This is a genomic window from Mycobacterium fragae (genome assembly GCF_002102185.1).
Taxonomy (GTDB): domain Bacteria; phylum Actinomycetota; class Actinomycetes; order Mycobacteriales; family Mycobacteriaceae; genus Mycobacterium; species Mycobacterium fragae.
The window spans coordinates 57,672-115,342 of sequence record NZ_LQOW01000034.1; the positions used below are offsets into that span (position 1 = coordinate 57,672).

General features: G+C 66.0%; 30 protein-coding genes, 3 pseudogenes and 1 riboswitch (2 of these 34 cut by a window edge). Of the genes and pseudogenes, 22 read left to right on the forward strand and 11 right to left on the reverse strand.

All coding sequences use genetic code 11. The annotated features are described in order from the left end of the window. A pseudogene (locus tag AWC06_RS22470) lies at positions 1 to 18,144 on the forward strand (non-ribosomal peptide synthase/polyketide synthase); its annotated part reaches 6,759 nt to the left of the window's first position; the annotation flags it as partial. A gap of 85 nt (positions 18,145 to 18,229) precedes the next feature. Here AWC06_RS22470 and AWC06_RS22475 read toward each other — a convergent pair. The 3 genes and pseudogenes from AWC06_RS22475 to pks2 form a co-directional block, all read right to left on the reverse strand. Further along, entirely contained in the window at positions 18,230 to 18,904 is a 675-nt protein-coding gene (locus AWC06_RS22475) for a methyltransferase family protein (protein WP_085200230.1), read from the reverse strand. Further along, positions 18,901 to 19,174 (reverse strand): annotated as a pseudogene (locus AWC06_RS22480) (hypothetical protein); the annotation flags it as partial. The gene AWC06_RS22475 and the pseudogene AWC06_RS22480, both read right to left, overlap by 4 nt. 966 nt (positions 19,175 to 20,140) lie before the next feature. Beyond that, a complete protein-coding gene (gene pks2, locus AWC06_RS22490; RefSeq protein ID WP_227371073.1) occupies positions 20,141 to 26,434 on the reverse strand; it encodes a sulfolipid-1 biosynthesis phthioceranic/hydroxyphthioceranic acid synthase in 6,294 nt (2,097 codons plus the stop codon). Between the two features lie 352 nt (positions 26,435 to 26,786). Here pks2 and AWC06_RS22495 point away from each other — a divergent pair, with 352 nt between their 5' ends. Genes AWC06_RS22495 through AWC06_RS22510 form a run of 4 tightly spaced genes read left to right on the forward strand, consistent with a single transcriptional unit; the run spans position 26,787 to position 31,955 of the window. Next, the gene (locus AWC06_RS22495) at positions 26,787 to 28,523 is read left to right on the forward strand and encodes an AMP-binding protein (RefSeq protein ID WP_085200290.1); all 1,737 of its coding nucleotides are present in this window, start codon (positions 26,787 to 26,789) and stop codon (positions 28,521 to 28,523) included. 12 nt (positions 28,524 to 28,535) lie between these two features. Beyond that, positions 28,536 to 30,257 (forward strand): AMP-binding protein, encoded by a 1,722-nt coding sequence (locus AWC06_RS22500; RefSeq protein WP_085200232.1) that lies wholly within the window; start codon positions 28,536 to 28,538, stop codon positions 30,255 to 30,257. 22 nt (positions 30,258 to 30,279) lie between these two features. Beyond that, positions 30,280 to 31,380, forward strand: coding sequence for a zinc-dependent alcohol dehydrogenase (locus AWC06_RS22505; protein ID WP_085200233.1), 1,101 nt, complete (start codon positions 30,280 to 30,282; stop codon positions 31,378 to 31,380). Then, a complete protein-coding gene (locus AWC06_RS22510; RefSeq protein ID WP_085200234.1) occupies positions 31,377 to 31,955 on the forward strand; it encodes a carboxymuconolactone decarboxylase family protein in 579 nt (192 codons plus the stop codon). Before AWC06_RS22505 ends, AWC06_RS22510 begins: the two co-directional genes overlap by 4 nt. On the opposite strand, the gene AWC06_RS22515 is transcribed toward AWC06_RS22510, so the two are convergent. Further along, complete coding sequence (locus AWC06_RS22515) at positions 31,940 to 32,374, reverse strand: PaaI family thioesterase (protein WP_085200235.1); 435 nt, start codon at positions 32,372 to 32,374, stop codon at positions 31,940 to 31,942. The genes AWC06_RS22510 and AWC06_RS22515 overlap by 16 nt on opposite strands. 59 nt (positions 32,375 to 32,433) lie before the next feature. Between AWC06_RS22515 and AWC06_RS22520 the strand changes: the two genes are divergently transcribed. From AWC06_RS22520 to AWC06_RS22535, 4 genes are all read left to right on the forward strand, one after another. Further along, positions 32,434 to 33,555, forward strand: coding sequence for an NAD(P)H-dependent flavin oxidoreductase (locus AWC06_RS22520; RefSeq protein ID WP_085200236.1), 1,122 nt, complete (start codon positions 32,434 to 32,436; stop codon positions 33,553 to 33,555). Next, entirely contained in the window at positions 33,552 to 34,193 is a 642-nt protein-coding gene (locus AWC06_RS22525; protein ID WP_085200237.1) for a TetR/AcrR family transcriptional regulator, read from the forward strand. Before AWC06_RS22520 ends, AWC06_RS22525 begins: the two co-directional genes overlap by 4 nt. After that, positions 34,186 to 35,634, forward strand: a complete 1,449-nt coding sequence (locus AWC06_RS22530; RefSeq protein ID WP_085200238.1) for a flavin-containing monooxygenase — start codon at positions 34,186 to 34,188, stop codon at positions 35,632 to 35,634. The genes AWC06_RS22525 and AWC06_RS22530 overlap by 8 nt, the downstream gene beginning before the upstream one ends. Positions 35,635 to 35,723: 89 nt before the next feature. Beyond that, positions 35,724 to 35,894: riboswitch (M-box (ykoK) riboswitch) on the forward strand. A 244-nt stretch (positions 35,895 to 36,138) separates the two neighbouring features. Next, positions 36,139 to 36,375 (forward strand): Rv1535 family protein, encoded by a 237-nt coding sequence (locus tag AWC06_RS22535; RefSeq protein WP_085200239.1) that lies wholly within the window; start codon positions 36,139 to 36,141, stop codon positions 36,373 to 36,375. Between the two features lie 63 nt (positions 36,376 to 36,438). Here AWC06_RS22535 and AWC06_RS22540 read toward each other — a convergent pair whose 3' ends face one another. After that, the gene (locus tag AWC06_RS22540; protein WP_085200240.1) at positions 36,439 to 37,200 is read right to left on the reverse strand and encodes a lipase family protein; all 762 of its coding nucleotides are present in this window, start codon (positions 37,198 to 37,200) and stop codon (positions 36,439 to 36,441) included. Between the two features lie 46 nt (positions 37,201 to 37,246). Between AWC06_RS22540 and AWC06_RS22545 the strand changes: the two genes are divergently transcribed. Continuing rightward, complete coding sequence (locus AWC06_RS22545) at positions 37,247 to 37,621, forward strand: amino acid-binding protein (RefSeq protein WP_085200241.1); 375 nt, start codon at positions 37,247 to 37,249, stop codon at positions 37,619 to 37,621. A 206-nt stretch (positions 37,622 to 37,827) separates the two neighbouring features. Beyond that, positions 37,828 to 40,932: an isoleucine--tRNA ligase gene (gene ileS, locus AWC06_RS22550; RefSeq protein ID WP_139820209.1), complete on the forward strand. Its 3,105-nt coding sequence runs from the start codon at positions 37,828 to 37,830 to the stop codon at positions 40,930 to 40,932. A 13-nt stretch (positions 40,933 to 40,945) separates the two neighbouring features. On the opposite strand, the gene AWC06_RS22555 is transcribed toward ileS, so the two are convergent. Both AWC06_RS22555 and AWC06_RS22560 read right to left on the reverse strand, forming a co-directional pair. Then, positions 40,946 to 41,428, reverse strand: a complete 483-nt coding sequence (locus tag AWC06_RS22555) for a hypothetical protein (RefSeq protein ID WP_085200293.1) — start codon at positions 41,426 to 41,428, stop codon at positions 40,946 to 40,948. Next, complete coding sequence (locus AWC06_RS22560) at positions 41,428 to 41,997, reverse strand: class I SAM-dependent methyltransferase (protein ID WP_085200242.1); 570 nt, start codon at positions 41,995 to 41,997, stop codon at positions 41,428 to 41,430. The genes AWC06_RS22555 and AWC06_RS22560 overlap by 1 nt, the downstream gene beginning before the upstream one ends. 34 nt (positions 41,998 to 42,031) lie before the next feature. Here AWC06_RS22560 and AWC06_RS22565 point away from each other — a divergent pair, with 34 nt between their 5' ends. Beyond that, positions 42,032 to 43,414 carry a DNA polymerase IV gene (locus tag AWC06_RS22565; protein WP_443677344.1) on the forward strand — a complete coding sequence of 461 codons (1,383 nt, stop codon included), beginning with the start codon at positions 42,032 to 42,034 and terminating at the stop codon, positions 43,412 to 43,414. Here AWC06_RS22565 and AWC06_RS22570 read toward each other — a convergent pair. After that, a complete protein-coding gene (locus AWC06_RS22570; RefSeq protein WP_085200294.1) occupies positions 43,379 to 44,311 on the reverse strand; it encodes an asparaginase in 933 nt (310 codons plus the stop codon). The genes AWC06_RS22565 and AWC06_RS22570 overlap by 36 nt on opposite strands. A gap of 24 nt (positions 44,312 to 44,335) precedes the next feature. Between AWC06_RS22570 and lspA the strand changes: the two genes are divergently transcribed. Continuing rightward, a complete protein-coding gene (gene lspA / locus AWC06_RS22575) occupies positions 44,336 to 44,899 on the forward strand; it encodes a signal peptidase II (RefSeq protein WP_085200243.1) in 564 nt (187 codons plus the stop codon). Between the two features lie 70 nt (positions 44,900 to 44,969). Then, positions 44,970 to 45,896 carry an RluA family pseudouridine synthase gene (locus AWC06_RS22580; protein WP_139820205.1) on the forward strand — a complete coding sequence of 309 codons (927 nt, stop codon included), beginning with the start codon at positions 44,970 to 44,972 and terminating at the stop codon, positions 45,894 to 45,896. A 2-nt stretch (positions 45,897 to 45,898) separates the two neighbouring features. Here the strand turns inward: AWC06_RS22580 and AWC06_RS22585 are convergent, their stop codons facing one another. Beyond that, entirely contained in the window at positions 45,899 to 46,306 is a 408-nt protein-coding gene (locus AWC06_RS22585) for a group I truncated hemoglobin (protein WP_085200245.1), read from the reverse strand. Between the two features lie 117 nt (positions 46,307 to 46,423). Here AWC06_RS22585 and AWC06_RS22590 point away from each other — a divergent pair, with 117 nt between their 5' ends. The 5 genes from AWC06_RS22590 to AWC06_RS22610 all read left to right on the forward strand — a co-directional run bounded on the left by AWC06_RS22590 (position 46,424) and on the right by AWC06_RS22610 (position 53,305). Beyond that, on the forward strand, positions 46,424 to 47,440 hold the full coding sequence (locus tag AWC06_RS22590; RefSeq protein ID WP_085200246.1) for an SDR family NAD(P)-dependent oxidoreductase: 1,017 nt from the start codon (positions 46,424 to 46,426) through the stop codon (positions 47,438 to 47,440). Positions 47,441 to 47,447: 7 nt separating this feature from the next. Then, entirely contained in the window at positions 47,448 to 48,251 is an 804-nt protein-coding gene (locus AWC06_RS22595; protein ID WP_085200295.1) for an SDR family NAD(P)-dependent oxidoreductase, read from the forward strand. Positions 48,252 to 48,371: 120 nt separating this feature from the next. After that, positions 48,372 to 48,803 (forward strand): type II toxin-antitoxin system Rv0910 family toxin, encoded by a 432-nt coding sequence (locus AWC06_RS22600; RefSeq protein WP_085200247.1) that lies wholly within the window; start codon positions 48,372 to 48,374, stop codon positions 48,801 to 48,803. Positions 48,804 to 48,935: 132 nt separating this feature from the next. After that, positions 48,936 to 52,478, forward strand: coding sequence for a DNA polymerase III subunit alpha (gene dnaE / locus AWC06_RS22605; RefSeq protein WP_085200248.1), 3,543 nt, complete (start codon positions 48,936 to 48,938; stop codon positions 52,476 to 52,478). Then, positions 52,475 to 53,305 carry an isocitrate lyase/PEP mutase family protein gene (locus tag AWC06_RS22610; protein ID WP_085200296.1) on the forward strand — a complete coding sequence of 277 codons (831 nt, stop codon included), beginning with the start codon at positions 52,475 to 52,477 and terminating at the stop codon, positions 53,303 to 53,305. The genes dnaE and AWC06_RS22610 overlap by 4 nt, the downstream gene beginning before the upstream one ends. Here AWC06_RS22610 and AWC06_RS22615 read toward each other — a convergent pair. Further along, positions 53,298 to 53,728: pseudogene (locus AWC06_RS22615) on the reverse strand (PPOX class F420-dependent oxidoreductase). The gene AWC06_RS22610 and the pseudogene AWC06_RS22615 overlap by 8 nt on opposite strands. A 57-nt stretch (positions 53,729 to 53,785) precedes the next feature. On the opposite strand from AWC06_RS22615, the gene AWC06_RS22620 reads away from it, so the two are divergent. Both AWC06_RS22620 and AWC06_RS22625 read left to right on the forward strand, forming a co-directional pair. Beyond that, on the forward strand, positions 53,786 to 54,175 hold the full coding sequence (locus AWC06_RS22620) for a MerR family transcriptional regulator (RefSeq protein ID WP_085200249.1): 390 nt from the start codon (positions 53,786 to 53,788) through the stop codon (positions 54,173 to 54,175). Between the two features lie 55 nt (positions 54,176 to 54,230). Next, positions 54,231 to 55,124: a DMT family transporter gene (locus AWC06_RS22625; RefSeq protein ID WP_085200250.1), complete on the forward strand. Its 894-nt coding sequence runs from the start codon at positions 54,231 to 54,233 to the stop codon at positions 55,122 to 55,124. Here AWC06_RS22625 and AWC06_RS22630 read toward each other — a convergent pair. Continuing rightward, a complete protein-coding gene (locus AWC06_RS22630; protein ID WP_085200251.1) occupies positions 55,072 to 57,432 on the reverse strand; it encodes an MMPL family transporter in 2,361 nt (786 codons plus the stop codon). The genes AWC06_RS22625 and AWC06_RS22630 overlap by 53 nt on opposite strands. 146 nt (positions 57,433 to 57,578) lie before the next feature. Here AWC06_RS22630 and AWC06_RS22635 point away from each other — a divergent pair, with 146 nt between their 5' ends. Next, positions 57,579 to 57,671, forward strand: partial view of a GNAT family N-acetyltransferase gene (locus tag AWC06_RS22635; protein ID WP_085200252.1) — the 5' end (the start) only. 1,146 nt of this gene lie beyond the right edge of the window; the window shows 93 of its 1,239 coding nt (coding positions 1-93); the start codon lies at positions 57,579 to 57,581; its stop codon lies off the right edge, out of view.

Genomic DNA, 57,671 nt, shown 5'->3' on the forward strand with positions numbered 1-57,671 from the left:
GAGGACCTCAACATTGCCTGGGCTCAACACAACAGTGGGGAGCCGATAGCCCTGCCGGCAGCCGGCACCTCGTTTGCCCGGTGGGCATCGCTGCTGGCCGAGCACGCCCACGCCGCGGCGGTGGTAGATCAGGCGAAGACGTGGCGGCAGGTGGCCGCGACCCCTGCGATGTTGCCGGCAGTTCAGCCTGCGGTGGATACGTTCGCCACGGCCGGACACCTGTCGGTGGGGCTGGATGTCGAGACCACCCGGATGCTGCTTGGTGAGGTGCCGACGGCGTTTCACGCTGGGGTGCAAGACATTTTGTTGATCGCCTTCGGGTTGGCGGTCGCGGAGTTTGTGGGGAACGGTTGCGCGCCAATCGGTTTCGACGTGGAGGGGCATGGGCGCCACGACGAGTTGGCCGCCGATGTGGACCTGTCGCGCACCGTGGGATGGTTCACGACCAAATACCCGGTGGCGTTGACCGTCGGCGGGCTGGAATGGACACAGGTAGTGTCCGGTGAGGCGTCGCTCGGTGCGGTGATCAAGCACGGCAAAGAACAGCTGCGCGCCCTGCCGGATCCGTTGAGCTACGGTTTGTTGCGCTATTTGAACCCGGACGTGGATTTGGACGGGTCGGATCAGCCGATCGGGTTCAACTATCTGGGGCGCCTGGGCGCGGCGGCGGGCGAGACGGCCGGTGATGTCTGGCGGATCGGCCAGGACGGCTTGTCGATTGCCGGCGCAGCGGCAGCAATACAGATGCCCTTGGCGCACACGCTGGAGCTCAACGCCGGCACCATCGACGCCGATGCCGGTCCGCAGCTGCACGCCAACTGGTTGTGGGCACCCTCGGCATTGGATCACGCCCAAGTCAGCCAGCTGGGCCGGTTGTGGTTTGAGGCCCTCGCCGGCATCTGCGCGCACGTGCGCGCCGGTGGGGGCGGGTTGACACCGTCCGACATCGCGCCGGCGCGTTTGAGCCAGCAGGAGATCGACGAGCTGCAGCGGCAATATGAGATCGCTGATGTGCTGCCGTTGACCCCGCTGCAGCAGGGGCTGCTGTTTCACGCGGGCACGGCACAGGTCGGCGGCGACGATGTGTATGCGGTGCAACTGGATATCGATGTGAGCGGCCCGCTTGACCCGCACCGGCTGCGCGATGCCGTGCACACCGTCGTCAACCGGCATCCCAACCTGGCTGCCCGATTCTGTGAACAGTTCGACGATTCCGTGCAGGTCATCCCGGCCGATCCGGTCGTGCCGTGGCGCTATGTCGAGCTTGATGGCGACGGCGACCGCGATGAGCCGATCCAGCGGTTGTGTGCGGTGGAACGTGCCGCGGTCTACGACCTCGCCGACCAGCCGGCGTTTCGGACGGCGTTGATCCGCACCGCAGTCGATCGGCACCGATTTGTGCTGACCAGTCATCACGTTGTCCTCGACGGCTGGTCACTGCCGATTCTCCTGGGGGAGATATTCGCCGGCTATTACGGGCAGCGGCTGCCGGCGCCCGCGCCGTATCGCAGCTTTGTTAGCTGGCTGGCCGATCGTGACCTTGATGCCGCCCGCGCGGCGTGGCGTGAGGTGTTTGACGGTTTTGACACCCCGACCTTGGTGGGGCCGCCGGATCGGTTGGGGCTGGGGCGGCGAGGCCTGGCATCGGTTCGGGTGCCCGAGCAGACGACACGGGCCGTTGGAGAGTTGGCGCGCTCGCAACACACCACCGTGAGCACTGTGTTGCAGGCGGCCTGGGCACAGTTGTTGTGCTGGTTGACCGGCCAGCATGATGTCGCCTTCGGCGCTGTGGTTTCGGGGCGGCCGGCCGAGCTGGCCGGCGCGGACTCGATGGTGGGGCTGTTGATCAATACAGTGCCGGTGCGAGCGAACATTACGGCAGCAACCAGCACCGCCGATCTGCTTGATCAGTTGCAGAGCGCCCACAACGACACATTCGAGCATCAGCACTTGGCGCTCAACGAGATTCACCGCATCACCGGTCAGGACCAATTGTTCGACACTGTTTTCGTCTACGAGAACTACCCGATCGACACCGCGGCATTGTCGGGCGAGCACGAGTTGGCCATCACCGGGTTCACTGCCCGCGAATCCACCCACTACCCGCTGACGATCCAAGCCGTCCCCGGGGATGAACTGGAGCTCCGGCTGGAGTTCGGCACCGATGTTTTCGATGCAGAAACCGTCGACACGCTGATCGAGCGGTTGCAGCGGGTAATGGTGGCGATGACCGTCGATCCGGCCCGGCGGCTGTCCTCGATCGACTTGCTCGACGAGGGTGAGCACGCCCGCCTAGATGAGGTCGCTAACCGCGTGGTGTTGACCCAGCCCGCGACACCGGTGTCAATTCCTGCGTTGTTCGCCGCGCAAGTCGAGCGCAACCCGGAGGCGGTGGCGATCAGCTTCGAAGGCCGTTCAACGACCTATCGCGAACTCGATGAGGCATCTAATCGGTTGGCGCACTTGCTGGTTGGCCATGGAGCGGGCCCGGGACAGTGTGTGGTGCTGCTGCTGGAGCGTTCGGCCGAGGCGGTCGCGGCGATTTTGGCAGTGCTCAAAACCGGGGCGGCCTATTTGCCGATCGATCTGGCGGTGCCGGCGGCCCGGATGGAGTTCATGGTTGCCGATGCCGCGCCGATCGTCGCGCTGACGACCACGGAGCTGGGGGCGCGGCTTGATGGCGACGACCTTGTGGTCGTCGACATCGACGATCCCCGGATTGACAGCCAACCCAGCGCCGCACTACCGGCGCCTGGACCGGACGATATCGCTTACCTCATTTACACCTCGGGCACCACTGGGGCGCCCAAAGGCGTGGCCATCACCCACCACAACGTGACCCAGCTGTTGGAGTCGTTGGATGCGGGTCTGCCGCCGGCAGGGGTGTGGACGCTTAGTCACTCCTTGGCGTTTGACGTCTCGGTGTGGGAGATCTTCGGTGCGCTGTTGCGGGGCGGGCGCATGGTGGTGGTGCCCGACGACGTGGCGCGCTCACCGGAGGACTTGCACGCCTTGCTGATTGGTGAACGGGTCAGCGTATTGACCCAAACCCCGTCGGCGGTGAGGATGTTGCCGCCGGAGGGGTTGGATGCGGTGGCGTTGGTGGTGGTCGCTGAGGCGTGCCCTGCCGAGGTGGTGGACCGATGGGCGCCCGGGCGGGTGATGGTCAACGCCTACGGTCCGACGGAGACCACGATGTGTGTGGCGATCAGTGCCTCACTGACAGCGGGGTCGGGGGTGCCGCCGATCGGCTCGCCGGTGCCCGGTGCGGCGTTGTTCGTGCTCGATGGCTGGTTGCGTCCGGTGCCCGTGGGGGTAGTCGGCGAGTTGTATGTGGCCGGTCGCGGTGTGGCGTGTGGGTATGTGGGCCGGGGTCCGTTGACTGCGTCGCGGTTTGTGGCCTGCCCCCTCGGTGGGCCGGGGACACGGATGTATCGCACCGGGGATTTGGTGTGCTGGGGTGCTGATGGGCAGCTGCGGTATGTGGGGCGTGCCGATGAGCAGGTCAAGATCCGCGGGTATCGCATCGAGCTCGGTGAAGTCCAGGCGGCATTGAGTGGTTTGGATGGGGTGGAGCACGCGGTGGTGATCGCCCGCGAGGATCGCCCCGGCGACAAGCGCGTGGTGGGTTATGTCACCGGCACCGCCGATCCGGTCGGTATCCGCACCCAGCTTGCCGAGCGGTTGCCGGACTACATGGTGCCGGCCGCGGTCATGATGATCGATGCGCTGCCGCTGACGCCTAACGGCAAACTCGATACCCGCGCCCTACCGGCACCGGAGTACACCGGCGTCGAGCGGTACCGCGCCCCGTCCAACCCGGTCGAGGAGATCCTGGCCGGCATCTACGCCCAGGTGCTCGACCTGGAGCGGGTCGGCGTCGACGATTCTTTCTTCGAGCTTGGCGGCGACAGCATTTCATCGATGCAGGTGGTGGCACGGGCTCGTGCCGCCGGGCTGGTGTGTCGGCCGCGCGATGTTTTCGTGGAACAGACCGTCGCCCGGCTAGCCCTGGTGGCCGGCGCGAGTGACGCCGTGGCCGGCATGGTCGATGAGGGTGTCGGGCCGGTCGTCGCGACCCCGATCATGCGCTGGCTGCACGACGTTGAGGGGCCGGTTGATCAGTTCAACCAGGCGGTCGTGGTGCAGGCTCCGGTGGGGGTGACCGAGGCTGATGTGGCGGTGCTGTTGCAAGCGTTGCTGGATCGGCACGCCATGCTGCGGCTCCGTGTCGAGGACGACGGCGCGGGCGGCTGGTCGTTGACGGTGCCACAGGCGGGGTCGGTCGATGCCCGCGCTTGCCTGCAATCGCTGGACGTGTTATCCGATGCGGCGTTGGTGGAGGCGCGATCGCGATTGGATCCGGCGGCTGGGGTGATGCTCAGCGCCCTGTGGGTGGGCTCCACGGCTCAGTTGGTGCTGATCGTTCACCATTTGACCGTCGACGCGGTGTCGTGGCGGATTGTGCTCGATGACCTCAACACCGCCTGGGGCCAACACCGCGCGGGGCAGCCGGTGGTATTGCCGACTTGGGGGACGTCGTTTACCCGCTGGGCGGCGCTACTGGCAGAGCATGCGCAACGCCCCGACGTCGTAGATCGGGCGGACGCCTGGAAGCAGGTGGCGGCGGCCTCGGATGCGCTGCCCACGGTGCGCCCAGAGGTCGATACCTACGCGAGCGCCGGGCGTTTGTCGGCGTCGCTGGATGTCGAGACCACCCGGATGCTGCTCGAGGACGTGTCGGCGGCGTTTCACGCTGGCGTGCAAGACATTTTGTTGATCGCCTTCGGGTTGGCGGTGGCGGAGTTTTTGGGCAACGGCTGCGCCCCGATCGGCATCGATGTCGAGGGCCATGGGCGCCACGAGGAGTTGGCCGCCGATGTGGACCTGTCGCGCACGGTGGGGTGGTTTACCACCAAATACCCGGTGGCATTGGCGGTCGGTGGGCTGCGCTGGACGCAGGTGATCGCCGGCGAAGCCGGACTTGGGGCGCTGATCAAGGACGGCAAAGAGCAGCTGCGCGCTCTGCCAGATCCGTTGACCTACGGTCTGTTGCGGTATTTGAACCCGGACGTGGATTTGGATGGGTCGGATCCGCCGATCGGCTTCAACTATCTGGGGCGCCTGGGCGCGGCCTCCGAGGTTTCTGGTGATGTGTGGCGGATCGGCCAGGACGGCTTATCGGTTGCCGGCGCCGCCGCGGCTATACCGATGCCGTTGGCGCACACGGTGGAGCTCAATGCCGGCACGGTCGACACCGACACCGGCCCGCGCCTGCAGGCCAACTGGTCGTGGGCACCGTCGGCATTGGATCATGCCCAAGCCAGTCGGCTGAGCCGGTTGTGGTTTGAGGCGCTGGCCGGGATTTGTGCGCATGTGCGCGCCGGTGGGGGTGGGCTGACGCCGTCGGATATCGCCTCGGCGGGTTTGACCCAGCAGGAGATCGACGAACTGGAGCGGCAATACCCCATTGCCGATGTGTTGCCGTTGACCCCGCTGCAGCAGGGGCTGCTGTTTCACGCGGCCACCGCGCAGATCGGCGGCGACGATGTGTATGCGGTGCAACTGGATATCGGTGTGAGCGGCCCGCTTGACCCGCACCGGCTGCGCGATGCGGTGCAGATGGCGGTCAACCGGCATCCCAACGTGGCGGCCCGATTCTGTGAACAGTTCGACGAACCGGTGCAGGTCATCCCGGCTGATCCGGTTGTGTCGTGGCGCTATGTCGACGTTGCTGGCAACGCCGACCCTGATGAGCAGATCGAGGCGTTGTGTGCCGCCGAACGTGTCGCGGTCTACGACCTTGCCGGCCAGTCGGCGTTTAGGGCGGCGTTGATCCGGATCGCAGAGGATCGGCATCGGTTTGTGCTGACCAATCATCACATCGTGCTCGATGGCTGGTCACTGCCGATCCTGCTGGGGGAGATATTCGCCGGCTATTACGGGCAGCGGCTGCCGGCGCCCGCGCCGTATCGCAGCTTTGTTAGCTGGCTGGCCGATCGTGACCTTGATGCCGCCCGCGCGGCGTGGCGTGAGGTGTTTGACGGTTTTGACACCCCGACCTTGGTGGGGCCGCCGGATCGGTTGGGGCTGGGGCGGCGAGGCCTGGCATCGGTTGAGGTGCCCGAGCAGACGACACGGGCCGTTGGTGAGTTGGCGCGCTCGCAACACACCACCGTGAGCACCGTGTTGCAGGCGGCCTGGGCACAGTTGTTGTGCTGGTTGACCGGCCAGCATGATGTCGCCTTCGGCGCTGTGGTTTCGGGGCGGCCGGCCGAGGTGCCCGGCGCGGACTCGATGGTGGGGCTGTTGATCAATACGGTGCCCGTGCGGGCCCGCCTGACGGCGGCAACCACGATCGCTGACTTGCTTGATCAGTTGCAGGGCGCCCACAACGACACATTCGAGCATCAGCACTTGGCGCTCAACGAGATTCACCGCGTCACCGGTCATGACCAATTGTTCGACGCCGTATTCGTCTACGAGAACTACCCGATCGACACCGCGGCATTGTCAGGCGAGCACGAGTTGGCCATCACCGGTGTGAGCAGCCGCGAGTCCACCCACTACCCGCTGACGCTGGCGGCCCAGCCGGGTAACGAACTGCGCCTTCGCGTCGGATACGACACCGATGTGTTCGACGCGCAAAGCATCGAGGCTCTCATCAAGCGGTTCCAGCGGGTGTTGGTGGCCATGACCGCCGAGCCCACACGGCGCCTGTCGTCGATGGATCTGCTCGACGCCGGTGAGCGCGCCCAGTTGGAGGGGTGGGGCAACCGGGCGGTGTTGACCCAGCCCGCACCGCCGTCGGCGTCGATTCCGGTGTTGTTCGCCGCGCAGGTGGCGCGCACACCGGATGCGGTGGCGATCAGCTGCGGGGAGGACTCGCGGACTTACCGCGAGGTTGAGGAGGCCGCGAACCGGTTGGCGCACGTGTTGGCAGGACATGGTGTTGGTCCGGGTGAGCGTGTGGCGCTGCTGTTGGAGCGTTCAGCTCAGGCCGTCGTAGCGATCCTGGCGGTTTTGAAGACTGGGGCGGCCTATCTGCCGATCGACCCGGTGACGCCGTCGGCTCGCATTGGGTTCATGCTCGACGACGCCGCGCCGGCGGCTGCGATCACCACTACCGGGCTAGCCGAGGGCCTGGACGGGCGTGACCTGCTAGTCATCGATGTCGACGATCCACGCATCCCCGACTATCCGTGTACGGGCTTGCCGGCACCGGCCGCCGGGGACATCGCTTACATCATTTACACCTCGGGCACCACCGGGGTGCCTAAGGGGGTGGCGGTCACTCACCACAACGTCACGCAGCTCCTGGCCCCCGGGAATGGACCAGATGCATATCTGCCGGCGGCGGGGGTGTGGACGCAGTGTCATTCCTATGGGTTCGACACGTCGGTCTGGGAGATCTGGGATGCGTTGTTGCACGGGCGGCGAATGGTCGTGGTGCCCGACTCGGTGACACGTTCGCCTGAAGACCTCCACGCCTTGCTGGTGGCTGAACAGGTCAGCGTTCTCGTCCAGACCCCGTCGGCGGTGGCGGTGTTGCCGGCGGAGGGTTTGGAGTCGGTGCCGTTGATCGTGGCCGGTGAGGCCTGCCCGGCCGAGCTGGTGGATCGGTGGGCGCCCGGGCGGGTGATGCTCAATGCCTACGGTCCGACCGAGACGACGATGGCGGTGATGCTGAGTGCGCCGCTGCGGGCGGGCTCGGGGGTGCCGCCGATCGGTTCGCCCGTGGCGGGGGCGGCGTTGTTTGTGCTCGACGGGTGGTTGCGTCCGGTGCCGGCCGGGGTGGTCGGCGAGTTGTATGTGGCCGGCCACGGCGTGGCATGTGGGTATGTGGGCCGGGCGGAGCTGACCGGATCGCGGTTTGTGGCGTGTCCATTCGCCGGCGCGGGAGCGCCGGGAACGCGTATGTATCGCACCGGGGATTTGGTGTGGTGGGGTGCCGATGGGCAGCTGCGGTATGTGGGGCGTGCCGATGAGCAGGTCAAGATTCGCGGGCATCGCATCGAGCTCGGTGAAGTCCAAGCAGCCCTGAGTGGTTTGGACGGAGTGGACCAGGCAGCGGTGATCGCCCGCGAGGATCGTCCCGGCGACAAACGCCTGGTGGGTTATGTCACCGGGACTGTCGACCCGGCCGGGGCGCGCTCCGAGTTGGCTGAGCGGTTGCCCGCCTATATGGTCCCGGCCGCGGTGGTGGTGGTGGAGGCGCTGCCGTTGACCCCCAACGGCAAACTGGATACCCGCGCCCTACCGGCACCGGAATACACCGGCCTCGAGCGTTACCGCGCCCCGTCCAACGAGATTGAGGACATTCTGGCCGGCATCTACGCGCAGGTGCTGGGTATCAAGCGGGTCGGGGTGGATGACTCGTTCTTTGATCTCGGTGGCGACAGCATTTCGGCGATGCGCTTGGTCGCCGCGGTCAACACCGCCCTGGATGCCGGAGTTGCGGTGCGCGCCGTGTTCGAGGCGCCATCGATCGCCCAGTTGGCGCCGCGTGTCGGCGAGCAGGCGGGTCGGCTCCAACCGTTGGTCGCGGTGGAGCGACCCCCGGTGGTTCCGTTGTCGTTTGCCCAGAACCGGTTGTGGTTCCTGGATCAGTTGCGGGGGCCCTCAGCGGTCTACAACATGGCGGTGGCGTTGCGGCTGCGCGGGCGCCTTGATGCCCAGGCGCTGGGTGCGGCGCTGGCCGATGTGGTGGGCCGCCATGAGAGCCTGCGGACGGTGTTTGCAGCGCCCGAGGGGATACCGCGGCAGCTGGTGGTGCCTGCTGAGCGGATCGATTTTGGTTGGCAGATCATTGATGCCGCCGGCTGGCCGGACAGCCGGCTGAGTGAGGCCATCGACACCGCGGCGCGTCACGAATTTGATCTGTCGACCGAGATTCCGTTGCGGGCAAGGCTTTTCCGCATCGCTGACGATGAGCATGTGCTGGTGGCGGTGATGCACCATATCGCCGCCGACGGCTGGTCGGTGGGCCCTCTGGTGGGTGATCTGGGTGTGGCCTATGCCAGCCGGTGCGCGGGGCACGCCCCCAGCTGGTCGCCGCTGCCGGTGCAGTATGTCGATTACACGCTGTGGCAGCGCGCGCAGCTGGGTGATCTCGACGATGCTGACAGTCCGCTCGCCGCCCAGCTGACCTACTGGGAGCAAGCGCTGGCCGGGATGCCCGAGCACCTGCAGCTTCCCACCGATCGCCCCTATCCGCGGGTTGCTGATTATCGCGGCGCCAGCGTGGCGGTCGACTGGCCTGCCGAACTGCAGCAGCAGGTTGCGCGGGTCGCCCGTGAGCACAACGCGACCACCTTCATGGTGGTTCAGGCTGCCTTGGCAGTGCTGTTGTCCAAGATCAGCGCCAGCAGTGATGTGGCGGTGGGAATCACAGTCGCCGGGCGCGGTGATCCCGCACTGGATGAGCTGGTGGGGTTTTTCATCAATACGTTGGTGCTGCGGGTCGAGGTGGCCGGCGATCCCACCGTTGGCGAGCTGCTGGCCCAGGTGCGCCAGCGCAGCCTGGCCGCCTATGAACATCAAGACGTGCCCTTTGAGATGCTGGTGGAGCGGCTCAACCCGACTCGATCTCTGACCCATCATCCGTTGGTTCAGGTGGTGTTGGCCTGGCAGAACTTCTCCTGGCAGCATAGGGGTCCCCTCGCCGGGCTGACCTTGGGTGATGTGCAGGTCACGCAGCTGCCACTGGACACCCATACCGCCCGCACGGATCTGGCGATTCACCTGGGGGAAAACTGGACCGATGCCGGTGATCCCGCCGGGATTGGCGGGGTCGTGGAATTTCGCACCGACGTGTTTGACGCGGGCAGCATCCAGGCGCTGTTCGAGCGGTTGCAGCGGGTGTTGACGATGATGACCGCCGATCCAGCACGGCGGCTCTCGTCGGTGGATGTGCTGGATGAGGCTGAGCACGCCCGCCTGGATGGGTGGGGTAACCGGGCGGTGTTGACCCAGCCCGCATCGTCCGCGGTGTCGATTCCGATGGTGTTTGCGGCGCAGACGGCGCGCACACCCGAGGCGGTGGCGATCAGCTGCGAGGGCCGCTCGATGACCTACCGTGAGCTGGAGGAGGCGGCGAACCGGTTGGCGCGCCTGCTGCGTGCTCATGGTGCGGGCTCGGGGCAGTGTGTGGCGCTGCTGTTGCCGCGTTCGGCTGAGGTGGTCGTGGCGATTTTGGCGGTGCTCAAGACCGGGGCGGCCTACCTGCCGATCGATCCGATGCATCCCGACGCGCGGGTGCAGTTCATGCTCGGTGATGCCGCGCCGATCGCCGCGATCACCACCACCGAGCTGGCCGACCGGCTCGACGGGTGCGATCTGCTGGTGATCGATGTCGACGACCCCCGGATTGACACCCAACCCAGCACGGGCTTGCCGGCACCGGCGGCGGATGAGATCGCCTACCTGATTTACACCTCGGGCACCACCGGTGTGCCAAAAGGCGTGGCTATCCCCCACCGCAACGTGACCCGGCTGCTGGAGACCCTGGACGCCGGCCTGCAGTTGGCGGGACAGGTGTGGACGCAGAGTCATTCGGTGGCCTTCGACTACTCGGTGTGGGAGATCTTCGGTGCGCTTTTGTACGGCGGGCGGCTGGTGATGGTGCCCGAGGAAGTGGTCCGCTCACCGGAAGAGTTGCGCGCCTTACTGATCACGGAACAAGTCAGCGTATTGAGCCAGACCCCGTCGGCGTTTTATGCGCTGCAGACCGTCGATGCGCAACACTGCTGGCAAACAACGTCGACGGCGTTTGAACATTCGGTGACCCGCTGGCTGGGCTTGCCCTCATCGGCGTCACCTCAGTCGGAGGATGAGCTCAAGCTGCAGACGGTGGTGTTTGGCGGGGAAGCGCTGGAGCCTCAGCGTCTTGAGACGTGGTGGGACAACCACCCTGGATTACCGCGCCTGGTCAACATGTACGGCATCACCGAGACGACGGTGCATGCCTCGTTTCGGGAGATCCTCGCCGGTGACACCGATGCCACCGACAGCCCGATTGGGGTGCCGTTGGCGCATCTGGGCTTCTTCGTGCTCGATGGGTGGCTGCGCCCGGTGCCGGCCGGGGTGGTCGGTGAGTTGTACGTGGCCGGCGCGGGCCTGGGATATGGGTATGTGCGCCGGGGTCCGTTGACGGCGTCGCGGTTTGTGGCGTGTCCGTTCGCCGAGGCGGGGGGCCCCGGAACACGTATGTATCGCACCGGCGATCTGGTGTGTTGGCGTGCTGATGGGCAGCTGCGGTATGTGGGGCGTGCCGATGAGCAGGTCAAAATCCGGGGGTATCGCATCGAACTCGGTGAAATTCAGGCCGTACTAAATGGTTTGGATGGGGTGGATCAGGCGGTGGTCATCGCCCGGGAGGACCGCCCCGGCGATAAGCGCTTGGTGGGCTATGTCGCCGGGACAGCAGACGCGGCTTCGCTGCGCTCCGCGCTGGCAGAGCGACTCCCCGAATACATGGTTCCGGCCGCCGTCGTCGCGTTGGAGGCGCTGCCGTTGACAGTCAACGGCAAAGTCGACAAACGGGCCCTGCCGGCACCGGAGTATCGGGATTTCGATCGTTACCGCGCCCCGGCCAACCCGGTCGAGGAAATCCTGGCCGACATCTACGCCCAGATACTCGGTATAGACCGCGTCGGCGTCGACGACTCATTTTTCGACCTGGGTGGAGATTCACTGTCGGCAATGCGCCTGATCGCCGCGGTCAACACCGGCCTCGATGCCGGCCTTCCGGTACGCGCCTTATTCGAGGCGCCCACCGTTGCCCAATTGGCGCCCCGTATCGGTGTCGATGGGGGTGCGCGTGAGCCGCTGATGCCGGTTGAGCGGCCCGCGGTGGTTCCGTTGTCGTTTGCCCAGAGCCGGCTGTGGTTTATCGACCAGTTGCACGGGCCCTCACCCGTCTACAACATGCCGGTGGGGTTGCGGTTGCGCGGGCGCCTTGATGCCGACGCGTTGGATGCAGCGCTGGCCGATGTGGTGGGCCGCCAGGAGAGCCTGCGCACGCTGTTCCCGGCGGTCGATGGGATACCCCACCAGCTGGTGGTGACGCCCGAGCGGGTCGACTTCGGTTGGGACGTCATTGACGCCACCGGCTGGTCGGAAGATCTGCTGGCTGAGGCCATTAACGCAGCCGCGCGCTACAGTTTTGACCTGACGTCCGAGATCCCCTTGCGCGCACGGCTTTTCCGCGTCAGCGACGATGAGTACGTGCTAGCGGCGGTGATGCACCATATCGCCGCCGACGGCTGGTCGATCGGCCCGCTACTGCGGGACCTGGGGGTGGCCTATGCCAGCCGGTGCGCGGGGCGGGCCCCCGATTGGGCTGGTTTAGCGGTGCAGTATGTCGATTACACGCTGTGGCAGCGCGCCCAGTTGGGTGATCTCGAGGACAGCGAGAGCCCCATCGCCAGGCAGCTGGCCTACTGGGAGGATGCGCTGGCCGGGGTGCCCGAGCGCCTTCAGCTGCCCACCGATCGGCCCTATCCGCCGGTGGCCGATTATCGCGGCGCCAGCGTGGCAGTGGACTGGCCTGCCGAACTGCAGCAGCGGGTTGCGATGGTGGCCCGCGAGCACAACGCGACCAGTTTCATGGTGCTCCAGGCCGCCCTGGCCGTACTGCTATCAAAGATGAGCGCCAGCAGTGATGTTGCGGTGGGCTTCCCGATCGCCGGGCGCGGTGATCCCGCGCTGGACGAGCTGGTGGGGTTTTTCGTCAACACCTTGGTGCTACGCGTGGATCTGGCCGGGGACCCCACTGTTGCCGAGCTGCTGGCCCAGGTGCGGGCGCGCAGCCTGGCCGCCTACGAGCACCAAGACGTCCCCTTCGAGGTGCTGGTGGAGCGGCTCAACCCGACCCGAAGCCTGACCCATCACCCGCTGGTCCAAGTGTTGTTGGCCTGGCAGAACTTCGCCGGGCAGGACAGCAACCCCGTCGGCGGGCTGACGTTGGGGGATCTGCAGGTCACGGAGATGCCGGTGGACACCCGCACCGCCCGGGTGGATCTGCTGTTTTCACTCAGGGAACGCTGGAGCGAGGCCGGTGAGCCCGCCGGCATTGGCGGGGGGGTGGAATTCCGCACCGACATTTTCGACAAAGAAACCATCGAGGCGCTGATCGAGCGGTTGCAGCGGCTGTTGGTGGCCGTCACCGCCGACCCGACACAGCGGCTCTCGTCGATGGATGTGCTCGACGCCGGTGAGCACATACGGCTAGACGGGTGGGGCAACCGCGCGGTATTGACCCAGCCAGTGACGGCGTCGGTGTCGATTCCGGCGTTGTTCGCCGCGCAAGTGGCCCGTGCCCCGGAGGCGGTGGCCGTAGTGTGCGGGCGGCGTTCGTGGACCTACCGCGAGCTCGATGATGCCGCTAACCGGATGGCTCATCTGTTGGCCGACCAGGGTGTGAGCCCGGGGCAGCGTGTGGCGCTCCTGCTTACCCGGTCGGCCGAGGCGGTCGCGGCGATATTGGCGGTGCTCAAGACCGGGGCGGCGTATCTGCCGATCGACCCGGCGGTGCCGGCGGCCCGGATAGAGTTCATGCTCGCCGATGCCGCGCCGATCGCCGCGATTACCACGACCCGGCTGGCCGACCGGCTGGGTGGGCGTGATCTACCGGTCATCGACGCCGAAGACCCCCACCTTGACACTTATCCCAGTACACCGCTACTGGCAGCGGCCCCCGATGACATCGCCTACATCATCTACACCTCGGGCACTACCGGTGCCCCCAAAGGCGTGGCGGTCGCCCACCACAACGTGACCCGGCTGCTGGAAACGCTCGACGGTGACCTGGAGCTTTCGCCCGGGCAGGTGTGGACGCAGTGTCATTCACTGGCCTTCGACTACTCGGTGTGGGAGATCTTCGGTGCCCTGTTGCACGGCGGGCGGCTGGTGGTGGTGCCCGATTCGGTGGTCCGCGAACCGGAAGACCTCCACGCCTTGCTGGTCGCGGAGCAAGTCAGTGTCTTAAGCCAGACCCCCTCGGGGTTTTATGCGCTGCAAACCGTCGATGCGCTGCAGCCCGAGTGCGGACACCAGCTCAAGCTTGAGACGGTGGTGTTCGGCGGGGAAGCGCTTGAGCCCCAACGTCTTCGGGCGTGGCTGGACAACCACCCGGGATTGCCCCGGATGATCAACATGTACGGCATCACCGAGACGACGGTGCATGCCTCGTTCCGCGAGATCGTGCACGGCGACGTCGACAGCAATGCCAGCCCGATCGGGGGACCGCTGGCCCATCTGGGCTTTTTTGTGCTGGACGCGTCGCTGTGTCCGGTGCCGGCCGGTGTGGTCGGTGAGTTGTATGTCGCCGGTGCCGGGTTGGCGTATGGGTATGTCGGGCGGGCGGGCCTGACGGGATCGCGGTTTGTGGCGTGTCCGTTCGGCGGAGCGGGGGCGTCCGGAGCACGCATGTATCGAACCGGCGACTTAGTGCGCTGGAACGCCGAGGGACAGCTGCAGTATCTGGGCCGCGCCGATGAGCAGGTCAAGATCCGCGGGTATCGCATCGAACTCGGTGAAATTCGGGCCGTAATAAGTGGTTTGGACGGGGTGGAGCAGGCGGTGGTGATCGCCCGCGAGGACCGGCCCGGGGATAAGCGCCTGGTGGGTTATGTCACCGGGACCGCCGAGCCGACCGAGATACGCGCCGCGCTGGCTGAGCGGCTCCCGGCCTACATGGTGCCAGCGGTCGTGGTGGTGATGGAGGCGCTGCCGCTGACACCCAACGGCAAACTCGACACCCGCGCCCTGCCGGCACCGGAGTATCAGGAGGTCGATCGTTACCGCGCCCCGGCCACCCACACCCAGGAGATCCTGGCCGACATCTACGCCCAGGTGCTGGGGCTGGAGCGGGTCGGGATCGACGAGTCGTTTTTCGAGCTGGGTGGGGACAGCATTTTGTCGATGCAGGTGGTGGCGCGCGCCCGCGCCGCCGGCCTGGTGTGTCGGCCGCGCGATATTTTCGTTGAGCAGACCGTTGCCGGGCTGGCCCGGGTGGCCAGGGCTGCCCGGGGGGCCGTGGCCGACATTGACTTGGCGTTGCCCCTCGGTGGCCCGCATGTGCAACTGGTTGTCGCGACTGGCGTTGCGGATGGCCCGAGCGATGCCGGTGTCGGGCCGGTGGTCGCGACCCCGATCATGTGTTGGCTGCAGGGCCTGGAGGGCCCGGTTGAGCAGTTCAACCAGACCATGGTGGTGCAGGCCCCCGCAGGGGTGGGCGAGGCCGATGTGGTGGTGCTGTTGCAGGCCGTGCTGGATCGGCATGCCATGTTGCGGGCACGCGTCGACGACGGCGCGGGGGGATGGTCGTTGACGGTGCCCGAGGCCGGATCGGTGGATGCTCGCGAGTGCCTGCAAGCAGTAGACGTGTTATCCGATGAGGCGCTGACACGAGCGCGGTCGCGGTTGAACCCGGCCGTCGGGATGATGCTGAGCGCGCTGTGGGTGGCCCCCACGAGTCAGTTGGTGTTGATCGTTCATCACTTGGCCATCGACGGGGTATCGTGGCGGATCCTGTTGGAGGACTTCAACATTGGCTGGGCCCAGCATCACGGCGGGCAGCACGTGACACTACCGGCGACTGGGACATCGTTTGCCCGGTGGGCGAAGTTGCTCGCCGAGCACGCCCGCGCCCCGGAAGTCGTGAAGCTGGCGGAGGTGTGGCGGCAGCTGGCGGCGGTCCCGGCCGCGCTGCCGGCGGTGCAGCCCGCGGTGGACACCTTCGCCACGGCCGGGCGCCTGTCGGTGTCGCTGGATGTGCAGACCACCCGCATGCTGCTCGGCGAGGTGCCGGCGGCGTTCCATGCCGGGGTGCACGACATTTTGTTGATCGCGTTCGGATTGGCGTGTGCGCAGTTTTTGGGGACTGGCGAAGCGCCGGTCGGTATCGACGTGGAGGCCCACGGACGCCAGGAGGAGCTGGGCGCCGACGTGGACCTGTCGCGCACAGTGGGGTGGTTTACCACCAAATACCCGGTGTCATTGACCGTCGGTGGGCTGTCCTGGGCGCAGGTGGCCGGCGGTGAGACGGCGCTGGGGGTGCTGATCAAGGACGCCAAAGAGCAGCTTCGGGCCCTGCCGGATGGCCTGAGCTACGGTTTGCTGCGCTACTTGAACTCCGATGTCGAGCTGGCCGCATCCGATCCGCGGATCGGGTTCAATTATTTGGGCCGGCTGGGCGGCACGACGGGCGAGGTATCTGATGAGGGGTGGCGGATCAGCGAGGACGGCGCGTCGTTTGTCGGCGCTGCCGCGACTATCCCCATGGCGCTGGCGCACACTGTGGAGCTCAATGCGCTCACCGTGGACACTGACGCCGGCCCGCAGTTGCACGCCGACTGGATGTGGGCGCCCTCGGCTCTGGATCGCGCGCAGGTCAGCCGACTTGGCCAGCTGTGGTTTGAGGCCCTGGCCGGTATCTGCGCGCATGTGCGCGCCGGCGGGGGTGGGTTGACGCCGTCGGATATTGCGCCGGCCCGGTTAGGGCAGCAGCAGATCGACGAGCTGTGCGGGCGATATGAGGTCGCCGATATTTTGCCGTTGACTCCTTTGCAGCAGGGGTTGCTGTTTCATGCCGCCGCGCCGGGTAGCGATGATGTGTATGCGGTGCAGTTCGATATCACCATCGCGGGCCGGCTTGATCGGCACCGGCTGCGTGATGCGGTGCACGCGGTGGTCAACCGTCATCCCAACCTGGTGGCCCGCTTCTGCCATCGGTTCGACGAGCCGGTGCAGATCATCCCGGCTGATCCCGTCGCGCCCTGGCGGTATGTCGAGCTGGACACCGACGGCGCCGACCCCGACGAGCAGGTCCAGCGGGTGTGTGCTGACGAGCGCGCCGCGGTCTACGATCTGGCCGACCGCCCGGCGTTTCGGGCGGTGTTGATCCGCACTGCAGAAGATCGGCACCGGTTTGTGCTGACTAATCACCACATCGTGGTCGATGGATGGTCGACGCCGATCCTGCTGCGGGAAATATTCGCCAGCTATTACGGGCAGCGGCTGGGCGCGGCCCGGTCGTACCGCAGGTTTTTGACCTGGCTGGCGGATCAAGATCTTGAGGCCGCGCGCGCGGCCTGGCGCGAGGTGCTGGCCGGTTTTGACACCCCCACATTGGTGGGTTCGCCGGATCGGTTGGGGCTTGGGCCGCGAAGCCTTCGATCGTATTGGGTGCCGGAGCGGACCACCCGCGCGGTTAGCGAGCTGGCGCGCTCGCATCACACCACCGTCAACACCGTGCTGCAGGGCGTGTTCGCGCAGCTGTTGTGCTGGCTGACCGGTCAGCATGATGTCGCCTTCGGCGCCGTCGTCTCGGGGCGACCGGCCGAGGTGTCCGGCGCGGACTCGATGGTGGGCCTATTGATCAACACGGTGCCGGTGCGCGCCACGATCACGCCGGCAACCACCACCGCCGATCTGCTCGACCAGCTGCGAGAGGCCCAGACCCACACACTCGACCATCAGCACCTGGCGCTAAACGAGATTCACCACATCACCGGTCACGACCAGCTGTTCGACACCGTTTTCGTGTACGAGAACTACCCGATCGACACCGCCGCGTTGTCGGGCGACCACGAGTTGGCCATCACCGGGTTCACCAGCCGCGACTACTACCATTACCCGCTGACGATCCAAGCCGCGCCAGGCCGCGAATTGGAACTTCGCGTCCAATTCCGCACCGATGTTTTCGATGCAGAAACCGTCGACACGCTGATCGAGCGGTTGCAGCGGGTGCTGGTGGCCATGACTGCCGACCCCACCCGGCGGCTCTCGTCGATGGACCTGCTCGACGAGGACCAGCACGTCCGCCTGGACCGGTGGCGTGATCGGGCGGCATTGACCCAGCCGGCAACCACGCCGGTATCCGCACCCGAATACCAGGACACAGGTGGCGGTTATCGTCCCCCGGCTACCGTGGTCGAGCAGATCCTGGCCGACATCTACGCCCAGGTACTCCGGGTAGACCGCGTCGGGGTCGATGAGTCGTTTTTTGATCTGGGCGGGGATTCGCTTTCCGCGATGCGGGCAATCGCCGCGATCAACACAGCCCTTGATATCCACCTTGCGGTGCCTGCCTTATTCGACGCGCCCTCCGTTAGAAGCCTGAGCCAGCAGTTGGGCAGACATGCCAGCTCGGTGGAAGAAGTTCCCAACGTGAGTCCGGCCAGCGATCTGTAAGACTACGCCGGCGACATTCAGGTCCAGGTCGTTACCACATGCATGGCACCAGGCGATAGCGAACCTTCTGTGTGTACTCGCGGTATCCGTCCAACTGTTCCTGGAGCAACTTCTCCTCGTCACGGATGCGCAAGGCGAGCACGATCAGGCCGGGCACGACGAAGCCGAGCCCCCAATAGGAATCGAGCGCAAGGGGGATGCCCACCATCATGATCACGTTGCCGGTGTACATGGGGTGCCGCACCAGCCCGTACAGACCATTGGAGACGAGCTTCTGGTCCGCCTCCACCCGGACGGTTGCGGCTGCATAGCTGTTCTGAATGGCCACCAGCATCACGACACCCACTCCAACGGCTACCAGAACATCACCTACCAAGCAGACTCCTGTTGATACCGTCGACCAGCCAAAGCGATGGTCAAGCGCGCTGACCACGAACGTTGCCGCCAGCGACAAGTACCAGCCGGCAATAATGACCTTCTGCATTAGTCGGGTCTCTGCTATCGGCCCCGCACGCCTCCGCCGCTCAAGCGCAACGGGATTCGTGCGCAGCAAGTAGATGCCGGGAATCCACCCCGCAAGAGCAGACACCACCAGGAAAACCCATGCTTGCCAGTAATTGAACGTGGCTGCTGGCAAGAACAGCAGCAAGCCGGCAACGACAAGCCAAACAAGATCGAATACCAGCTTTTTAGGAATGGTTTTCACGGATCCTCCTTGCCGTTCGTCCGGTACCGCACGCAACAGCGCACATCGCGGCGTCAAAAGCCGCTACTACCAGCGCTACCAGCGCAGCATCGATTGCCAGCAGCCACAACAGCGGCGCAGGACTGAAACTACCGCCGCCTACCCGGAGGATGTGCGCGAATGGTTAAAGGTCGAGCAGCACTGCGGAAATCCTGCCAACGAACCGAGCAGGTACACCGCAATAAATCCGACCAGCACGCCCGACGGCACCGGCGTGAACCGCGGTGCGATGATGTCCGGCAACGACGAACCATTGTCCGACAACGAACTTCGGGACCAGGCGCGTGACCATCATAGGCGCGGGACCTCGACGACGTTGGCGACCTGACGATCGAACGACCGCCGCGCCGCACGTCGAGCTGACTCGCTTTCTTGCGAGTCGAAAGGTAGTGGGTTGCGAGTCCCAGATAGGAGCCGAGCGCAAGAGGGATGCCGATCATCATGATCACATTGCCGGTGTGTACATCGGACGCCGCACCAGCCCATACAGGCCGCTGGAGATGAGCTTCTGGTCCGCCTCCACCCGGATGGTTGCGGCCGCAGCTGTTCTGAATGGCCACTAGCATCACCGCACCCAGTCCAACGGCAGTCAAAACATCACCGACCAGCGATGGTCAAGGACGCTGACCATAAGCATTGCTGCCACCGACAAGTACCACCCTGCAATAACGACCTTCTGCAGCATTCGGGTCGCCGCTATCGGCACCCGACGCGTCCGCCCCTGAAGCGCAACGGGATCGTCCGCGCTAGTAGATCCTGAGGATCAAGGTCGCAACGGCGAATACCGCCAGGAGAACCCATGCTTGCCAGTAATCGAAGGTGCCTGCTGCCAAAACAGCACACAGCCGGCCACGACAAGGTCAACGAGTCCGAATACCAACGGTTTAGGAATGGTTTTCACGGATCCTCCCTACTGTCACGCCACCATGGTGGACAGCGGTGCCCAACTGTGCGAGTGCGGCGGTCTGCTAGCACCTCGAGCTGAACGGCGTTCACAGGAGCCGACAGTCGGCGAATCCAGGCGCAGATGTACTCGCGAGCACCAAGCTGCACACCGCGTGCCCGACGCAGGATTCCGTTGCGGCCTTAGAACTGGGTCGCACACCGGCCATGACCTCACCCGTCTCGACGTGCTCGTCGAGCAGTCTCGAAAGGCCAGTCTGCTCTACCGGTTCAGGTTAAGCCGACACGTCGATGTCACGCGGCGTCGGCCGGTGCCAGCTTTTCGCACAGCAGTCCGGCCAAACCGCGAATGGTGCCGATGGTGGTGAGCTCGGCAGGATTGATGCGGATTCCGGTTTCGCTCTCGATGCGGGCACGTAGCTCGAGGGCACCCAGCGAGTCCAGACCATACTCGGTGAGTGGCCGGTCCGGGTCGATGCTACGACGCAGGATCAAGCTGACCTGGTCGGAGATCAATCGCCGCAGTCGGGTGGGCCACTCGTCGGGGGGCAGCTCGTTGAGCTCGGCAAGCAATTTGCTTGCGCCCGCGGTGTTTTGCCCCGTGGAGCGGAACGCTTCAGCGAAGGGGCTGCTCTGAGCGAGGGCGGTCAACCACGGTGTGCCCGCGATGGGCGCGTAGCCGATGTAGGCCCGGTCGTGGCGCAGCAGCGCTTCGAACGCGTAAGCGCCCTCGTCGGGATCGAGAGCGATGTCGGCGCTCTCCGCCAGGGCGGTGGCGCGCCCGATCTGGGCCCACGCGCCCCAGGCGATCGCGGTCGCCGGCAGGCCCTGAGCTCGGCGCCACAGGGTGAAGGCGTCCAGCCAGCTGTTGGCCGCGGCGTAGGCACCTTGCCCGGGCGAGCCCACCAGCGCGGCTGCCGAGGAGAACACGCAGAACCAGTCCAACGGCTGCTCGACATTGGCGCCTTGGAGGGCCTCGTGCAGGTTCCACGCACCGTAAACCTTTGCTGCCCAGTCATGCTCAAGCAGCTCATCGGTGATATTGGCCAGCGTGGCATCCTCGATCACGGCTGCGGCATGCAGCACACCGCGTAACTGCGCCCCGGTGGCCGTCGCTGTGGCCACCAACCGCTGTGCCATGTCGGGATGGGTGATATCGCCGCACTCCACCACGACGTCGGTACCGGCCGCGCGGATACGCTCGATGGCCTGCAGCGCCTCAGGGGTTGGCTGCGAGCGCGAGGACAGCACGATACGCCCGCAGCCGCCAGCTGCCATCTTCTCCGCCAGGAATAGCCCCAGGCCCCCCAGCCCGCCGGTGATGATGTAGGCACCGTCGCCGCTAAAGACCTGGACCTGTCCCGGTGGCACCACCACGCGAGAATGCCCAGTGTGCGGAACATCGAGTACCAGTTTGCCGGTGTGCTCGGCGTTGCTCATCACCCGAATGGCAGTGGCCGCCTCGGTCAGCGGGTAGTGCGTGCTCTCCGGCATCGGCAACGAGCCGTCCGCCGTGAGCTGGTACACCGTTTTCAACAAGTCGCGCAGCCGGTCCGGGTGGGTGACGGTCATCAAAGCGAGGTCGACGCCGTAGAACGCCAGATTGCGCCGGAAGGGGAACAGCCCCAACCGGGTGTCGCCGTAGATATCGCGTTTGCCGATCTCGATGAATCGCCCACCGTAAGACAGCAGTTCCAATCCCGCGCGTTGGGCGGCGCCGGTGACCGAGTTGAGCACGATATCCACGCCGTACCCCTCGGTGTCACGGCGTATTCCGTCGGCGAACTCCAGGCTGCGCGAGTCGTAAACGTGCTCAATACCCATGTCGCGCAACAATTGTCGGCGCTGCTCGCTACCTGCGGTGGCAAAAATCTGCGCTCCCACGGCGCGAGCGATTGCGATCGCCGCCTGACCCACGCCGCCGGTCGCGGAATGGATCAACACCTTGTCGCCGGCGTTGATGCGAGCCAGCTCGTGCAGGCCGTACCAGGCCGTGGCATGCGCGGTGGTCACCGCCGCCGCCTGCTGGTCGGTAAGCCCGGCGGGCAGCGTGACGGCCAAGCGCGCATCGCAGGTGATGAACGTGCCCCAACAGCCGTCGGCGCACAGACCGCCGACATGATCGCCCACCTTGTGGTCGGTCACGTCTGGCCCAACTGCAGTCACCACTCCAGCGAAGTCGGTACCCAGCTGCGGCAGCATCCCCTCAATGGCGGGGTAGCGACCGAACGCCAGTAGCACGTCGGCGAAGTTGATGCTGGACGCGCTGACAGCGACCTCGATCTCTCCCGGGCCCGGCGGAACCCGGTCGCACGCAACAAGTTCCATCGACTCCAGATCACCAGGAGTGCGAATCTGCAGGCGCATCCGGTCCCGCTCATGGTTCGCCACGGTGGTTTTGCGGTCTTCCGGGCCAAGCGGAGCGGTGTACAACCGTGCCGCGTACCACGCGCCGTTTCGCCAGGCGGTCTCATCCTCGTCGGAGTCGCCGAGCAGTTGCTGTGCCAGTTGCTCGGTGTCGGTGGCTTCGTCCACATCGATCTGGGTGGCGCGCAAATGCGGATGCTCGGTGCCGATCACGCGCATCAAGCCGCGTAACCCGGCTTGCTCCAGGTTGGGTCGATCGCCCGCCAGCACCGTCTGGGCATTGCGCGTCACGACGTACAGGCGAGGCGCCTCACCGGGGATCTCCGGCAATTCACGGAGGATACGCACCAGGTGCCGCACATACTCGCGCCCCAGCAGCGGGGACTGATCATCGGCGTCCCCGTTTTTCGGTCCGGTGAGGATCACCACACCGGTGAATCCACCGGCACGCAGATGATTTCCGAGTTGCTCGGTGTTCGAGGCGTGGTCGGCGTGCGGTGGCCAGCACATCGTAGTGCAATGGGCGCCATGGTTTTTCAGCGCGTCGGTCAACGTGGCTGCCACCACATCGGCGGTAATGGTGCTGATCAGCAGCCAGGTTCCGGCGTCGTCATGTTCAACCTCGGGCAATTCGCGTTGCCGCCATTCGACGGTCAGCAGCCGCTCGCCCAACACCCGATCTTTGTGGGCGTTCCCGGTGGCTCTTGTACCCCATCGCACCCCCTCGAGGGCGAGCAGGACTGCACCGTGCTCGTCGAGCAGTTCGAAATTGGCCTCGACCCCGGAAGCATCGGCTTTTGCCACCCGTGTGTAGCAGTAGCGGGCGTTGCGGGCCGGGCCGTAGGCGCGCAGCCGTCGGGCACCCAGCGGCAACCCCAGCACTTCTTGCGCCAGTGCCTTGACCTCCGGATGAGCCTCGATGGACTGGAAACAGGTATCCAGCAGTGCCGGGTGTACGCCGTAAGCATCTTGTTGCGAACGGATTTGGCGGGGTAGCGCGATCTCCGCCAACACGGTCTCGGTTCCCTCGTCGCCGGTATGCACGGCGCCGAGAGCGGTGAACGCCGGACCGAACTGAACGCCACGCTCGCCTATGCGCGCGCGTACCGCGTCGCTATCCTCGCGGCCCGGATGGGCGGCGAGTAGCGCGGACATCTCGTGCGCAGGCGGCTGCTCATCCTCTGTGGCTTGTAGGACTGCGGTAGCGTGTCGCGATTGTCCGCCGCCTTGATTCGTCTCCACGGTGAAATCGAGGACGCCCGGCGATGGCGACGAGGCCGAAGCACCGATCGTGGTCTGCTCATCCAGCCGCAGCGCCAGTTCGAAGCGGATGTCGCGCACCTCAGACGCCTCGCCCAGCACCGCGCGAGCCGCGGCTAGGGCCATCTCACAGTAAGCCGCCCCCGGGAGCACCGCCACATCGCGGATCCGGTGATCACCCAGCCAGGGCTGTGCGGCGGTGCCGACCTCCCCTTGCCAGACATGGCGCTCCGGTTCTTCCTGCAAGCGCACATGCGGACCCAGCAGCGGATGCACCGAAACGATGGAACCACCATGTGTAGGGGATTCCTGCCGCTCGCGGCTCCACATCAGCTGACGGTGCGTCCAGGTCGGCAGCGGCGCGTCCACCAGCTGCCCATCCGGACACAGCACCGAAAAGTCCACCGCGGCACCCGCACTGTGCATATCTGCCACAAAACCGCGCAGCCCGTGCGGCAGTGCTTGTTCGCGGCGCATACCTGCCAGCGCAGCCAGCGGGATGTCCAGGCCGCGGGCCGTCTGCTCCAGAGCGCGGGTGAGAAGCGGATGCGGTGCTATCTCGGCGAAGACCCGGTAACCGTCCTCCAAAGCGGCCTGCACTGCCGCGGCGAATCGCACCATGCGGCGCATGTTGTCCGCCCAATAGCGGGCATCACACACCGGCTGCTCGCGAGGGTCGAAAAGGGTCGCCGAGTAGAAGGGAACTTCCGGCGTCCTGGGGTCCAGGTCCGCGAGTACGCCGATCAGCTCGCTGAGGATCGGATCGACTTGCGGCGAATGGAAGGCGACGTCGGTGGGGACCTCGCGGGCCATCACATCACGTTGTTCCCAGGCCGCCACCAGCTCGCGAACCTTCTGGGCGGCACCTGCAATCACCGTGGACTGCGGCGAGGCCACTATCGCCACCACGACGTCGTCGATGCCTTGGGCCATCAGTTCTGAAAGCACTTGCTGGGCAGGCAATTCCACCGACGCCGTGGCGCCGCTACCGGCGACGCGCGACATGAGTTGCGATCGGCGGCAGATCACCCTCAGCCCGTCTTCCAGCGTCAGCGCGCCTGCGACGACAGCTGCCGCGGCCTCACCGAGCGAATGTCCGATGACCGCGCCTGGGCGCACCCCGTGGGCCTTGAGAGTGGCGGCCAGCGCGACCTGCATGGTGAACAGCGTCGGCTGGATCCGGTCTTGACCGGTCACCACCTCGGGCGCCGTGATCGCTTCGGTGACCGAGAACCCGGACTCGCGGGCGATGAGTGGCTCAGCCGCCGCGACGGTGGCGGCAAACACCGGTTCGGTTGCCAGCAGCTGAGCACCCATTGCCGGCCACTGCGAACCCTGCCCCGAGAAGACCCACACCGGTCCGCGGTCATCCTGCCCGACCGCGGCCTGGTACGGGTTATCGCCGTCAGCGACCTCCCGCAAAGCCTCGGTGAGCTCTGGCAGGGTGCTCGCAATGATGCCAGCGCGCACCGGACGATGCGCGCGCCGACGCGCCAGCGTGTAGGCCAGGTCCGGCAATGCGATGTCCTCATGTGCTTGCACCCAGTCAGCCAGCCGGCCTGCGGTGCGACGCAGCTCATCGGCCGATGTGGACGACAACGGAAACAGGAGCGCTGCATTCTTTGCCGCTTCGGGTGAGATGCCCTCCCGCGCAGCGGCTTCGGAGATCTCGGGAGCTTGCTCCAGGATGGCGTGGGCGTTGGTTCCCGAGAATCCATATGCCGACACCGCCGCCCGCCGGGGCGCGTGACCGTTTGCAGGCCACGGTGTAGTTTCCTGCGGCACAAAGAGGTTGGTTTCGATTTGGGTGAGCTCATCGGGCAGACGGGTGAAGTGCAGGTTCTGCGGAATGACACCGTGCTGCAGGGCCAGGACGGCCTTCATCAAGCCCAAAGTTCCCGCGGTTGACTGGTTATGTCCAAAATTGGTCTTTGCGGCCCCAAGCGCGCAGGGACCGTCGATGCCGTAAACCTCTGCCAGGCTGGCGAATTCGATGGGGTCGCCGGTAGGGGTACCGGTGCCGTGCGTCTCCACCATCCCCACAGTGCCCGCGTCTACGCTCGCCGCAGCCAATGCGGCCCGGTAGGCAGCGACCTGTGCGGACTGCGACGGTGTTGTGATGGTCACTGTGCGGCCATCGTTGTTCAACGCGGTACCGCGCACCACAGCCAAGATCCGGTCACCGTCGCGCAGCGCATCGGGTAGTCGTTTGAGCAGCACCACGGCACAGCCCTCGCCGGCCACGAACCCGTCCGCTGTGACATCGAAGGCATTACAGCGGCCGGTCGGAGACAGCATGCCGCCAGCCGATCCCGCGGAGAACTTCCGCGGATCAAGCGCCACCGCCGAACCGCCCGCCAGGGCAAGATCAGATTCGCCGTCGTGTAGACTGCGACAGGCCATATGCACAGTCACCAGGCCGGCCGAGCATGCAGTATCTACCGTCAATGCGGGACCATGCAGTCCCAGGGCGTAGGAGATCCGCCCCGAGGCCATGCAGTAACCGTTGCCCAGGAACCCGTATGGTCCCTCTAAGGCGTGGGCATCCGCGGCGAGCAGTTGATAATCGTTATGCCCCAAAGCCATGTACACACCGGTTCGCGAGCCGGCCAGCTTTGACGGGTTCACCCCTGCGTGCTCCAGCGCCTCCCAAGAAGTTTCAAGCAACAACCGGTGCTGCGGATCGATCGCGGTGGCCTCCGACTCACTGATGCCGAAGAAATCGGCGTCGAAGCCGGCTACGTCATCGATAAACGCGCCCCACTTTGTCACCGACCTACCTGGCACACCGGGCTCGGGATCGTAGTAGTCGTCGGCTTCCCAGCGTTCGGGCGGAACCTCGGTGACTAGGTCGTCGCCGCGCAGGAGTGCCTCCCACAGGAGCTCAGGGGAGTCGATACCTCCCGGAAGTCGACACGCCATGCCGATGACAGCAATCGGAGTGACCGTCGTGGTGCCCATAGTGGGCGAAGAATTCGCTGAAGATGAGTGCTCCACACCATCATCGATCGCCCCGAATGAAACCATCCCGCCTCCTCACAGGAACCACTGCGCACCCTGGTGCGCTACTTGACTCAGGGCGTGGCGCTCGTCGACTACCCGGGTGCCTACGTCCTATTCGTTTGATGCCTTGCCCATGTCAGGGCTTTCGTGCAGGTCAGCGGCCTAAGTGGCAGGGGTGACGATATTATGCACCCGTGAAACACGTAGGCCATAGGTGGAACCGTAACCCAATCGTGATGCCCAAATAGGCGGCTTCACTTATCTTCTGTTTCCGAGGTGCGGCGGCGGCGGCCACAGTAACCTGATGCGGATGATTGAGACGTCCATTCCGGCAATGTTGCGCGAGCGTGCCAGCCTGCAGCCCAATGACACAGCGTTCACGTTTGTCGATTACGACCAGGACTGGGAGGGCGTCGCGGAAACCGTGACGTGGTCGCAGGCGTATCGCCGAACGTTAAGTGTGGCGCAAGAGGTCCGGCGCTATTCCTCGACCGGTGATCGAGCTCTGATATTGGCGCCGCAGGGCCAGGACTACATCGCTGCATTCCTCGGAGCATTGCAGGCCGGGCTTATCGCGGTTCCGCTTTCGGTCCCAACGGGTGGCGTCCATGATGAGCGCGTCAGCTCGGTGTTTGACGATACGTTGCCGTCTGTCATTCTCACGACGTCAGCGGTCGTCGATAGCGTCATCGAGTACGCACAGCCGCGGGCAGACGGCTCCACCGCAACAGTCGTAGCGGTCGATTCGCTCGGCCTTGACTCCTCAAGGAATTCCAGCGCTACGGACGATAACCGCCCGGGCACGGCATATCTGCAATACACGTCCGGGTCAACTCGTCGGCCCACCGGGGTCGCGATTTCCTACCGTAACCTGCTGTCCAACTACGAACAGCTGATGTCCGACTATTTTGCGGACTACGGAAATATTGCCCCGCCAGACACCACTATTGTGTCGTGGCTGCCCTTCTATCACGACATGGGCCTATTTCTGGGTATCTGCGGACCGATACTGGGCGGATATCGCGGTGTGCTTACCAGTCCGGTCTCATTCTTGCAGCGGCCAGCCCGCTGGATGCATCTGATGGCTAGCAATACTCGTGCATATTCGGCTGGACCTAACTTCGCCTTCGAATTAACGGCCCGCCGAACATCGGACGAGGACATGGCCGGGCATGATCTTTCAGACATCATGAGCATCGTCCCGGGTAGCGAACGGATTCAACCGGCGACGCTGAGGCGCTTCACAGAGCGATTCGCCAAGTTCAATTTCCGCGACACGGTGTTGCGGCCGTCATATGGGCTCGCTGAAGCCACCGTCTACGTGGTGACCCGCGCGCCGGGTCAACCGCCGGAAACCGTGCACTTCGAATCCGACAAACTGTCTGCCGGTCAGGCGAAGCGGTGCGAAAGCGGGGGGACCGCGCTGCTCAGTTACGGAGTGCCGAAATCCCCGATGGTGCGCATCGTCGATCCCGAGACCAGGACGGAGTGTCCGGAGGGTACGACCGGCGAGATCTGGGTGCACGGCGACAATGTCGCGATGGGGTATTGGCGGAAGCCTCAAGAGACCGAGGAAACGTTTTGTGCGAAGCTTGTCGATCCTTCTGTGGGCACGCCCGAGGGGCCGTGGCTGCGAACCGGGGATTTGGGTTTCCTGTCCGAGGGTGAGTTGTTCATCCTGGGCCGCATCAAGGATCTTTTGATTGTTTATGGGCGTAACCATTCGCCCGACGACATTGAGGCGACCATTCAGGAGATCACCCGGGGTCGGTGCGTGGCGATAGCGGTTCCGGATAAAAGGACCGAGAAGCTGGTCGCGATCATCGAAATGAAGAAGCGTGATGACTCTGACGAGGAAGCGAGGGACAAGCTTGCCGGGATCAAGCGGGAGGTCACCTCGGCGGTGTCCAACGCGCACGGGCTTAGCGTCGCGGATCTTGTTGTGGTAGCGCCTGGTTCGATTCCGATTACGACAAGCGGCAAGGTCAGGCGATCGGCGTGTGTCGAGCAGTACCGGCAGGGTCAGTTCGCCCGCCTGGACGCCTAGGTAACGCCGCACGTGATTGAGCCTTCCATTCCGGATGTTCTGCGCGAGCGCGCCAGCCTGCAGCCCAATGACACGGCATTCACGTTCGTTGACTACGAACAGGATTGGGCCGGCGTTACTGAAAGCCTGACCTGGTCACAGTTGTATGGGCGCGTGCAGAATGTTGCGTACGAGCTGAGCCTGTGCGGAGCGACCGGTGACCGGGCCGTGATTTCGGCGCCGCAGGGACTCGACTACATCGCGGCTTTTCTAGGAGCATTGCACGCCGGGCTTATCGCAGTTCCGCTGTCGGCGCCGATGGGCGGCACCCACGATGAGCGGGTTGCCTCCGTCCTGCATGACACATCGCCCTCGGTCATCCTCACGACTTCCGAGCTGGTTGGCGAGGTAGCGAAGCACGCCGAGTCGCCGAACGGTGCTCCCGCTCCAACGGTTATCGAGGTTGATTCACTAGGGCTGGACGACTCCAAACGAGTGGCCGGCGGCGACGGTGGCCGGCCCGATACTGCCTACTTGCAATACACATCCGGATCGACCCGTCGGCCCACCGGGGTCATGATTTCGTACAGCAACGTTCTGGCCAATTTCCAGCAGTGGATGCACGACTATTTTGCCGGCCAAGCAGACATGACTGTTGTGTCGTGGTTGCCGTTTTACCACGACATGGGTTTGATGCTAGGTATTTGCAAACCTGTTCTAGCCGGACTCCACACCGTGCTGATGAGTCCGGTGTCGTTCCTGCAGCGACCTGCTCGTTGGGTGCAATTGTTGGCGCGCAGTCGGCGCGCCGTCACGGTGGGACCGAACTTTTCTTTCGAATTGGCGGCACGCAAAACCACCGACGAAGACATGGCCGGGCTCGATCTCGGGGACGTGCTGGGTATCGGCAGTGGTAGCGAACGGATCCAGCCGGCCACGTTGAGGCGCTTTGCGCAGCGGTTCGCCAAGTTCAATCTGCGCGACACGGTGTTGCGGCCCTCATATGGGCTCGCCGAAGCCACGGTCTATGTGGCGACCCGCGCACTCGGGCAGCCACCACAAGTCGTCCATTTCGAATCCGAGAAGTTGTCTGCCGGTCAGGCGAAGCGGTGCGACAGCGGGGGGACTGCGCTGGTCAGTTACGGGGCGCCGAAATCACCGACGGTGCGGATCGTCGACCCCGAGACCAGGACCGAGTGTCCGGAGGGGACGACCGGCGAAATTTGGGTGCACGGCGACAATGTGGCCATGGGGTATTGGCGGAAACCTGAAGAGACCGAGGAAACGTTCCGTGCGAAACTTGTCGCCCCGTCGGCGGGCACACCCGAAGGGCCGTGGCTGCGAACCGGAGATTTGGGTTTCCTGTCGGATGGTGAGTTGTTCATCCTGGGCCGCATCAAGGATCTTTTGATCGTGTATGGGCGTAACCACTCTCCCGACGACATCGAGGCGACGATCCAGGAGATCACCCGGAGCCGGTGCGTGGCGATAGCGGTTCCGGACAAGAGGACCGAGAAGCTCGTGGCGATCATCGAGATGAAGAAGCGTGGTGACTCCGACCAGGAGGCGATGGACAAGCTTGCCGGGATCAAGCGGGAAGTCACCTCGGCGGTATCCAACGCGCACGGCCTCAGCGTCGCGGATCTTGTTGTCGTGGCACCTGGTTCAATTCCCATCACCACAAGCGGCAAGGTCAGGCGATCAGTGTGTGTCGAGCAGTACCGGCAGGGTCAATTCGCGCGCTTGGACGCCTAGGCATTACCCCGAGCGAGCCGACATGCCTCAAGCGGTAGCGCAGGCGTTAGTGCTGGAAGCGCCGCGCCGCCTGGTGGCCCGGGAGCTGCCGCTGCCAACCCTGGGTGACGACGATGCGCTCGTGCGGGTGGTGGCCTGCGGGCTCTGCGGTACCGACCACGAGGAGTACACCGGCGAGCTGGCGGGCGGGTTTGCCTTCGTTCCCGGTCATGAGACGGTCGGCGTCATCGAGGCCATCGGCCCCCGCGCAGCGCAGCGTTGGGGAGTGGCCGCAGGGGACCGGGTGGCCGTCGAGGTGTTCCAGTCCTGCCGGGCCTGCCCGGCGTGTCGGGCAGGGGAGTACCGGCGCTGCGAGCGGCACGGCTTGTCCGACATGTACGGGTTCATCCCCGTCGACCGCGAGCCAGGGCTGTGGGGCGGCTACGCCGAATACCAATACCTAGCACCGGACTCGATGGTGTTACCGGTGCCCGACGACCTGGACCCGATTGTGGCGACGTTGTTCAATCCGCTCGGCGCCGGAATCCGCTGGGCCACAACCGTGCCCGCTACCCGCCCCGGCGACGTCGTCGCCGTGCTTGGGCCGGGCATCCGCGGGCTGTGCGCGGCAGCCGCGGCCAAAGAGGCCGGCGCCGGGTTCGTGATGGTGACCGGTCTGGGCGCGCGGGACGCCGAGCGCCTGGCGCTGGCGCCCAAGTTCGGCGCCGACCTCGCCGTCGACGTCAGCGTCGACGATCCCGTTGCCGAATTGACCAGGGCGACGGGCGGATTGGCCGACGTCGTCGTGGACGTCACGGCCCGGGCACCCGCGGCGTTCGCACAGGCGATCGCGCTCGCCCGGCCCGCCGGGACCGTCGTGGTCGCCGGCACCCGCGGTTTTGGTACCAGCGCTCCGGGTTTCTGGCCCGACATGATCGTGCTGAAAGAGCTGCGCATCCTCGGCGCACTCGGCGTCGACGTCGTGGCGTACCGGGCGGCACTGGATCTGCTGGCGTCCGGTCGGTATCCGTTCGCCAGCCTGCCTCGCCGCTGCGTGGGCCTCGACGAGGCCGAAGACCTGCTCGCCACGATGGCCGGCGAGCGCGACGATGTCCCACCAGTTCACGGAGTGCTCACACCATGAGAGAAGCTCGTGTCCCGCTGTTGCCGGTCGACGAGGCCAAGGCCGCCGCCGACGAGGCCGGCGTGCCCAATTACATGGCCGAGCTGGCCATCTTCCAGGTGCTGCTGAACCATCCCAGCCTGGCCCGCGCGCTGAACGACCTGCTGGCCACCATGCTGTGGCACGGCACTCTCGACTCGCGGCTACGCGAGCTGGTGATCATGCGGATCGGCTGGCTCACCGCCTCGGACTACGAGTGGACCCAGCACTGGCGGGTCGCGCAGGGACTCGGGGTGAGCGCCGATGATCTTCTCGCGGTGCGTGATTGGCAGGCTCACGAGGCATTCGGTCCGGCGGAGCGGGCGGTGCTGGCGGCCACCGACGACGTCGTGCGCGAGGGCGTGGTGAGCGCCGAAAGCTGGACGGCCTGCGAGCGCGCCTTGGGCGCAGACCGCGCAGTGCTCATCGAACTCGTGTCAGCGATCGGCGCGTGGCGCATGATCGCATCGATCCTGCGCAGCCTGCAGGTCCCGCTGGAGGACGACGTGGCCAGCTGGCCCCCCGACGGCCGGCCCCCGGATCACACAATCCGATAGGTCTGCACGGCGTGGGCCACCACGTTGCCCTCGGCGTCGGTGGCGGTGATGTCGGTGAACGTGAGCTCCTTGCGCCGCCGCGTGGTACGGGAATGGCACAGCAGATCGCATTTCTTTGCGGCGCCGGTGTATTGGATGCTCATGGCAACAGTGGACGCCCGCATGCCCTTGTCGAAGTCGTGGTTCGACCAGGCCGCGGCGGCGCCCGCGGTATCCATCACCGATGCGATGACCCCGCCGTGAAAGTAGGTGCCGTCATTGGTGAGGTCGTCCCGAAACGGCAGCCGGATGATGACGTCGTCGGGTTCGTAGCGTTCGAACACGATGCCCAGCGCCGCAAGGAACGGCGTCGTCGGCATCGTGTCGCGCACTGCCTGTCGGCGCTTGTGCTGCTGCTCCTCGGTCAACGGCTCGGGCATATTCGGCACCCTACCGTACGCGATTGACACGTCAATCAGTAACTCGTAGCGTCGTCGGAATGCGAACCAAGGTCGCCGAGATGCTCGGCGTCGAGTTCCCGATATGCGCATTCAGTCACTGCCGAGACGTCGTGGCCGCCGTGTCGAATGCCGGCGGTTTCGGCGTCCTCGGCGCCGTCGCACACAGCCCGCAGCGGCTGGAAGCCGAGCTGCGCTGGATCGAGGAGCAGACCGGCGGCAAGCCGTACGGTGTCGACCTGTTGCTGCCGCCCAAATACGTGGGCGCCGAGCAGGGTGGCATCGACTCGAAGCAGGCGCGCGAGTTACTGCCCGAGCAGCATCGGGCGTTCGTCGACGACCTGTTGGCTCGGTATGGCATCGCGCCGCCCGCCGACGAGCAGCGTCTGCCGCCCGGGCTCAACATCTCACCGAAAGGCTACGAGCCACTGCTCGATGTCGCTTTCGCCCACCGCATCCGGCTGATCGCCAGTGCGCTCGGACCGCCTCCCGCAGACCTGGTCCGACGCGCCCACGACAACGACGTGGTGGTGGCCGCGCTGGCCGGAACCACACAGCACGCGCGCCGGCATGCCGCCGCCGGCGTCGACCTGATCGTCGCGCAGGGCACCGAGGCCGGCGGGCACACCGGGGAGGTGGCGACGATGGTGCTGGTTCCGGAAGTGGTAGACGCGGTGTCGCCGACGCCGGTTCTCGCCGCGGGCGGGATCGCCCGCGGCCGCCAGATCGCCGCCTCTCTGGCCCTGGGTGCGGAAGGGGTGTGGTGCGGGTCGGTGTGGCTGACCACCGAGGAAGCCGAGACCCCGCCGGTGGTAAGGGACAAGTTCCTGGCTGCCACGTCCTCGGACACGGTGCGATCGCGGTCGTTGACCGGCAAGCCCGCGCGCATGCTGCGTACCGCCTGGACCGACGAATGGGACCGGCCCGACAGCCCCGACCCACTGGGCATGCCGCTGCAGAGCGCGCTGATCGGCGACCCGCAGGCGCGGATCAATCAGGCCGCCGCACACCCGGACGCCAAGGCCCGCGATCTGGCCACCTACTTCGTCGGGCAGGTCGTCGGCTCGCTGGACAAGGTGCAGCCGGCGCGATCGGTCGTGCTGGACATGGTCTCCGAATTCATCGATGTGGTAGGGCGTCTCGACGAGCTGGTCGAGCGGTGACGAGCGGTACCCGTGTCCGCAAGCGCCGCGCGGTCAGTGAGCAGGACAAGTCGCGGCGGCGTGAGGAGATCCTGGCTGCGGCCAAAAAGGTCTTCGCCCGCAAGGGTTTTCACGCCACAACGATCGCCGATATCGCCAAAGAGTCGGGCCTGGCCTACGGGTCGGTCTACTGGTATTTCGACTCCAAGGACGACTTGTTCCACGCGTTGATGGCCGCCGAGGAGCAGGCCCTGCGCGCCCACATCACGGCCGCGCTCGCCGCAGCCGGCCTGCAACTGAACAGCGCGGAGATGCCGTTTCGGACCGCCGTGCAGGCGACGTTCGAGTTCTTCGAAGCCGACAAAGAAACCGTCAGGCTGCTGTTCCGCGACGCCTACGCGTGGGGCGACCGGTTCGAGAAGCATCTCGGCGGCATCTACGAGCGGTTCATCGACGACATCGAAATCCTCATCGTCACCGCACAGCAGCGCGGGGCGGTCGTCGCGGCGCCGCCGCGGATGGTGGCCTACACGCTGGCGGCGTTGATCGGTCAGCTGGCGCACCGACGGCTGTCCACCGACGACGGCGTCAGCGCGGCCGACGTCGCCGATTTCGTTGTCTCGTTGGTCCTCGACGGCCTGCGACCCCGAGATGGCTGACCTGAAATTCGTCATCGTCGGCGCCGGAATGGCGGGGATACTGAGCGCAATCAAGCTGCGTGAGGCCGGCTTCACCGACGTCACGGTGTATGAGAAGGCCGACCGGCTGGGCGGCACCTGGCGGGAGAACACTTACCCCGGCATCGCCTGCGATGTGCCGTCGCACTTGTACACCTACACCTTCGCCCCGAACCCGGAGTGGAGCCACGCATTCGCGCCCGGCCCGGAGATCCTCGCCTACTTCGAGACCGTCGCCGCGCGTTACGGCGTCGACGGACTGATCCGCTACGGCAACGAGGTGCGCCACCTGGAACATGACGGGAACCGTTGGCGCATCGAAACATCCAGCGGCGAGCGCGACGACGCCGACGTCGTCATCGCCGCCACCGGCGTGCTGCACCATCCCCGTTACCCGGACATCGACGGGCTCGACGACTTCGCCGGAACCGTGTTCCACAGCGCGCGCTGGAACCACGACGCGCAGCTGGCCGGCGCCCGGCTCGGCGTGATCGGCACCGGCTCGTCGGCGGTGCAGGTCACCGGCGCCGTGACCGACCTCGTCGGAGAGTTACGCCTTTTCCAACGGACTCCGCAGTGGATCCTGCCGGTGGACAATCCGCCGATCGCCGAGGCGGACCGGGCGCGCTACCGCGCCGACCCGGGGACGATGACCGCGCTGCGCGCCGAGCTGAACACCGGCTTCGTGCAGAGCTTCGCCAACGCGGTCGTCGACGCGGACTCGGCCGCGTTGAAGACGCTCCAAAAGCTGGCCTGCGCCAACCTCGAAGACAGCGTGACCGACCCGGAGCTGCGGGAGAAACTGCGGCCCGACTATCGCGCCGGCTGCAAACGGTTGATCATCTCGCCGAACTTCTACCGGGCCATCCAGCAGCCCAACGCCCACCTCGTCACGGAGCGCATCGCCCGGGTGGAGGCCGACGGGGTGCGCACCGCCGACGGCGTGTTGCACCGGCTTGACGTGCTCGTGCTGGCGACCGGTTTCCGGGTGGACCGCTTCCTGCGCCCGATCGACGTCGTGGGCCGCGGCGGCGTGCGCCTCGACGATCTGTGGGCCAAGCGGCCGTTCGCCTATCTGTCGGTGTCGGTGCCCGACTTTCCGAACCTGTTCCTGCTCAACGGGCCCAACGGGCCGGTCGGAAACTTTTCGCTGATCGACGTGGCCGAGGCACAGTTCGGTTACCTGATGCAGCTGATCGAGCTGCTGGCCGGCGGCGAGTGCCGGCAGGTCAGCGCCAGCCGACAGGCCACCGCGCGCTTCGAAGCCGACCGGGTGGAGGCGGCCAAAAACACCGTGTGGGTCACCGGCTGCCGAAGCTGGTACCTCGACGATCGCGGTGTCCCGATGGCCTGGCCGTGGAGTTTCACCCGCTTCCGAGAGGTCATGGCCCGTCCGGCCATGGCCGACTACGAACTGCTATAACTGCAGGTCAAGCCTCACAGTGAACATCCAGTGAATTACTAGGCACGGTGAATTGACCCGATCAAGTTCTTCATGCATCATCGGTTGGGTAAGCACCTCGTTAGGCGAGGCGTCTACACGTATATAGGCCACTGACCCCGAACGTCGAGAGACGCCCAGGGTCAGGACAGCTCCTCCCGGCTTAAGGGTTGAGCCCAAGTGGCTTCCGGAGTTTCCGGATACGGCGTGTAGTGCCGAAGCTCTGACGAGTGGGGTGCGGCTTCCCGATCTTCGGGTTCTGTACTCCTGCTTGCGTGAACGGTGCGGTCAGCCGCACGTGTCGTAGCCGCGAGGAGGTGAGGGACGAATGAGTTCCAGTTCTAGTCCGGACCGATATCCGGGCCATGTTTCGTCCCGATCCGGCCTCCGGCGCGCCGCTCGTAGCTGAGCCAAAGCGCGTCGCCCCCATCGGACGGACATCCAAAACCCGTTATGCCCGTTTGACTTTCCGCTTAGGAGGCGACCATGACCGCTGCACTCTACGACGAAGTTGTAACGGCAACGCCCGCCCCGCGGCTCAGGGCAGTGCCTGCCCCCAAGCCGACGGCAGTGCCGGCGTCGAAGCACACCTCCAGGCGGCGTGACCACCAGCCGACCGGAGGCGACCCGTTGGTCGACGGTGCTGCCCGGCTGCTGTGCGTTCCGTTGCGTCAGCTCTACGCCGCGCTGTGGCGCGCGGGCGTATTGGAGGTTGGCGCCTAGTTTTCCAAGCTGTCGCTCCCGGCCTATGGGGTGCCCCACCCAAGGGGCGGGCCGGGAGCGCCGTCATGTCTGGGCCGCGATGAGAGCGGACAACCCGTCCCGATAGGCGGCCAGGCTGTGGCGCCAGGCGATGTCGATGGCGCCGCCGCTGTCGATGGAGATTCCGGCGCCGACGTGCGCGTAGGGCGCCGGAGGAACGAGCGGGACTATGTCGAGGAAGTTGACCACCCGATAACAGCTTTCGATCGTGGCATTGAACGCATTGACGAAGTCGGTCAATCCGACCCGGGGGCCGGCGAACGTGATGAGCCGCGGTTCGATGCTGTTGGGCGGCATGTTGCGAAAGATGTCCGGCGCCGCGAGCACGGCCAGCGCCGCACCGAGGCTGTGCCCGGTGACCAGGATCTGGTCACAGTCGGCAGTCGCGGTGGCCAAGTTCGCGGCGATGTTGGCGCGAACCGTCTCGTAGACATCCTGGAAACCGTCGTGCACCTGACCGAACCCGCCGATCGGCCGGTAGTTCTCGGGGACGGCGTCGATGTCGGCCAACCAGTCCGCGAGGTCCGAGGTGCCGCGAAACGACACGAACGCGATGCGACTGGCCTTGTTGCGGCCCATCAGCCCGAAGATGTTGGTGTCCTTGGTCATCGCCATCACGGCCGGGTCGGGATTGATCATCGCGGTCAGCACCGCGTCGCTGGCCTGGATCAGACTGGTCTGCGCGAACCCCGGTGGCAGCGCCGGTTTTCCGCCGCCCATCACGGTGTAAGCCGCCTCCGCGAGCGGCAGCACCACGTCGCGAGCGAACGAGGCATCGAACGCCACAGCCGCAGTCTAGGAGGTTCGCGGAATTGCGCAGTAGCGTTTACCCATGGCGACTGACCTGACGTTATATCTCGACGACGACCCGGGCGAGCTTGCCCGGCTCGGCGACGTGCTGGGCAAGGCAGGCGTGAACATTTCCGGTCTGTGCGCTGTCACCAGCGGCGGGGGACAGGCCAAGATCCACATCCTGGTGCAGGACGCCACGCCCGCATTTGAAGCGCTGCAGCACGCCGGCATCGAGATCGCCGAGGAGCAAGAGGTGATCGTGCTCGACGTGGAAGACCGGCCCGGCGCGCTCGGCGAGGTCGTGCACAAATTGGGCGCCGCGCAAGTCAACCTCGAGACCGTCTACCTCGCGACCAACACCCGGTTGGTGCTCGCCGCCGACAACCTTGCGAACGCCAAGGAGGCGCTGGGCTAGAATCTCGACAGCGGCGTCGATCCGGCCATCACCGGGGAGCCTTCGGAAGAACGGCCCATCAGGCTCAGTAGAACCGAACGGGTAGGCCCGTCACAGCCGTTATCGAGCGGTCGCGCGTAAGCGTGGCAAGCGGGGTGGTACCGCGGCGCTCGCGCTACCGGCGCGTCGTCGTCCCCGGCCAGAAGTTGGCACAGGGAGACGACGTTTTGACTTACCCGAAGTTGGCCGGCGGGGCACCGGACTTCCCGACACTGGAACTCGAGGTCCTCGACTATTGGGCCGCCGACGACACCTTCCGCGCCAGCATCGCTCGCCGCGCCGACGCCGAAGAATACGTCTTCTACGACGGCCCTCCCTTCGCCAACGGCTTGCCGCACTACGGTCATCTGCTCACCGGCTACGTCAAAGACATCGTGCCGCGGTATCGGACGATGCGCGGCTACAAGGTGGAGCGCCGCTTCGGCTGGGACACCCATGGGCTGCCCGCCGAACTCGAGGTCGAACACCAGCTCGGCATTACCGACAAGTCGCAGATCGACGCCATGGGCATCGCCGCGTTCAACGAGGCCTGCCGTCAATCGGTGTTGCGCTACACCGACGAATGGCAGGCGTATGTGACCCGCCAGGCCCGCTGGGTCGACTTCGACAACGACTACAAGACGCTCGATCTGCCCTACATGGAGTCGGTGATCTGGGCGTTCAAACAGTTGTGGGACAAGGGCTTGGCGTACGAGGGCTACCGGGTGCTGCCGTACTGCTGGCGGGACGAGACGCCGCTGTCCAACCACGAGCTGCGGATGGACGACGACATCTACCAAAGCCGGCAGGACCCGGCGATCACGGTCGGATTCCAGGTTCCGGATGGCGATCTGGCCGGCGCGTACCTGCTGGTGTGGACGACGACGCCGTGGACACTGCCGTCGAACCAGGCGGTCGCGGTCAACCCGGACGTCACCTACGTGCAGGTGCGCTTCGGTGATCGCCGGGTGGTGCTCGCCGAAGAGCGACTGGCCGCCTACGCGCGAGAGCTCGGCGACGAGCCCGAGGAGCTGGGCCGCTACCGGGGAGCCGATCTGCTGGGGATGCGGTATCTGCCGCCGTTTCCGTACTTCATGGACTCTCCCAACGCTTTTCGGGTGCTGGCGGGTGACTTCGTGACCACCGAGGACGGCACCGGCATCGTGCACCTGGCGCCGGCTTACGGCGAGGACGACAAGGACGCCGGCGATGCGGCCGGCATCGTGGCGGTGACGCCCGTCGACGCCAAGGGCCGCTTCGACGCCACCGTTCCGGACTACCAGGGCCAGCACGTCTTCGACGCCAACCCGCACATCATTCGCGACCTGAAGAACGGCACCGGACCCGCCGCCGCCAACGGCGCGGTACTGCTGCGCCACGAAACCTACGAGCACCCTTACCCGCACTGCTGGCGCTGCCGCAACCCGTTGATCTACCGCGCGGTGTCGTCGTGGTTCGTCAAGGTCACCGAATTCCGCGATCGCATGGTCGAACTCAACCAGGAGATCACCTGGTACCCCGAGCACGTCAAGGACGGCCAGTTCGGCAAGTGGCTGCAGGGCGCCCGCGACTGGTCGATCTCCCGAAACCGCTACTGGGGCACCCCGATTCCGGTGTGGGTCTCCGACGACCCGGCCTATCCGCGGATCGACGTCTACGGCAGCCTGGACGAATTGGAGCGCGACTTCGGTGTGCGCCCGGACAACCTGCACCGGCCGTACGTGGACGAGCTCACCCGGCCCAACCCCGACGACCCCACCGGGCGTTCGACGATGCGGCGCATCCCCGACATTCTCGACGTGTGGTTCGACTCCGGCTCCATGCCGTACGCGCAGGTGCATTACCCGTTCGAGAACGCCGATTGGTTCGACAGCCACTATCCGGGCGACTTCATCGTGGAATACCTCGCGCAGACTCGCGGGTGGTTCTACACCCTGCATGTGCTGGCCACTGCGCTGTTCGACCGACCCGCGTTCAAAACCTGTGTGGCACATGGCGTGGTGCTGGGCTCCGACGGCCAGAAGATGAGCAAGTCGCTGCGCAACTATCCCGATGTGTCGGAGGTGTTCGACCGGGACGGGTCGGATGCCATGCGCTGGTTCCTGATGGCTTCACCGATCCTGCGCGGCGGCAACCTCATCGTCACCGAGCAGGGCATCCGCGACGGTGTACGCCAGGTGCTGCTGCCGTTCTGGAATGCGTACAGCTTCCTGGCGTTGTACGCGCCGAAAGTCGGTACTTGGCGCACCGATTCGCCGCATGTGCTGGACCGCTACATCTTGGCCAAGCTGGCGGCGCTGCGCGACGACCTGACCGCCGAGATGGATGTGTGCGACATTTCCGGTGCCTGCGAGCAGCTGCGCCAGTTCACCGAGGCGCTGACGAATTGGTATGTGCGACGCTCACGCCAACGGTTCTGGGAGGAAAACGCCGACGCGATCGACACCCTGCACACCGTGCTTGAAGTGACTGCGAGGCTGGCAGCGCCGCTGCTGCCGTTGACCACCGAGATCATTTGGCGCGGTATCACCGGCGAGCGCTCGGTGCATCTGACCGATTGGCCTTCTTCCGGTGACGTGCCGGCCGATACCGAGCTGGTGGCGGCGATGGATCAGGTCCGCGAGGTCTGCTCCGTCGCGTCGTCGTTGCGCAAGGCGAAGAAACTGCGGGTGCGCCTCCCGTTGCCGAAACTAACCGTGGCCGTGGAGAATCCGCAGCAACTGGAGCCGTTCACCGACCTCATCGCCGACGAGCTCAACATCAAACAGGTCGAACTCACCGACGACATCGCCCGTTACGGCCGTTTCGAGCTGACGGTCAACGCCCGCGTCGCCGGGCCGCGGCTCGGCAAGGACGTCCAGGCGGCCATCCAGGCCGTCAAGGCCGGCGAGGGCGTCGTCAACGACGACGGCACGCTGACCGCGGGCCCGGCCGTACTGCAGCCCGAGGAGTACAGCTCAAGACTGGTGGCCGCCGACCCGGAATACACCGCCGCGCTGCCCGACGGCGCCGGCCTGGTGGTGCTGGATGCCACCGTCACACCCGAGTTGGAGGCCGAGGGCTGGGCCAAGGACCGCATCCGTGAGCTGCAGGAGCTGCGCAAGTCGACCGGGCTGGAGGTGTCGGATCGGATCAGCGTGGTGATGTCTGTGCCCGCCGAGCGGGCCGACTGGGCGCAGACCCATCGCGACCTGATCGCCGGCGAAATCCTCGCTACCAGCTTCGAATTCGGCGAGCCGGCCGACGGTGCGGAAATCGGTGACGGCGTCCGGGTTGCGATCGCGAAAGCTTGACGCTTCCTCGCGGCTAGAGGTTGCGCAGCGCACGGCGTGCGTGCGGCCAAAACGGCATGCCGGCCAGGACGGTCGCGCCCGCGGCGATGAGGCCGACTGCGACATCGACGCTCTCGCGTCCCTCGGCCTTCCAGTACACGTCCTCGAGGTCGAGCAGCAAGGCCAGCTCGTCGATGATCATCGCGTTGGCTGCGCCGAAGGCTACCGCCGCGGCAGGGTGACGCCGTTGAGTTTCGGATCCGCGAAGACCCACCGCGCCGACGGCCGACAGCAACGCGATTCCGATGTTGTAGTGGTGAAAATGCCTGCTGCCCAGCTTTATCCCGCCGCCCGTCGGGCCATGCCCGGCGTGGATCCAGTGGGTCAGCGCCCTGAGCCCCGTGAAAGTGACGGTAAATGCCGCCCAAGCCAGGACGGCCGCGCGTTCGTCGGACTCGAGTCGTTGCAGCCACTCCTGGCGCAGCCGCGACCATCGCGTCGACCCGTTGCGGCTCATCAGCCGGCCTTGACCGCCCGCCACCGCAGCCTGCCGGTCTTGGCGTCGACATGCACATCGCCGAACCCCGCCGCGCGCAACCGATCCGGAAGCGCATCCGGCGATACCGGGTTGCAGGTGTCGCGGAAATGCAAGATCCGGAACGGAATCGACGACGCGCTGTCGCTGCCGGCGAACACTCCGCCGGGCCGCAGCACCCGAAAGGCCTCGGCGAACAGCCGGTCCTGCAGGGCCGCGGTCGGGATGTGGTGCAGCATCGTGAAACACACCACGGCACTGAACTGCTCGGCGGGCAGACCGGTGTCGGTGCCGTCGCCGTTGATGATGCGTGCCCGGTCGCCGAACTGGCCCTGCAGCCGCTTGGCCATCGCCTGATCGATCTCGACGGCGGTGTAGTGCGGCGCCTTGTCGATCAGCACCCGGATGTTGGCGCCGTACCCCGGCCCGATCTCGAGCACGTTGTCACCGAGGTCTACGTCGGCGAGCACCCATGGCAACAGCCCGTCCTCGACAGCCTTGAAGTAGTGCTCGGAGCTGCAAAACACGCGGTGACACAGATTCATCGCCATGGATTGAGACGCTAGCGCAATAGCATCGGTGATTGTGGACTCCCGCTGGGTGCTGCACCTCGACATGGACGCGTTCTTCGCGTCCGTCGAGCAACTCACCCGGCCCACCCTGCGGGGCCGGCCCGTGCTGGTCGGCGGGTTGGGCGGCCGCGGTGTGGTCGCCGGCGCGAGCTACGAGTCACGGGTATTCGGCGCCCGATCGGCGATGCCGATGCACCAGGCACGTCGACTGGTCGGGGTCACGGCGGTGGTGTTGCCGCCGCGCGGTGTGGTCTACGGGGTGGCCAGCCGCCGGGTCTTCGACACCGTGCGCGAGCTGGTTCCCGTCGTCGAACAGCTCTCCCACGACGAGGCATTCGGAGAACCGCCCGAGCTGGCCGGCGCATCGGCGACCGCCGTCGAGCGGTTCTGCGAGGACTTGCGGCGACGGGTGCGCGAGGAGACCGGGCTGGTGGCCTCGGTGGGCGCCGGCTCGGGCAAGCAGATCGCCAAGATCGCCTCCGGTCTGGCCAAACCCGATGGTGTACGGGTCATCCGGCGCGCCGACGAAAAGGCTCTGCTGGGCGGCCTTGCGGTGCGCCGGCTTTGGGGAATCGGGCCGGTCGCCGAGGAGAAGCTGCATCGGCTGGGCATCGAGACGATCGGGCAGTTGGCCGCGCTGAGCGATGCCGAGGTGGCCAGCATCCTGGGCGCGACGATCGGGCCGGCGTTGCACCGGCTGGCCCGCGGCATCGACGACCGGCCGGTTGCCGAACGCGCCGAAGCCAAGCAGATCAGCGCAGAGTCCACCTTTGCGACGGACTTGACCACGCTCGCGGAGCTGCGCGAGGCGGTTGGCCCGATTGCCGAGCACGCCCACACCCGGCTCTGCCGCGACGGCCGCGGCGCCCGCACTGTCACCGTGAAGCTGAAGAAGTCCGACATGAGCACGCTGACCCGCTCGGCGACGCTGCCGTATGCGACCACCGACGCCGCCGCGCTGGCTGCGCTGGCCCGCCGCCTGCTCCTGGATCCGCAACAGGTGGGTCCGATTCGCCTGCTGGGCGTTGGGTTTTCGGGTTTGAGCGAGGTGCGCCAGGAGTCGCTGTTTCCCGACCTGGAGTTGTCCGCCCAGACATCGGAGGCCGATCACGCCGCAGACATCCCGGTCGAGGCGGAGACCGCGACGTGGCGGATCGGCGACGACGTCACGCACCGCGAATTCGGTCACGGCTGGGTGCAGGGCGCCGGGCACGGCGTGGTCACGGTGCGATTCGAGACCCGCAGCTCGGGGCCAGGCCCGGCCCGCACGTTCGCCTCCGACTCCGCCGACCTCGTCCCCGCGAACCCGGTCGACAGCCTGGACTGGCCGGATTATGTCGCGGCGCTGGCGGAATACAACTCAACGCAGGCGGTCGACGACGTCGCGCACCGGTAGCTGCGCCGCCAACGCCGCCATCACCGCCACCCGAACCTGACTCGGCGGCAGCCCGGATACCATCAACGCGCCCGCGTCGACCAGTTCGCGGCCCGGCCCATACCGCGGGCCGACCCGACCGCCCGCCACGCGGGTGGACACCGCGACCACAACCCCGTTGCCGCAATGCCGACGCACTCCGTCGACCACCGCGGCCCCAGCGTTGCCCGAACCCAGCGCCTCGAGCACGATCCCGCGGGCGCCGGCAGTCACACAGGCGTCCATCGCCACTGCGTCACTTCCCGGATACACCGCGACGATGTCGACCCGCGGGGCGCTTGCCGCGGTGAGTTCGCCGAGGTAGGGCCGGCGTTTGGGCTGGGTGATCCCGTCGTCGACGGTGCCGAGCAGCTCGCCGGCGAAACCGTCCTGCGTGGCGACCTTGTGCAGCCCTGCGGGCCGCAACACCCGACCGCCTAAACACACCAGGACCCCGACGTCGCGGGCGGAAGGACTGGACGCCACCGAAAGCGCGTCGCGCACATTGCCCGGACCGTCGGCGTCGGAGGCGTCGGCGCTGCGCAACGCACCGGTGAGCACTACCGGAGTGGGACCGGCGTGGGTGAGATCCAGCCACAACGCCGTTTCCTCGAGGGTGTCGGTGCCATGCGTGACCACGATCCCCTCGGCGCCGTCATTCGCCGCGGTCCGCGCCGCCGCGCCGATCACATCCCAGTCGGCCGGGGTCAGCTGCGAGCTGTCCAGGGCCAGGACATCGACGACGTCGACGTCCAGGCCGGCTGTCAGCTCGGCGCCGCCGCGGGTCGGCCGGTGCACCCCGTCGGCGGCGGCCCTGCTGGCGATCGTCCCACCGGTGGCGATGACGGTCAGGCGGCTCATGGTGCGATCATCCCGCATATACATGTAGTGGATGATGTAGGAGTGACTGACCAACCGACCGGATCCGCCGAGCCGGCGACCGAGGCCGGCGGGGCCGAAGCTCCCACCCCGCCGCGGCGGCTGCGCCTGCTGCTCTGGGTGGCGGCGGTGGTGTTGGTGCTGGACATCGTCACCAAGGTGCTCGCGGTCAAACTGCTCGCCCCCGGCCAGCCGGTGTCGATCATCGGTGACACCGTCACCTGGACGCTGGTCCGCAACTCCGGGGCGGCGTTTTCGATGGCGACCGGCTATACCTGGCTGCTGACGGTGATCGCGACCGGTGTCGTCATCGGGATTTTCTGGATGGGACGCCGCCTGGTGTCGCCGTGGTGGGCCATCGGCCTCGGGATGATTCTGGGCGGTGCGATGGGCAATCTGGTCGACCGGTTCTTCCGCTCGCCGGGCCCGCTGCGCGGGCATGTCGTCGACTTCTTGTCGATCGGTTGGTGGCCGGTGTTCAACGTCGCCGATCCGTCGGTGGTCGGTGGTGCGATCCTGCTGGTCACGCTGTCGGTCTTCGGCTTCGACTTCGACACCGTCGGGCGGCGGAAGCTCGACGAGCGCTGATGCGCGCCGGCGACGATGCAGTGGGGCCCCGCGAAGCTGGGGACGAAGCGATGAGGAGGAGCGGCGCTTTTTGAGCCACCGGTCGATGCCGGTTCCGGAGGGCCTGGCGGGCATGCGCGTGGACGCCGGGCTGGCGCGGTTGCTGGGCCTGTCGCGCACCGCCGCCGCGGCGCTGGCCGAAGATGGCGGCGTCGAGTTGGACGGCGTGCCGGCGGGCAAATCGGATCGCCTGCGTCCCGGGGCCTTGCTGCACGTGCGGCTGCCCGAGGCGCCCGCGCCGTTGGAGAACACTCCCGTCGAGATCGAGGGGATGACGATCCTGTACTCCGACGACGACATCGTCGCCGTCGATAAACCTGCCGGGGTCGCCGCTCATGCATCGGTGGGCTGGACGGGGCCGACCGTGCTGGGCGGGCTGGCCGCCGCGGGTTACCGGATCACCACGTCGGGTGTGCATGAACGGCAGGGCATTGTGCATCGCCTTGACGTCGGGACTTCGGGCGTGATGATGGTGGCGATCTCCGAGCGGGCGTACACCGTGCTCAAGCGGGCGTTCAAGCAGCGCACGGTCGACAAGCGCTACCACGCGCTGGTGCAGGGGCACCCGGATCCCTCCAGCGGCACCATCGACGCGCCGATCGGCCGCCACCGCGGCCACGACTGGAAGTTCGCGGTCACCACCAGCGGCCGCCACAGCCTCACCCACTACGACACCATCGAAGCCTTCGTGGCAGCCAGCCTGCTCGACGTGCATCTGGAAACCGGTCGCACGCACCAGATCCGGGTGCACTTCGCTGCGCTGCACCATCCCTGCTGCGGTGACCTGACCTACGGCGCCAACCCGAAGCTGGCGAAAAGGCTTGGCCTAGAACGGCAATGGCTACACGCGCGGTCGCTGGCATTCACTCATCCCGGCGATGGCCGGCGGATGCAGATCGTCAGCCCGTATCCGCCGGACCTGCAGCACGCGCTTGACGTGTTGCGCGCGGAGGGCTGATCTCAGACGCCGGCGGTGGCGTAATCCGATGCGATGTCGGCGGCCAGCGGCGCAACCGCACCGAGGATTTCGGCGATCGTCGCTTCGGGCACCCCCGCCGCGCACAGCGAGTCGGTCAGGTGTCCGGCCACCAGGTTGAAGTGATGCATGGTTATCCCGCGGCCTTGGTGTGCCTGTTTCATCGACGGTCCGGAGTAGGGGTGCGGTCCGCCGAGCGCCGCGGCCAGGAATTCGACCTGCTTGCCTTTCAGGCGGTTCATGTTCGTTCCGGCGAAAAAGCCCGACAGCTGGTCATCGTCGAGCACACGGCAATAGAAGTCCTCGACGACGACTTCGAGAGCCTCGTGACCGCCGATCCTGTCGTAGATGCTTGCTGTATTCCGCTTGCGGAAGACCGAGAGCATTCCCATGCTGATAGCGCACCATCTCGCCGTTGCCCGGCAGTTAGAGAGGCGTCACCGAGGGATTACTCGGCGTTACAAGCCGATTGCCACACAATCACCACTCGTGTAGCAGACTGAAGACTCATGAATCTCGATGACCTCGCAAACCTGGTCGGAAAACCGATCGCCGCCGTCTCCAACCTCGTCAACACCCCGAACTCGGCGGGACGCTACCGGCCGTTCTACCTGAGGAATCTGCTCGACGTTGTCCAGGGTCGCACCCTGCGCGACGCCGTCGAGGGCAACACCATCCTCATCACGGGCGGATCGTCGGGTATCGGTGAGGCGACCGCGAAAAAGGTCGCCGCGGCGGGCGGGGAAGTGGTACTGGTCGCCCGCACGCCCGAGAAACTGGAGAAGGTCGCCGACGACATCCGCGCGGAGGGCGGGACCGCCCATTTTTACCCGTGTGACCTGTCCGACATGGATGCCATCGCGCAGATGGCCGACCAGGTGCTGGCCGACCTGGGCGGCGTCGACATCCTGATCAACAACGCCGGCCGCTCGATTCGGCGCTCGCTGGAACTGTCCTACGACCGGATCCACGACTATCAGCGGACCATGCAGCTGAACTACCTGGGCGCGGTCCAGCTCATACTCAAATTCGTTCCCGGCATGCGCGAACGCGGCTTCGGCCAGATCATCAACGTGTCGTCGGCCGGTGTGCAGACCCGCGCGCCGCGCTTCGGCGCCTACATCGCCAGCAAGGCCGCGCTGGACACGTTGTGTGACGCGCTGCAGGCCGAAACCGTCAACGACAACGTGCGATTCACCACCGTGCACATGGCCTTGGTGCGCACGCCGATGATCAGCCCCACCACCATGTACGACAAATTCCCGACGCTCACGCCGGATCAGGCCGCCGGTGTGTTGGCCGACGCGATCGTGCACCGGCCGCGTCGGGTCAGCTCACCTTTCGGGCAATTCGCCGCGGTGGCCGACGCCGTCAACCCGATGGTGATGGACCAGGTCCGCAACCGCGCGTTCAGCATGTTCGATGATTCAGCGGCCGCGCAGGGCAGCGAAACCCCCGAGGACACAACCAAATTCGACAAGCGAAGCGAGACGTTTGTGCGTGCTACCCGCGGAATTCACTGGTGAGACGATCATGAGTCTTCCGAAACCAAACAACCAGGCGACCGTCGTCGTCACCGGAGCCTCCTCCGGCATCGGCACCGAGCTGGCCCGCGGCCTGGCCCGGCGCGGCTACCCGCTGGTGCTGGTCGCCCGCCGGCGCGAACGCCTCGACGAGCTCGCCGGCGAGCTGGGCAACCAGTACTCCGTCGCTGTTGAGGTGATGCCGCTGGACCTCGGCGACAGCGAAGGCCGGACGCAACTGGTGGACCGGCTTCGCAATGAACCGATCGCCGGCCTGTGCAACAGCGCCGGTTTCGGCACCAGCGGGGTCTTCCACACCTTGCCGTCCGAACGCGAGAGCGAACAGGTGACGCTCAACGCGCTGGCGTTGATGGAACTCACTCATGCGGCGCTGCCGGGCATGGTCGAACGCGGCGCCGGGGCGGTGCTGAACGTCGCGTCGATCGCCGGTTTTCAGCCGGTGCCCTACATGGCGGTGTACTCGGCCACCAAGGCGTTCGTGCAGACCTTCTCCGAAGCCGTGCACGAGGAGCTGCACGGCACCGGTGTCTCGGTCACGGTGCTGTGTCCGGGCCCGGTGCCGACAGAATGGGCCGAGATCGCCAACGCCGAGCGTTTCAGTGTCCCGCTTGCGCAAGTGTCGCCGCACGACGTCGCCGAAGCGGCCATTGGCGGGATGCTGGCCGGCAAGCGCAGCGTGGTGCCCGGCGTTGTCCCCAAGGTCGTCAGCACCGCCGGCAGATTCGTGTCGCGCAGCCTGCTGCTGCCCGGGATGCGGATCGGCAACCGATTCCGCGGCGGGCCGAGCCGCTAGCCCATGCGGCCACTCACGCCCCCGCGAGTGTGCGTCCATGGCGGAAAAATCGCCGCATCCGCGCCCTGAGCGCACACTCAAAGCCCACAACGCACACTCGTCCGAAGCTAAGTTTGCGTGATGGCCGCCGTTGACATGACCGCCGACATGCCGATGACCCCGCAGGACATGTGGGACCACGTCTCCGACCTTGCCGACTTGGGCGATTGGCTGGTCATGCATGAGGGCTGGCGCAGCGAGCTACCCGACGAGATCACCGAAGGCACCCAGATCGTGGGCGTGGCGCGTTCCAAGGGCCTGCGCAACCGGGTGACGTGGACGGTGACGAAGTGGGACCCGCCGCATGAGGTTGCGATGTCGGGATCCGGCAAGGGCGGAGCAAAATACGGCGTCCGGCTCACGGTGCGGCCCAAGGACGACGGGTCCGTCCTGGGTTTGCGTCTTGAGCTGGGCGGACGTGCGCTGTTCGGGCCGGTGGGCTCGGCCGCTGCCCGCGCCGTCAAGGGAGACGTGGAGAAGTCGCTCAAGAACTTCGTCGAGCTATACGGATAGCTATACGGATAGAAGCGTGGCGATCGCAAGCGCGGCGTAGCCGGGCGCAGCGGGTCGCCACGAAGTCATCAGCGAGACACACTCCGCGACACGCCGAGACGCGTCGGTGGGCGGTCATAGACTGGCGTCCCTATGAACGATTCTCCGTCGCGGTCCTTCGTGCACCTGCATAACCACACCGAGTATTCGATGTTGGACGGTGCCGCGAAGATCGCGCCGATGCTCGCCGAGGCGCAGCGGCTGGAGATGTCGGCGATCGGGATGACCGACCACGGAAACATGTTCGGCGCCAGCGAGTTTTACAACGCGGCGACCGCCGCCGGAATCAAGCCGATCATCGGCGTCGAGGCGTATGTGGCTCCCGGTTCCCGGTTCGACACCCGCCGGGTCTTCTGGGGCGAGCCCGGGCAGAAGGGCGACGACGTGTCGGGGTCCGGGTCGTATACCCACCTGACCATGGTCGCGGAGAACGCCACAGGCCTGCGCAACCTGTTCAAGCTGTCGTCGCTGGCCTCGTTCGAGGGTCAGCTGTCGAAGTGGTCACGGATGGATGCCGAGCTGATCGCCGAGCACGCCAGCGGCATCATCGGCACCACCGGCTGCCCGTCCGGTGAGGTGCAGACCCGGCTGCGGCTCGGGCAACACCGCGAAGCGCTGGAATCGGCCGCCAGGTGGCGTGAGATCTTCGGGCCGGACAACTATTTCCTGGAGCTGATGGACCATGGGCTGGCCATCGAGCGCCGGGTCCGCGACGGGCTGATCGAGATCGGCCGCAAGCTGGGCATCGCGCCGCTGGCCACCAACGACTGCCACTACGTCACCCGCGACGCCGCGCACAACCACGAGGCGCTGCTGTGTGTGCAGACCGGCAAGACGCTGTCGGACCCCAACCGGTTCAAGTTCGAAGGCGACGGCTACTACCTGAAGTCCGCCGCCGAGATGCGCGCGATCTGGGACGAAGAAGTGCCCGGCGCCTGCGACACCACGCTGCTGATCGCGGAACGGGTGGGCTCCTACGCCGACGTGTGGACGCCCCGCAACCGGATGCCGGTGTTCCCCGTGCCCGACGGGCACGACCAAGCGTCCTGGCTGCGCCACGAGGTGGACGCCGGATTGCGGCGGCGCTTTCCGGACGGGCTGCCCGACGGCTATGCGCAACGAGCCGCCTACGAGATAGAAGTCATCTGCGACAAGGGTTTTCCGTCGTATTTCCTGATCGTGGCCGACCTGATCAACTATGCGCGGTCGGTCGACATCCGGGTCGGCCCGGGCCGCGGTTCGGCGGCCGGCTCGCTGGTGGCCTATGCCCTGGGCATCACCGACATCGACCCGATTCCGCACGGTCTGCTGTTCGAGCGGTTCCTCAACCCCGAGCGCACGTCGATGCCCGACATCGACATCGACTTCGACGACCGTCGTCGCGGCGAGATGGTGCGCTACGCCGCCGACAAGTGGGGACATGACCGGGTGGCCCAGGTCATCACCTTCGGCACCATCAAAACCAAAGCAGCACTGAAGGATTCCGCCCGCATCCACTATGGGCAGCCCGGCTTCGCGATCGCCGACCGGATTACCAAGGCACTCCCGCCGGCGATCATGGCCAAAGACATCCCGCTGGCCGGCATCACCGACCCCAACCACGAGCGCTACAAGGAAGCCGCCGAGGTCCGCGGCTTGATCGACACCGACCCCGACGTGCGCACCATCTACCAAACCGCCCGCGGGCTGGAAGGCCTGATCCGCAACGCCGGCGTGCACGCCTGCGCGGTGATCATGAGCAGTGAGCCGCTGACCGAGTCTATTCCGCTGTGGAAGCGGCCCCAGGACGGCGCCATCATCACCGGCTGGGACTACCCGGCATGTGAGGAAATCGGTCTGCTGAAGATGGACTTCCTCGGGCTGCGCAACCTGACGATCATCGGCGACGCGATCGAGAACATCAAGGCCAACCGGGGAGTCGACGTCGATCTGGAGTCGCTGCCGCTGGACGACCCGGCCACCTACGAGCTGCTCGGCCGCGGTGACACGCTGGGCGTGTTCCAGCTCGACGGCGGCCCGATGCGCGACCTGCTGCGCCGCATGAAGCCGACCGGATTCGAAGACATCGTGGCGGTGATCGCGCTGTACCGCCCGGGACCGATGGGGCAGAACGCCCACAACGAGTACGCCGACCGCAAGAACGGCCGCCAGCCGATCAAGCCCATCCACCCGGAGCTGGCCGAGCCGCTCGAGGAGATCCTGGCCGAGACCTACGGTCTGATCGTCTACCAGGAGCAGATCATGCGCATCGCGCAGAAGGTGGCGGGCTACTCGCTGGCTCGAGCCGACATTCTGCGCAAGGCGATGGGCAAGAAGAAGCGCGAGGTACTGGCCGCCGAGTACGAAAGCTTTTCGGCGGGAATGCAATCCAACGGGTTCTCGGCCAGTGCCATCAAGGCCCTGTGGGATACCATCCTGCCGTTCGCCGACTACGCGTTCAACAAGTCGCACGCCGCCGGATACGGCATGGTGTCCTACTGGACGGCGTATTTGAAAGCCAACTATCCGGCCGAGTACATGGCGGGGCTGCTCACCTCGGTCGGTGACGACAAGGACAAGGCCGCCGTATACCTGGCCGACTGCCGCAAGCTCGGCATCACGGTGCTGCCGCCGGACGTCAACGAATCCGGGTTGAATTTCGCCTCGGTGGGCACCGACATCCGCTACGGGCTGGGTGCGGTACGCAACGTCGGCGCCAATGTCGTTGCTTCGCTGTTGAACACCCGCACCGAGAAGGGCAAGTTCACCGACTTCTCCGACTACCTCAACAAGGTCGACATCGCCGCCTGCAACAAGAAGGTCACCGAGTCGCTGATCAAGGCGGGCGCGTTCGACTCGCTGGGCCATGCCCGCAAGGGCCTGTTCCTGGTGCACACCGACGCGGTCGACTCGGTGTTGGGCACCAAGAAGGCCGAGGCGATGGGGCAGTTCGACCTGTTCGGCGGCACCGACTCGGTCGCGGATGCGGTGTTCACCATCAAGGTGCCCGAGGAGGAGTGGGACGACAAGCACAAGCTGGCGCTGGAGCGCGAGATGTTGGGCCTGTACGTGTCCGGGCATCCGCTGAACGGGGTCGCGCATCTGTTGTCGACCCAGGTCGACACGGCCATCCCGGCAATCCTGGACGGAGACGTCCCCAACGACGCCCAGGTGAGGGTCGGCGGCATTCTGGCCTCGGTGAACCGGCGGGTCAATAAGAACGGAATGCCCTGGGCGTCAGCGCAATTGGAGGACCTCACCGGCGGTATCGAGGTGATGTTCTTCCCGCACACCTACTCCGCTTACGGCGCCGAGATCGTCGACGACGCGGTGGTACTGGTCAGCGCGCGGGTGAGGATCCAGGACGACCGGATCTGCTTGATCGCCAACGACCTTGTGGTGCCGGACTTTTCGAATGCGCGCATCGATCGGCCGCTGGCGGTGAGCCTGCCCACCCGACAGTGCACCATCGACAAGGTCAATGCGCTCAAGCAGGTCTTGGCACGTCACCCCGGCACATCGCAGGTGCATCTGCGCCTGGTCAGCGGAGATCGGATCACCACGCTGGAATTGGACGCCTCGCTGCGGGTGACGCCGTCGCCGGCGTTGATGGGCGATCTCAAGGCGCTGCTGGGCCCCGGGTGCCTGGGCGGATGACGGGTTCACGATTCGCTGAGCGTCGCGTTCGGTTCCGCAAGCTCCACACTGATGGCTGCTTTGTCATCCCCAATCCGTGGGATGCGGGGACGGCGATCGCGCTGGCGAAGATGGGATTCCCGGCGTTGGCCACGACCAGCGCGGGGTTCGCTTTCTCGCGGGGTCTGCCCGACACCCCGGAGGCGCTCGACGTCGAAGCGGTCCTTGGCCATATCGCAGAAATAGTCAATGCGGCAGATGTGCCGGTCAACGCCGACTTTCAGGCCGGCTACCACCGCGAACTCAGCGGCTTGGCGGACAACATTGCCCGCTGTGTCGCCACGGGCGTGGCCGGGCTGTCGATCGAAGATGCCTACGGCGACAATGACAATCCGTTGTTGTCGGTGCCGGAGGCGGCCGAACGTGTCCGTGTTGCCCGCTCGGCGATCGATGAGTCCGGCGAGGACGTGTTGCTGACCGCCCGTGCGGAGTGCTTCCTATATGGCCATCCCGACCCGCTTGCAGAGGCGATCCGGCGGTTGCAGGCCTACGCCGACGCGGGTGCGGACGTCGTGTTCGCCCCCGGAGTCAGTCGCCGAGAAGACATTACGGCTCTGGTGGACGCGGTTCGACCGGTCTCGGTGAACGTGTTGATATCGTCCGATTCGGGTATCACGGTTGGCGAGCTCGCTGAGCTCGGCGTGCGGCGGATAAGCGTTGGATCTGCGCTGTCGCGAGTCGCTTGGGGCGCATTCCTTTCGGCCGCATCCGAACTCGCGAACGCCGGCACGTTCGGGGGCTTGGCCCAAGCCGCGACATTCAACGAGCTCAACGCACTGTTCACATGAGATTCTCGGGGTCCACCCGAACGATCGCGCTGTCCGGCCACACCGAGCGGTCACGGGCACGTCGTAGCTTCTCGCGACCGACAAGTCGCGGTGCACGTTGGTCACGCCCGGAACTTTGATCAGCGGGACGATGTTCCACTGCCAGCCGTAGCGCCGGTGCAGGAGGCGGTTGGCTTCTTCGGCGTCGGCGCCGGACAGGATCGTGGCGCGGCCCGAAACCGTCGTCGCGCCCGGGCGGAGTCGGCCCCGGTAATCGCAGGCCGTCAGCTCGACATCCGGTCGCATGGCCAAACGCTTGGTCTTCGCTCCGACCTTGGTTCGAAACAGCAGCGCGTTGCCGTCGAGAGCGAACCAGATCGGGGTGTCGACGGGTGTGCCGTCACGGCGGAACGATCGGAGGAGGGCGTATCGGGCGGTATGCATGCGCCCAGTCAAGGACTTAGAGTTAACTCGAAGTCAAGCCCTGGTTTGGAGACCACGATGCCCGCACGCCTGACAATCGGAGACGTGGCGCGAACATCCGGTGTCGCAGCGACCACGTTGCGCTACTACGAGCACATCGGATTACTGCCATCACCGGCCAGGGTGGGCGGTCAACGCCGATACGACGACGCGGTGCTGGCCCGCCTCGAGGTGATCCGGCTGTGCAAATCCGCCGGGTTCACGCTGGACGAGGTCCAGCTGCTGTTCGCCGACGACGCGCCGGGACGTCCCGCCAGCCGCGCGCTGGCCGAGGCCAAACTGGCCGAGATCGACGCCCAGATGGCGTCGCTGGCCCAAGCCCGCGCCGTCATCGAATGGGGGATGCAATGCACCTGCCCGTCGATCGACGCCTGCACCTGCGGCATTCACCGCGCATTGCCGGCCTGAGCCGGATCCTGGGAGATCAGATCACATCGCTGGGCAAAACGGGTAACCGAAGTGGATGCATATCGCCGCTCTGCTCGCGTTGAGCTCTGCACTGTGCGTCGCAGCCGGCGACGTGCTCCAGCAGCGAGCGGCGCATCGGGTCACTGGCCGACCGGTCGGCCACATCGAATTGCTGGCGAGGCTGTTAAAAGACCAACAGTGGTGGTGGGGGGTACTGATCCTGTTGGCAAGCATCGGGTTGCAGGCGGCGGCGCTGGCTCGGGGTTCGGTGCTGCTGGTGCAGCCGTTACTCACGCTTTCGCTGCTATTCGCGCTGCCGATCAGCGCGAGATTGTCGCACCGCAAGGTCATCGGCCGAGAGTGGATATCCGCCGGCTTGCTGACGGCCGCGGTGATCGTGATCGTCACCGTCGGCCACCCAGAGGCCGGGCGTTCGAGCGCGTCGCTCCAGAGCTGGGCGGGTGTGGTCATGGTGTTGGGCCCACTGCTGGCGGGATGCGTCGTGGCCGGCCAAATCAAAGGCGGCGCCCCGGCCGCGGTGCTGTTCGCCTTCGTGTCGGGTTCGCTCTGGGGGGTCTTTGCCGTGCTCACCAAAGAAGTCGTCCATCGGCTCGGCGATGGCCACTGGGAGGTGGCCCGAACACCTGAGCTGTATGCCTGGCTACTGGTCGCACTGGGCGGTCTCGTGTGGAGCCAGTCTGCATTCCGCGCCGGGCCCCTGACCGCGTCGATGCCGACGCTGCAGGTGTCGCAGCCGGTCGTGGCGGCAGTGCTCGGTGTCGTCGTTCTCGGCGAGACGCTGAACACCGGGCGCGCCGGGACGATCGCCCTGGCGGCCGCCGGGCTGGTGATGGCGGCGGCCATCTTCGAGCTGGCGCGTGTCGAAGCCGTGGCCGCTAACGCGTATCCGCCGCCGAGGAAGCCCGTTCGAGCTCAAGCTCGGCTGTGAGCTGCGATTGGTCAGCGTCCCATCGGCGAAGCCCCACTGTGGCGGCTTCGCCGGGCGCGAACCGTTCATGCAGCCGCGCCAGCGGTTTGGGCGCCCACCAACTGCGCGGGCCCAGCAAGTGCAGGAAAGCGGGGACCAGCACCATGCGCACCAGGGTGGCGTCGGCCAGCACGGCAAGTGTCAGGCCGAGCCCGAGCATTCGGATGAACGACACCTGAGCCGGGATCAGCGCGGCAAATGAAATCGACATCACCAGCGCAGCGGCGGTGACTACCCGGCCGATGCCCGATATCCCCAGAGCGATGCTCTCGTCATTGGCCACACGGGCCTCGGCTGTGCTGGGTCGCGTCTGCCGGGCGGCTTGGGAGGCCAGCCAATACTCGTGGATTCGCGAGACCAGAAACACCTCGTAATCCATGGACAGCCCGAAGGCGATGCAGAACAACAACACCGGGATGTTGGCATTCAACGTGCCCGTGGGGGTGGTGCCCAATGCGCCGAGGTGGCCATCCTGAAAGATCCACACCATCGCACCGAACGCCGCGGTCAGAGACAACACGTTGCATGCCAATGCCTGCAGCGGCAGCACGATGCTGCCGGTCAGCACAAACAGCAGCACGAAGGTGACGGCGGCGATCAGCACCAACACGCTCGGCAGCCGCGTGGTGAGCGCGTCGACACTGTCGCGGTTGGTCTGCGCCAGCCCGGCCATCGCCACTGGACGTCCGGCCGGTCCGCTGACCCGGTGCAGCCGGTCGAGCTGCGTGTTCGAGGCTTCGGAAAAGAGCGGCGCGGTGCTGGCCACGGTGAGAAATGCGCTGCCGTGGGCAACACCGGTGGGCGCGGCCGGCGGTCCCACCTTGTGTCCGGAGGCGAATGTCCCGGTCGGCGCCGTCACAGCCGAGACGTCAGGCACCCGTGACAATTCCGCGGCGTAGCGCTCCAGGTCGACCTGGTTCACACCGCGGACATCGGGGACGACGACAGACACGGCCATCCCTAGCCCACCGGAAAAATCGCTGTCCAACAATTCGGCGACTTGGCGCGCCGACGCCGAGCGGGGGAGCACGCGCTCGTCGGGAAAGCCCCACTTCACTCCCAGGAAAGGTGCCCCCAACGCCAGCATCAGCGCGATGACCGCCAGACCCACCGGCATGGCGTGGCGCAGCACGAACTTGGTTGACCGGTACCAGAACCTGGCATTGCTGTGCCTGCGCGGATCGTCGGGCCGCCAGTTCTCCCGCTTCAGCAGCCGACGTACCAGCGGGCGCACGTCCAGGGCGTCCAGCCTGGGTCCCGCCAGCACGATCACCGCGGGTGTCACCGCGATGGCCGCGACCGCGACGATGACCGCGGTGGCCGCGACTGCATAACCCGCCGACTTCAAGAAGTACATGGGAAACACCACCAATACCGCCATCGACAACGCGACGGTGGTCGCAGAGAACAGCACGGTGCGTCCGGCGGTGGCCATGGTCCGGTACAGTGCCTGCTCCCGGTTGCTGTCCACGGCCAACTGCTCGCGGTAGCGGCTGATGATCAGCAAGGTGTAGTCGATTGCCAGGGCGAGACCCATGGCGATGCTCAGGTCCAGTGCGTACGTCGACACGTCGGTGGTGAAGCTGATCAGCCGCAACACCGTCATGGTGCCGACGATGGCCAAAAGCCCCAATGCAATCGGCAGCGCCGCCGCCAGCAGACCACCGAACACCCAGACCAGCACCGCGAAACTCAGTGGAATGGCAATGGACTCCATCAACCACAGGTCGCGCTGGTTCTGCTGGTTGATTTGGGCATACGCCACGGCCATGCCGCCGGCGCGCACGGTGACGCCGTCGCGATCGTGCGCCAGCTGTCGGGAGAGCGTATCGGCATACTTCTGTGCGTTGTTCTCCCCGCCTTTCAGGTTGGCCACGATCAATCCGGACTTGTTGTCGTTGCTGACCATCCCGGCGGTGTCGGTCGGCGGTCCGGAAGAAGGCCCAGCCCACGGCGAGGACACATTGAATACCCATGGCGACCGTTTCAGGTGATCGACGATGTCGGTGCCGACTCTGCGCGCCTGCTCGCTGCGCGCGCCGGCGGGCGCGGTCACGACGATCATCATCTTCTGATCGGTTTGCTCGAACTTGTCCCTGAGCAGGTCGGTCGCCCGCGCCGACTCTGACGTCGGATCCTGGAAACCGCCGGCCGACAAGCTTTTGACCACCGGAATCCCGAAAATGCTGGCGCCCAGCACAACCAAAACGGCAACCGTGATGATGCGTCGCGGCGCCGCAATGGCTATTCGAGTGATTGCTCGCAGCATCTCGGCGTCCTTTCGCTGTCGATCCGCAATCACTACGGCATACCCGATCCAGCAGGCCTGACCCCTTTGTGATTGACCCGGTCACTCGGTGGGTAGGCGTACGCAGGCGGGACCCTCAATAAGCGTCAACAACGCGATTGGATGAGATGAATACCGCGGACGACACCATCAGGACAAGATTCGCAACCGACGACGACTGGCAGGCGGTCTATGAAAATCAGGCCCGTGCATACGGAGTT

Excerpts from the sequence above, each read along its gene's own strand:
- pks2 (WP_227371073.1), bottom strand. The coding sequence starts at position 26,434 with ATGGGCACCACGACGGTCACTCCGATTGCTGTCATCGGCATGGCGTGT.
- AWC06_RS22495 (WP_085200290.1), top strand. The coding sequence starts at position 26,787 with ATGATTGAGACGTCCATTCCGGCAATGTTGCGCGAGCGTGCCAGCCTG.
- AWC06_RS22505 (WP_085200233.1), top strand. The coding sequence starts at position 30,280 with ATGCCTCAAGCGGTAGCGCAGGCGTTAGTGCTGGAAGCGCCGCGCCGC.
- AWC06_RS22510 (WP_085200234.1), top strand. The coding sequence starts at position 31,377 with ATGAGAGAAGCTCGTGTCCCGCTGTTGCCGGTCGACGAGGCCAAGGCC.
- AWC06_RS22515 (WP_085200235.1), bottom strand. The coding sequence starts at position 32,374 with ATGCCCGAGCCGTTGACCGAGGAGCAGCAGCACAAGCGCCGACAGGCA.
- AWC06_RS22520 (WP_085200236.1), top strand. The coding sequence starts at position 32,434 with ATGCGAACCAAGGTCGCCGAGATGCTCGGCGTCGAGTTCCCGATATGC.
- AWC06_RS22530 (WP_085200238.1), top strand. The coding sequence starts at position 34,186 with ATGGCTGACCTGAAATTCGTCATCGTCGGCGCCGGAATGGCGGGGATA.
- AWC06_RS22535 (WP_085200239.1), top strand. The coding sequence starts at position 36,139 with ATGACCGCTGCACTCTACGACGAAGTTGTAACGGCAACGCCCGCCCCG.
- AWC06_RS22545 (WP_085200241.1), top strand. The coding sequence starts at position 37,247 with ATGGCGACTGACCTGACGTTATATCTCGACGACGACCCGGGCGAGCTT.
- AWC06_RS22555 (WP_085200293.1), bottom strand. The coding sequence starts at position 41,428 with ATGAGCCGCAACGGGTCGACGCGATGGTCGCGGCTGCGCCAGGAGTGG.
- AWC06_RS22560 (WP_085200242.1), bottom strand. The coding sequence starts at position 41,997 with ATGGCGATGAATCTGTGTCACCGCGTGTTTTGCAGCTCCGAGCACTAC.
- AWC06_RS22570 (WP_085200294.1), bottom strand. The coding sequence starts at position 44,311 with ATGCGGGATGATCGCACCATGAGCCGCCTGACCGTCATCGCCACCGGT.
- AWC06_RS22585 (WP_085200245.1), bottom strand. The coding sequence starts at position 46,306 with ATGGGAATGCTCTCGGTCTTCCGCAAGCGGAATACAGCAAGCATCTAC.
- AWC06_RS22590 (WP_085200246.1), top strand. The coding sequence starts at position 46,424 with ATGAATCTCGATGACCTCGCAAACCTGGTCGGAAAACCGATCGCCGCC.
- AWC06_RS22595 (WP_085200295.1), top strand. The coding sequence starts at position 47,448 with ATGAGTCTTCCGAAACCAAACAACCAGGCGACCGTCGTCGTCACCGGA.
- AWC06_RS22600 (WP_085200247.1), top strand. The coding sequence starts at position 48,372 with ATGGCCGCCGTTGACATGACCGCCGACATGCCGATGACCCCGCAGGAC.
- dnaE (WP_085200248.1), top strand. The coding sequence starts at position 48,936 with ATGAACGATTCTCCGTCGCGGTCCTTCGTGCACCTGCATAACCACACC.
- AWC06_RS22610 (WP_085200296.1), top strand. The coding sequence starts at position 52,475 with ATGACGGGTTCACGATTCGCTGAGCGTCGCGTTCGGTTCCGCAAGCTC.
- AWC06_RS22620 (WP_085200249.1), top strand. The coding sequence starts at position 53,786 with ATGCCCGCACGCCTGACAATCGGAGACGTGGCGCGAACATCCGGTGTC.
- AWC06_RS22625 (WP_085200250.1), top strand. The coding sequence starts at position 54,231 with ATGCATATCGCCGCTCTGCTCGCGTTGAGCTCTGCACTGTGCGTCGCA.
- AWC06_RS22630 (WP_085200251.1), bottom strand. The coding sequence starts at position 57,432 with ATGCTGCGAGCAATCACTCGAATAGCCATTGCGGCGCCGCGACGCATC.